A 43,562-nucleotide genomic window follows, 5' to 3' on the forward strand; every position below is an offset into this window, starting at 1 on the left:
TGAGCGCGCCCACGTTGACGGTGCCCCCGGCCGCGAAGCCGGTGCCGAAGACCGTGAGCGAACCACCGGCGGCGGGCAGGCAGGACTCGTCCAGCCCCGTGGTCGTCGGCCTCACGATGACGAAGAACGGCACCGAGTTGGTGCGGGTCCCGTTCGACAGGTTGGTGCTGACCGAGACCTGACCCGAGCACGGCGCGGAGGAGGGAACCACGAAGGTGACCACGGTGTTGGAGACCGCCGTCGGGCTGACGACGGCGCCGCCGAAGTTCACCGAGACGGTCGTGCCCAGCGATGTGCCGTTGATGTTGACGGTGGTGCCGACCGTGCCCTGGCTGGGGGTGAGGGTGGTGATGGGCATGAGTTTTCTCCTGTTCGATCGTCGTGCTCCGGGCGGGTGTGCCGAGAGAGGAGAGATGGGCACGTGGCCGTTGCCCGCACCGGCTTCCGTCGCGCAGAGGGGTGGAAGGGGAGACGGACCCTCGGGGGCCTGGGACGCCACGGTCTTCAGCGGGGACCGCATGACCGGTGATGGCGACTTGAGAGGGACTCGTGCCCGGGTGCCGGCCGTAATTAGGGCGAGTCATGCATGGAACGGGTCGGCGCCGAGGTCACCGTGGTGCCGAAACTCTCGCTCGATGTGAGTGAACCAAAGAAGGGATAAGTGCGGAAGGTGCGAAAAAGGCTCGAACGGAGCTCATATGACGATATGTCAAGCCTTCGCGATGGGCTCCCGTGAGCCGGAGTGCGCCCTCCGCGCCGTCGGATCGATGCCGGCCGCTCTGCCGTGCCCGCCGGGGCCGGTACATGCGGCAGGCCCCGGCCGGATGCTCCCGGCCGGGGCCTGATGATCGTACGCACCGCGTCCTCTGAGAGGGCGGAGGAAGTCCGCTACGGTTCGGGCAGCGCCCCGACGGGGCGCGGGGCTGTGTCGATATGCGGCTCCGCCGCGTGGGCGACCGGCCACGACGCAGCCGCGGATGAACGACCGCACCTCGCGACACTTCCAGCGGAGCGCTTGGGCACCGCGTCCCCCACGCGGCGCCGGTGCGGTGCCCTGCGCGACGACTTCCTGCGCGGCGACAGCCGCCTACGCGACGACTCCCCGCGCGGCGACAGCCGCCTACGCGGCGGCCTCCTCGGGCCCCGCGCCCTCCTGCTCCGCCTCGACCTGCTGGTTCCACTCCCGCTTCGACGCCTGCCAGCCGTCCTCGTCATGGCCGCGCCGCCAGTACCCGGAGATGGACAGCCACTCGCGCGGGATCTGGCGCTCCAGGCGCAGATGGCGGCGGATCTCCTTCACGAAGCCCGCCTCGCCGTGGACGAAGGCGTGTATCTGCCCGGACGGGAACTCCAGCCCCCGTACGGCCGCCACCAGCGCCTCGCCGACCGGCGCGGCGCCCCGGTGCAGCCAGTTCACCTGGACCCCCTCGGGCGCGGTGACCTTGAGCTCCTCCGTCTCGTCCGCCACCTCGACGAACACGTGCACCGGCACCTCGGCCGCGCCACCCGTGCGGCTGTCGGTGAGCCGCTCCAGCGCCGTGGCGATCGCGGGCAGCGCGCTCTCGTCGCCCGCGAGCAGATGCCAGTCGGCCTCGGTGCTGGGGGCGTAGGCGCCACCCGGCCCCATGAAGTGGATCTCCTCGCCGGGCCGGACCCGGGCGGCCCACGGACCGGCCAGCCCTTCGTCGCCATGGGTCACGAAGTCCACCGTCAGCTCGCGGGCGGCCGGGTCCCACGCACGGACCGTGTACGTCCGCGTGACCGGCCACTGCTCGCGGGGGAACTCGGCACGGATCCGCTCCAGGTCGAACGGCTCGGGGTAGACGGCGCCCCCGGTCGGGAAGAGCAGCTTGATGTAGTGATCGGTGCACTCGCCCGCATGGAAGTCCGCGAGGCCGTCGCCGCCCAGGACGACCCGCACCATGTGCGGGGTCAGCCGGTCGGTGCGCACCACCTGTGCGCGATGCGGCGTGCGCGTCTTACGGGCCGGACGGTCCGCCATGGCGACCTCCCTGATCAACAAGAGTTAGGTTTACCTAACCTAACAGCTCACTCCTCAAGTGTGGACAGCAACCTGCGCAAAGATCCGCCCAATCCCCAGCGCTCCGCCAGCGCCGCCACGGCTCCGGGGTCGCGCGGCGACCGCGGCAGCGCCGGGTCGAAGGCGGGAAGCGCCACGTCCGAGGCGACCCGCACCACCTTCGGGGCGACCTCGACATACGCCCGCGCCTCGGCCAGCCGCTTGCGCTGGGTGGGGGTCAGCTTGGCGGCGGGGTCGTCGACGGCGGCCATGATCCCGGCCAGGTCGCCATGGGCGGCCAGCAGCTTGGCGGCGGTCTTCTCGCCGACGCCGGGTACCCCCGGCAGCCCGTCGCTGGGGTCGCCGCGCAGCAGCGCCAGCTCCGCGTACCCCCGGCCGGACACTCCGTACTTCTCGCGCACATAGGACTCGTCGACGAGCTGCAGGGTGCCCACGCCCTTGACGGGGTAGAGCACCCGCACCCCGCGCGCGTCGTCCACCAGCTGGAACAGATCGCGGTCGCCGGTGACGATGTCGACCGGGCCGGCCGCCCGGCCCGTGAGCGTGCCGATCACGTCGTCGGCCTCGTAGTCCGCGGCGCCGACCCGGGCGATGCCGATCGCGTCCAGCACCTCGTCGATCACCGGGACCTGCGGGGAGAGGGTGTCCGGCACCTCCTCCTGGTCCACTCCGGCCCCCGCCGGGGCCTCCTCGGCCACCCGGTGGGCCTTGTACGTGGGGATCAGGGCGACCCGCCAGGCCGGGCGCCAGTCGAAGTCCATGCAGGCCACCAGGTCGTCCGGGCGGTGGTCCTGGACGAGCCGGGCGATGAAGTCCAGGAGCCCGCGCACGGCGTTCACCGGCGTGCCGTCGGGGGCCCGGACCGAGTCCGGGACCCCGAAATAGGCTCGGAAGTAGAGAGAGGCGGTGTCGAGGAGCATCAGGCGTCGCGTCACGAACCTGACTATGCACTACCCCACTGACACTGATCCCGAGGATAATGTGAAGTGGATCACCGTTTGGTTTACGCCAAACCGATCGGGGCAGGCGCGCCCCCGGAGCGAACCCGTTCAGTGATTCAACTATTGCGGCGGTCAGCGGTCCTATGCCGTTCCGCTCCACGACCCGCCGGCGGGGGTGGCGGGTCGCTTTTTGGTGCGATCTGAGAGGTACATGTGGCCAAATTGCGAGCCGAACGCCTGTACAAGGTGTTCGGCAGACGACCCGATGAGGCGGTGGCGCGGCTGGAAGGCGGCGCGGACCGCGAGGAGCTCCGAGCGAACGGGACGACCGCAGCGGTCGTCGATGCCTCATTCGCCGTCGAGGCGGGCCAGATCTTCGTCGTCATGGGTCTGTCCGGGTCCGGCAAGTCCACCCTGCTGCGGATGCTGAACGGTCTGCTGGAGCCGACCGCCGGGCGCGTGCTCTTCGACGACGACGACCTGACCGCGCTCACCCCCAAGGGTCTGCGCGAGGTCCGGTCCCGCAAGATCAGCATGGTCTTCCAGCACTTCGCCCTCTTCCCGCACCGCAGCGTCCTGGAGAACGCCGCCTACGGCCTCGAGGTGCAGGGCGTGCCGCGCGAGGAGCGCGTCCGGCGCGCCACCGAGGCGCTGGAGATGGTGGGCCTGGCCGGCTGGGAGAAGTCCTGGCCCGATGAGCTCTCCGGCGGTATGCAGCAGCGGGTCGGCCTCGCCCGGGCCCTGGCCACCGACGCCGACATGCTGCTGATGGACGAGTCCTTCAGCGCGCTGGACCCGCTGATCCGCCGCGATATGCAGGATCAGCTGCTCCAGCTCCAGAAGCGGCTCAAGAAGACCATCGTCTTCATCACCCACGACCTGAACGAGGCCATGCGGCTCGGCGACCGCATCGCCGTGATGCGCGACGGCCGGATCGTCCAGATCGGCACCGCCGAGGACATCCTGGTCACCCCCGCCAACGACTACGTCGCCTCCTTCACCCAGGACGTGGACCGCAGCCGGGTGCTCACCGCCGGCGCGATCATGTCCGAGCCGGACGAGGTGCTGGGCACCAAGACCGACGACGGCACCACGCTCCGCACCGCGCAGGACGTGCTGGCCGCCGCCCCCGCCACCGTCACCGAGGGAACCCCGATCATCGAGCTGTTCCAGCCCTGCTCGCGCAGTGGAGTCGCGGTCGCCGTCACCGGTGACGACGGCGCGCTCACCGGCGTCGTCACCCGCGCCCGGCTGCTCGCCGCCCTCGGCGAGCCGGACGGCGGGCCCGACGGGGCCCAGCCGCCGGCCGGTGGCACTCCGGACGCGCCCGAGACCACCAAGAAGGTGATCACCGGTGCCTAGGCTTGAGCTCGGCAGCTGGATCAACTCCGGCGTCAACTGGCTCCGAGACAATCTGAGCTGGCTCTTCGACTTCATCTCCAACGTCGTCCAGGGCATGTACGACGGGGTGAACACGGTGCTCAGCGGCCCCGAGCCGCTGCTGCTCGCGGGCATCCTGGCGCTGCTCGCCTGGTGGCTGCGCGGGCTGCTGCCCGCCGTGCTCGCCTTCCTGGGATTCGCCCTCATCGACTCGATCGAGTTGTGGGGCGAGGCGATGAACACCCTCGCACTGGTGCTGGTCGCCGGTGTGATCACTATCGTGTTCGCGGTGCCGCTCGGCATCTGGTCCTCGCGCAACCGCGCGGTGAGCGCCGTGATCCGTCCGGTGCTGGACTTCATGCAGACGATGCCCGCCTTCGTCTACCTGATCCCCGGCATCTTCTTCTTCGGCCTCGGGGTGGTCCCCGGTGTCGTCGCCACCGTCATCTTCTCGATGCCCCCGGGCGTCCGCATGACGGAACTGGGCATCCGGCAGGTGGATGCGGAGCTGGTCGAGGCGGCCGACGCCTTCGGCACCCATCCGCGCCGTACCCTGCTGCGCGTCCAGCTCCCGCTGGCCCTGCCCACCATCATGGCGGGCGTCAACCAGGTGATCATGCTGGCGCTGTCCATGGTCGTCATCGCCGGTATGGTCGGCGCCGAGGGCCTCGGCTCCACCGTCTTCCAGGCGATCAGCTCCGTCGACGTCGCCATGGGCTTCGAGGGCGGTATCGCGGTGGTCATCCTGGCCATGTACCTGGACCGGATGACCAGCGCGCTCAATCAGCGCGTCTCCCCGCTGGCCCGCCGCGCGCTGGCCAAGGAGAAGGCCAAGGCGCTCAGCGGCCTGAAGGTGCTGCACTGGCGTCCCGCTACCTCCGTCGCCATGGTCGGCGTGGTCGTCCTGGCGCTGGTCGCCGGCGGCATGAGCATGTTCGGCGGCGACGACGAGGGCCCCAAGGTCTCCGCCAACGTCGGCAAGGGCCAGTCGGTCAACATCGGCTACATCAACTGGGACGAGGGCGTCGCCTCCACCTTCCTGTGGAAGGAGCTCCTGGAGCAGCGCGGCTTCAAGCCGAAGGTCCAGTCGTACGACGTCGGCGCGCTGTACACCGGTATGGCCGCGGGCAACATCGACTTCGAGACGGACTCCTGGTTGCCCACCACCCACGCCTCGTACTGGTCGAAGTACAAGAGCAAGCTGGAGAACCTCGGCTCCTGGTACGGCCCCACCTCCCTGGAGGTCGCGGTCCCCTCGTACGTCAAGGGCGTCAAGACCCTGGAGGACCTCGAGAAGAAGTCCAGCACCTTCAAGAAGAAGATCGTCGGCATCGAGCCCGGTGCCGGTGAGATGAAGCTGATGCAGGACAAGGTCATGCCGGGCTATGGGCTGAACAAGGACTTCAGCCTGGTCAAGGGCTCCACCGCGGCCATGCTCTCCCAGCTGGACCGCTCCTACTCCAAGAAGGAGCCGATCGCGGTCACCCTGTGGTCCCCGCACTGGGCGTACGACAAGTACAAGCTCACCAAGCTGAAGGACCCCAAGGGCGCCTTCGGCAAGGGCGACCACATCGACACTCTCGCGCGCAAGGGCTTCTCCAAGGAGAACCCGCAGGTCGCCAAGTGGATCAAGAACTTCAAGCTGAAGGAGAAGCAGCTCACCAGCCTGGAGTCGGCCATCCAGGACGCCGGTAAGGGCAAGGAGCAGCAGGGCGTGCGCGCCTGGCTGAAGCAGAACCCGGGCATGGCCAACAAGCTCGCCCCGGTGCCCGGCGGCGCCGACCAGAAGGGCAAGGACGCGGGCGCCGCGCCGATGATCGGCTACTTCCCGTGGGACGAGGACATCGCCACCACCTACCTGTGGAAGAACGTCCTCGAGCGGCGTGGCTACAAGCCGGAGATCAAGCAGTACGACGTCGGCTCGATGTTCACCGGAATGAGCACCGGACAGGTCGACGTCGAGTTCGACGGCTGGCTACCGGTCGCCCAGAAGCAGTACTGGGACAAATACAAGAAGAACCTGGTCGACGTCGGGTCGTGGTACGACAAGACCTCCCTGGAGATCGCGGTGCCGTCCTACGTCAAGGACGTGAAGTCGCTCGCCGACCTCAAGGGGAAGGCCGGCACCTTCGACGGCAAGATCGTCGGTATCGAACCCGGGACCGGCGAGATGAAGCTCCTGAAGGGCAAGGTGCTCAAGGAGTACGGCCTGGACAAGGAGTACAAGGTCAGTGACGGCTCCTCGCCGGCGATGCTGGCCCAGCTGGAGCGGTCGTACGCCAAGAAGGAGCCGGTGGCCGTGGTCCTGTGGACCCCGCACTGGGCCTACAGCAAGTACAAGCTGACCAAGCTCGCCGACCCGAAGCAGGCGTTCGGGGCCAGCAACCAGCTCCACACCCTCGCCAACAAGTCCTTCCCGAAGAAGTTCCCCGAGTTCAACGGGTGGCTGAAGAAGTGGCACATGACCGAGAAGGAGCTGGCGACCCTGGAGCAGGCCATCCAGGACGCCGGTAAGGGCAACGAGGAGAAGGGCGTCCAGAAGTGGATTGACGCCCACCCCGGCATCGTCGACAAGATGGCGCCGGTGGCTTCCTGACCCACCGTCCGCACCACAGACACCGCGGCCCGGAGCGCATGCTCCGGGCCGCGGTGTCGTGTTGCCCCGCCCGTTGCCGTGTCTTGCGGGCGCTGTGCCGCGCCGGGCGGAGAAAACCGGTGGCATCGGAGCGCCTGGTGCGCGGGCCGCGGTTACTTCCCTTCCAGAACAGTCCGCCGCCCACTCCTGACCTCAGGCGCCGCCGACGCACCGGCGCGTCGCCTCCTCCCAATGCCCACTCGGGGGAGAGGCATGACCGCATGACCAAGTTCAACCGCGTCTTCCGGCGCGCCGGGGCCACGGCGACCACCTACGAGGGCGGCGCCGCCGTCACCCGCGACAGCAAGTCCGAACTGGTGCTGCTGGCCGTGGTGAACATGGTCGGCGAGCAGACCTTCTACGAACCCTCCGACGACCGCGACGACCGCTTCCGCGCCCTCGTCCGTACGGTCGCCGTCGAGGACGCCGACTGGACCGCCCGCTTCATCGGCTGGCTGCGCGCCGAGGCCCTCATGCGCACCGCGTCGCTCGTCGCCGCGGCCGAGGCCGTCGCCGCACGTCTCGCGGCCGGGCTGCACGGCGGCAACCGCCCCATCGTCGACGCCGCGTGCCTGCGCGCCGACGAGCCCGGTGAGTTCCTCGCCTACTGGACCGCCCACCACGGCCGCGCGCTGCCCAAGCCGGTCAAGCGCGGCCTCGCCGACGCCGTCCGCCGCCTCTACACCGAGCGCTCGCTGCTCAAGTACGACACCGAGCGCCACGGCTTCCGCTTCGCCGACGTCCTGGAGCTGGTGCACGCCGCCCCGGACCCCGACAAGCCGTGGCAGGGCGAGCTATTCCGGCACGCCATCGACCGCCGCCACCACCGGGACGCCGCGCCCCCGGTCTCGCTGCGCACCCTGCGCGCCCGCACCCGGCTGACGGCCCTGCCGCAGTGGGAGCGCCGTGCCGTGCTGGAGCGGCCGGACGCCGCCGACGCGCTCCGTAAGGCGGGCATGACGTGGGAGGCGCTCGCGGGCTGGCTTCAGGGCCCGATGGACGCGCCGGCCTGGCAGGCCGTGCTGCCCTCCATGGGCTACATGGCGCTGCTGCGGAATCTGCGCAACTTCGACCAGGCCGGGCTGCCGGACGCGGTCGCCGACCGGGTCGCGGCACGGCTGGCCGACCCGGCGGAGGTGGCCCGCTCCCGCCAGTTCCCGTACCGCTTCCTGTCCGCGTACCGGGCCGCGCCGTCGCTGCGCTGGGGCCACGCCCTGGACCGGGCGCTGACCGCGTCCACGGCGGCCGTCCCGGCGCTGCCGGGCCGCACCCTCGTGCTCGTCGACACCTCCGGCTCGATGCAGACGCGGGTCTCGAGCCGCTCCCAGGTGCGCCATGTGGACGTCGGGGCGCTCTTCGGGGTCGCGCTCGCGCACCGCGGCTGCCAGGTGGACCTGGTCGGCTTCGCCTCCGGGCACTTCGGCCACCGGCTGACCCCGGGCGGTTCGGTGCTTCGCGACATCGAGGCGTTCCGCGCGCGGATCGGCGAGGTCGGGCACGGCACGGAGACGGGTACGGCGCTGCGGGCGGCCTACCGCGGCCACGACCGGGTGGTGATCGTCTCGGATATGCAGGCGTTCGCGGAGGCGCGCCGCGGCCGGTCCGTTCCGGTCTCGGAGGCCGTTCCGGCGCGGGCGCCGGTGTTCGGCGTCAACACCACCGGCTACGGGGCCACATCCATCGACACCGGTCGGCCGAACCGGTACGAGATCGGCGGCTTCAGCGACAAGCTGTTCACGATGGTCGGGCTGCTGTCGGAGGGCTACGGCGACGGCGATGGCGGTGGCGGCCGCGGTGGGCGTGGCGGCCGGGCCGTCTGGCCGTGGGAGACGCTGCAGGAGGCGGCGTTGGGGCGGCCGGGCGTAGGAGCGCGGGCATTGGGGCGGGGACGGGTGTAGGGGCGTCCGGTTGGGGCGCGTGGGCGTTGAGGTGGCCGGGCGTAGGGCACGCCTCGTCGCGGCGTACGGTGGAGCGATGAGCCCTCGCACCCCCGTACGGCGCGTGGTGTCCCTCGTGCCCTCGCTCACCGAGGCGGTCGCCGCCACCGCGCCGGAGCTGCTCGTCGGGGCGACCGACTGGTGCACCCATCCGCCCGGCCTCACCGCGGAGCGGATCGGCGGCACCAAGAACCCCGACACCGCCCGGATCGCCGCCCTCGCCCCCGACCTGGTGATCGCCAACGAGGAGGAGAACCGCCCCTCCGACCTCGCCGCGCTGCGCGCCGCCGGTCTCGAGGTCCTGGTGACCGAAGTGCGCACCCTGGAGCAGGCGTTCACCGAGCTGGAGCGGGTCCTGGTGCGCGGCTGCGGACTGGCCCGGCCCGGCTGGCTGGACGAGGCCGAGGCCGCCTGGGCGGACGTACGGGCCGGAGGCCCGGTGCGGCACGCCGTCGTACCGGTGTGGCGGCGTCCGTGGATGGTGCTGGGCCGGGACACCTTCGCCGGTGACGTCCTGGCCCGGCTGGGCGTACGGCACCTCTACAGCGCGCATCCCGAGCGTTATCCGCGGATCCCGATCCAGGAGCTGACGGCGGGGGAGGCGGATCTGGTGGTGCTGCCCGACGAGCCGTACCGCTTCACGGCCGACGACGGCCCCGAGGCGTTCCCCGGCTGCCCGGCTGCCCTGGTCAGCGGCCGTCACCTCACCTGGTACGGCCCCTCGCTGGCGGAGGCGCCCGCCGTCCTTACGGCCGCGTTGGCGGCGGCGCGCTGACTGTATGAGGGCCGGGCGCGGCCTCAGGCCCGCGCGTAGTCGGCGAGGGCCGGTTCGAGCAGGGCGAACGCCCGGGTGGCCTCCGGTTCGAGGATCGCCGTGATCTCCGGGTTGGTGTGCCCCGCGAGCGTGAGGTCCAGAATCCGGCGGAACAGGACGCGATGGACCCCGGTGAGCAGGGACGCGGCCGTGCGCGCGGTGATGTCACCGGGGGCGGCGTCGGTCGCCGCGGCGAGAGCGACGGCCAGGGCCTGTTCGCGCTGGTCGTGCAGGCCGCGCAGACAGGCCGAGAGAGTGGGGCTCTCCGCGATCATGCGGGTGAACTCCGGCCCGGCGAAACCGGCGACCGGATCATGCGCGGCGACGGCGGTGAGAAAGGCGCGCCGCAGGGCCACGAAGGCGGATTCGCCGGGCTCCCGGGCGGCTACGGCGCGGGCCAGGCCGGTGACGAACTCGTCCTGGTGGTCGAGGGCCAGATCCTCCTTGCGCGGGAAGTAGTTGGTCACCGTCTTCTTGGCCACGCGCGCGGCGTCGGCGATCTCGGCGATGGTGGTGCGCTCGAAGCCCTGCGCCATGAAGAGCCCCGTGGCCCGGTCGGAGATCAACTGCCGCGTCTCACGCTTCTTGGCCTCGCGCAGGCCGGTGGCCGCGGGGTCCGTCGTGGTGCTCGACTCGATATCCATGACCCCAAATCTTACCCTCGTAGCATATTTATGTTGACGCGCAATACGCGACGATCCTAACTTTGCGTCCGCCGTAACTTTTCCTCGCGAGGGAGATGAGCCCGCCTCCCCGGTGAGCCCGCTTCCCCGGTGAGCCTGCCTCCCCGGTGAGCCCGCTGCCCCGCGAGTCCCGACCACCCACGACGGAGGACCGTTTGCCGAACGTCATCGCCGTTCCCATGCCGCCCGAGGCGGCCCGAGCGGTCCGCGACCGCCCCGACGCGCTGATCGCCGCCCCGCTCCCGGACGACGCCGAGGTGCGGGGCGACTGGATCCGCGCGCCCGGCGCCCGCGGCGGCGCGGTGATCTATGTGCATGGCGGGGGGTTCGCCCATACGATGCCCGAGGCCGAGCGGGTGATGGCCTATCGGCTGTCGAAGGCGACCGGACGCCCCGCCCTGCGGGTGGACTACCGGCTGGCGCCCGAACACCCGTATCCCGCGGCGCTCGAGGACGTGCTGGCCGCCTGGCGCGGTGTGCTGGACGAGGGCGTCCCGGCCGCCGAGGTCGTTCTCGCCGGGGAGTCGGCCGGGGCCACGCTGGTGCTCTCCGCCCTGCTGGAGATCCAGCGGACCGGCGGTCCGCGGCCCGGTGCCGCGATCGTGGTCTCACCCGTCACCGACTTCGCCCTTACGGGTGCGTCGATCGCCGCCAACGACGGTAAGGACGTACTGAGCCGGGCCGCGCTGGGCTCCATAAGCGCCCAGTACCTGGCCGGCGCGCCCGCCGACCGGGCCCCGCAGTCGCCGCTGTACGGGGATCCGCGCGGGCTGCCGCCGCTGCTGATCGCCGTCGGCACGGACGAGGTGCTCCTGGACGACGCCCGCCGCTTCGCCGAGGCGGCGGAAGCCGCCGGGGTGAGCGTGCGCCTGGAGGAGTACGAGGGCCTGCCGCACGCCTTCCACCTGTCCGAGCCGGGCGAGGTGCTGCTGGACCGGATCGGCCGGTGGCTCGCCGACCCGGTCCGCGTCTTCACCGTCAGCGACCCGGACGCGGGCCCCTACGCGCTCACCGACGGCCCCGACGGCGCCCTGTGGTACACGCTGGTACACCAGGGCGCGATCGGCCGCAGGGACGCCGACGGCCGGATCACCGTCCACTCCGTCGGAGCCAAGCCGACGATGATCGCCCAAGGGCCCGATGGCGCCCTGTGGTTCAGCGAGTACGGCACCCACCGCATCGGCCGGATCGCGGTGGACGGCACGACCTCCTCCTTCGCCCCGCCGACCGCCGACGGCGGGCCGTACGGGATCGCCGCGGGCCCGGACGGGGCCATATGGTTCACGCTGTCGGCCGCCGACCGCATCGGGCGGATCGCGATGGACGGCGACATCACCGAGTACCCCGCTCCCGGAGCCTTCCCGTCCGCCATGGCGGCGGGGCCCGACGGCGCCATGTGGTTCACCCTCAACCAGGGCAACGCCATCGGCCGGATCACCATGGACGGCCGGACGACCGCCCACCCCCTGCCGACCGAGGCAGCCGCGCCGGTGGGCCTCGCCCAAGGGCCGGACGGCGCCCTGTGGTTCACCGAGATCGGCGCGGGCCAGATCGGCCGCATCACGGTTGACGGCACCGTCACCGAGTACCCGCTGCCCGACCGGCAGGCCCGGCCACACGCCATCACCAGCGGCCCGGACGGGGCGCTGTGGTTCACCGAATGGGGCCGCGGCGGAGTCGGGCGCATCACCACGGACGGCCGGATCACGGCGTACGACCTGCCCCGGGCCGACTGCGAACCGCACGGCATCGCCGCGCACGACGGCGCGCTGTGGTGCGCCCTGGAGACGGGAGCCCTGGCCAGGATCGACGTCCCCCGCTGACCTTTCCGGACACCTGGCTCGGCGTGGCCCTCGGCGGGCACGCGGGCCGGGGGCCGGCGCAAGGACGAGGCCGGGCGGGCCGGAGGCCGGGCATAGGCCTCCGGCCAGGCACGGGCGGGCCGGAGGCCGGAGGCCGGGCTGAGGCGGGCCAGGAGCCGAAGCCCCCGCCCCGCCCCCCAACACCCTCAGCCGTCCACCGAGCAGCAGGAGTCACGCCGCAGCAGCCGCCCCACCTCCAGCCACTCATCCGCCGACTTCCCGTGCGGTGCCGCCGCGGCACCGGCCCCGGGGAAGGACTCGACCAGCTCGCGCTGCTCGTACGGCACCCCGCCCCGCAGCACCGACACCGTCCGTACCAGCGTGTCGAAGTCCGTGAAGGGATCGCCGTCCACGACGGTCAGGTCCGCCAGCTTGCCGACCTCCAGGGTGCCCAGGTCGCGGTCGGCGCCGAAGGCCCGTGCCGGGAGGACGGTCGCCGTGCGCAGCGCCTCCTCCGGCGACAGCCCGAACCGGTGCAGGGCGCGCAGCGCCATGTGCAGATGGAGGCCCACCGGCACCAGCGGCTGGTCCGTCCCCAGGGCCACCACCCCGCCCCCGGCGAGGATCCGCTGGTAGACCCCGATCTCTATGCGCAGCGTGTTCAGCTGGTCCGAGGTCGGGGGCGCTCCGGCGAGCTGCCGTACGAGCGCGGTGTCCCACGGCGGCATCAGCCGGGTGACCCGCTCGTCCTCCGCCAGCGAGGGGTCCGCCCCGACCAGGGGCGAGGCCGTGAACGGCGTGGCGATGAGCCGGAAGTCGGAGGTCGCGGTGTAGATCTCCGCCAGGTCCTGCTGGGAGTGCCCGGTCGCCGTCGTGGCGTGGCCGTACTCCAGCCGCTGGGTGGCCTGCAGATGCGTCGTCAGGTCCTGCCCGAGCTGTATGCCGGGTGAGCACAGATGGCTGCCGGTGCGCACGCCGAGCCGCTCATGCGCGAACCGGGCCGCCTCCTCCATGATCCAACCCGGTGCGCGCACATACGTCTTGACGAAGTCCCAGTCGAGCGCGGCACCGCGCGCCAGGGATCGCCGCAGCCCCTCGCGGGTGCGATGCGCCCGGCCCATGCTGTACGCGACGCGCGGCCCGTCCAGCAGCTCGCCGGTGGCCAGCAGCCGCGGCCCGGCCAGGGCGCCCGCCGCGACGGCCTCCCTGAGGCGCGCCTGCTCATAGGCGAACCCGCCGAGGGAGACCGCGGTGGTGATGCCGTACGCGAGCTGAAGGGCGGTCTGACGGCCGCCATAGGTGTACTGCCAGGGGTGGGTGTGGGCGTCCCACAGCCCGGGGATGACGGTGCGGCCGGAGGCGTCGACGCGCCGCTTCGCGGGCCGCCCGGCCCGGTGCTCCGCCACGGCCGCGATGCGTCCGCCGCGCACCACGATGTCCACGTCCTCACGGACCGTGCCGCCCTTACGGCCGTCACGACCGGCTCCGCCGCCCTCGCCGCCGGTGCCGTCCCAGAACCGCCCGGCGTGGACGACGGTGTCCGCGGGGCGCGGCCGCCGGTGGTCCAGCGGGACACGGACCGTCCGGGCGGTGCCGCTCTTGACGTCCAGCAGCCGCAGCCGGCCCGCCGACAGATACAGGACGCTGCGGGAGTCCCCGGACCAGGAGGGGTGGTCGGCGGCCTCGTCGGTCAGCCGGCGCGGCGCGCCGTCGGGGGTGCCATCCGCCCTTACCGGCAGCAGCCACAGGGCGGACTCGACGATGAGCGCCATATGGCGGCCATCGGGGGACCAGACCGGTCCGGAGTCATAGCGGTCGGAGAGAGAGGTGTGCGGTGCGACGGCGTGCTGCCTGGCCGCGCCCGTGCTGACGTCGATCACCCGGATCAGGTTGTAGCCCTCGCGGAACCGTTGGTTCAGGCGATTGCGATCGCACAGGGCGACATAGCGCCCGTCGGGCGACCAGCTCGGCCGGCCCGGCAGCCCCCCGGCGCCCATCGGCGCGGCGAGCACCCGTTCCGTACCGGCGTCGAGATCGCGCAGAACCAGGTTTCCCGACATGTCGACACTGGCGAGCCGCTTGCCGTCGGGGGAGAGCGCCGGATGCACCCGGCCACCGGAGGCCAGCACGGTCTCCTCGCCCGAGGCCAGGTCCCGGCGGCGCACGGCCAGCAGCCCGTCGCGGTCGTCGGCGTACACCAGGGCGCGCCCGTCGGGCGTCCAGGTGGGAGCCAGCAGATACCGGGTGGGGGCCGCCCGTACGACCCGGCGCGGGGCCCGGCCGCCGGAGACATCGGCGACCCAGAGGGAGTTGAGGGCGGCGAAGGCCACCTTACGGCCGTCGGGAGAGAGCGCGGGCAGATGCAGCCCGCGCACCGGCCGCACCCCGCCACCGTCGAAGTCGTACCGCTTGACGCGATACCGGGGCCGGTCGACGGGGAGGGTGGCGGAGAAGGGGATCTCCTCGTAGGCAAGCGCCTTACGGTCACCACCCTCACCGGCGCGCCCGGCCCGGGCGGTGTTCTCGCCGGCAGCGTCTCCCTCGGCGCCGGACCGCATCGCCGAGGGCACCCGGAACACCCGGAACCGCCCGTCCACGGTGAGCAGCAGCTCATCCCGCGACACCCAACGGGGCGGCACGGGCTGCACATCGCCCGTGATCGCCGCCGGCTCCCCGTTCACGACCAGCGTGCAGGAGGCGGCGGGAGCGGCCGTGGTGCGCAGATAGGCGAGATGGCCGCCCGCCGACACGGACGGCGTCATCACCTGGGCGTTGGCGGTGGGATCCGTGTGCTCGGCCGTGACCGGTCCGGTGCCGTCGGCCCGTACGGAGGCCACCGTACGGGCGTTCAGCGCCGTCCCGGCGAGCGCTCCGCGCACGAACAGCACCCGCTCGCCGTCCGCCGACCAGGTGGGGTCGAAGTCCTCCCATGCGCCGTCCTGGAGTGGCCCGTCCTGGCCGTCCATTCCGGTGAGCCGGGTGAGCTCACCGCTGGCCACCTCCAGCACCCAGATCCGGTACGGGCTGCCCGCCACGGGGTCGCCGCCGCGCTCGGAGGCGAAGGCGATCCGGGTGCCGTCGGGCGACCAGGCCGGACCGCGGTCGTCCCACGGCCCGTCCGTTCGCTGCCGCAAACCGGAGCCGTCGGGCCGCAGCGTCCAGATATGAAATCCGCCGCCCCGGTAGGCGCAGACGGCCAGCAGCTTTCCATCGGGGGAGTACACCGGCCGGGTGGGCTCCAGATCGGCCGGTGTGAGCGCGACGGCCTCGCCACCCTTACGGGCGACCGACCACAGGACGTTCTGGACCTCGGCGATCAGGCGGTCGCCGGACGGGGAGAGGGTCGCCGCGCCGTTGGTGGCGGCGGTGAAGGAGAGCGAGCCCGCCCGGGCCGGTGCGGCGGCGGCCGTCTCGAAGGGCAGGGTGGCCGCGGTGGCAGCGGCGGTCCCCACGGCGGCGGCCTGCAGAAAGCGCCGCCGCGACAGGGCGAAAACATCCGCTGTGGCGGGCGAACCGGAAGCGTCCGTCGAATCAAGGGAGTTGGGCGACCCGGAAGTGCCTCTCGAACCTGGGGAGTTGGGGGAGCTGGTGGAGAGCGAAGCGTCGTGCGAGTCCAACGGTCCTCCTGGAACAAGGGAGTTGTATGGATCGGCAGTCGATACGCGGTACCAAGCCCTTGATCGTTACACACCCCGCGCCCCGGAGGACAGGACCGCGTCGATGCCCTTGGCTTGCGGGCCAGGCAAAGGGAGAGTGGGCTTCCAACGCACGAGATCATTCGCACCAGATCATGCGCACCAGATCGATTCGCACCAGATCGATTCGAGCCAGGAGATGAGACGGCATGCCCGACGGCGGTATCACCCACCGCACCGACCATCTGCCCATGCCCGACGGTGTGCGGGTCGTGACCTACAGCTGGCTGCCGGAGAACGGCGCCGTGCGCGCGATCGTCCAGATCGCCCACGGCGCCGCGGAGCACGCCCGGCGCTACGACCGGTTCGCCCGCTTCCTCGCCGCCCACGGGTATGCGGTGGTCGCCTCGGACCATCGCGGCCACGGAGCCACCGCCGATTCGACGGGCGGCTTCGGCGTCGTGGGCGAGGAGGGCGACGGCTGGCGGGCGATCGTCTCGGACCTGCGCGCCATCGGCGACCGCGCGCGGGCCGCGCACCCCCGCGCGCCCCTGGTCCTGCTCGGCCACAGCATGGGCTCGATGCTGGCCCGCGACTGCGCCCAGGAGTACGGCGAGGAGCTGGCCGGGCTGATCCTCTCCGGGACCTTCCGCTCACTCCCGGGTACCGAGACCGAGGAGGCGCTGGCGGGCATCGCCCAGGAGATCGCGGAACGGGGCCGGAACGAGCGGTCCACCTTCACCCCGACCCTCTTCGCCTCGTTCAACGACCCGTACGAGCACATCCAGGACCGGACCGGTTTCGAGTGGCTGTCGCGCGACGCGGCGGAGGTGGCCACGTACGCGGGGGACGAGCGGTGCGGCTTCGCGTTCAGCGCCGGGCTGTCCCAGGACTGGGTCCGTGGCGTCCGTAAGATCAACGACCCGCGCCACCAGGCCCGTATCCCGGCCGGGCTGCCGGTGCATGTGGCGGTGGGCACCGAGGACCCGTGCAACCAGGGGATGACGCTCGTCTACGAACTCCTGGAGGACTTCCGCTACGGCGGCACGCGGGAGCTGACCTGGAGGGGGTACCAGGGGGCCCGGCACGAGATCCTGAACGAGACCAACCGGGACGAGGTCCAGCAGGACCTGCTGACCTGGCTGGAAAAGCACATCTGAACGTCGAATTCGGGCCTCACCGCAGGAAGGCGGAGATCCGCTCGCGCAACGCCACCGGATCCAGCCCCTGCCCCGCGAGATGCTCGTCGATCGTGCCGTAGCGGCGCAGCTCGCGCCGGGGAATGCCCAGGCCGAGCACCCGATGCGGGCGATCGGCGAGCGCGTCGTTCACGGCGGCGGTCGAGGTGCCCGCGAGATACGGCTCGACCAGCACGACATCGACGCCACCCGCCGCCGCCCCCGCGGCGGTACGCACCGCGGGCTCATCGAAGGGCCGCACAGTCGTGGCGTAGAGCACGGTGACGTCGAGCCCCTCGACGGCCGTAAGGACGTCATCGAGCATCGGCCCAACCGCGATCACCACACCGCGGCGCCCCTCCCGTACGGTCAGGAAGTGGCCGGGGACGATGTCCCGCGGGGCGGAGTTGGAGTGCGCCGACAGCCGTACGTACACCGAGTCGTCACCGGCCGCGGCCGCGTCCCGCAGCAGGGTCTCGGCCTCGTCCGGATGGCCGGGCACATGGACGGTCCAGCCGTCGAGCGTGTCCAGCAGGGCCACATCGCCGGGCGCCATATGGGTGTAGCCGCCCGCCGGCCAGTCGTACGAACCGGCCGCGCTCACCAGCACCCCGCCCACGCCCTGATGCCCGAAGTCCAGCTTGACCTGCTCAAAGGGTCGCTCGATCAGAAAGCTGGCGAAGGTGTGCAGAACCGGCCGCATCCCGGTCAGGGCCAGTCCACCGCCGACGCCGACCAGCAGCTGCTCGCGGATGCCTACATTGATCACCCGGTCGGGATGCGCCCGGGCCGCGTCCGTGAAGCCGTCCTTACCGATCTCGGCCAGCACGACGGCCAGCCGGGGATCGCCGTCCAGGAGACGGGAGACGACGGAGGCGAAACGCTCACGCATGGTGTCCATGAGAACAGTCCCTCTCACTCTGGAATCGCATCAGACCTTGGCCTCGACCCGGGCCACCACGACATGCGGCCGCCCCGGGTGCGACGCGGTGTACGCCTCGTACAGCGCCTCGTGATCACGCCCGTCCACGGTCGCCGTGGACCACCCCGCGGCCTTGAAGCGCGCGGCGATGCCCCCGGGCCGCCCATGGCTGGCGGAGGCGTTGTCGATAACAACCGCGTGCAACCGCTCCAGCCCCACGGCCCCGGCGTACGCGATCGCCTCGTGATTGCTGCCCTCGTCCAGCTCGGCATCACCAATGAGCACCCAGACCACCGCCCCGGAGACCCCCTGCGCCCCCAACCCGAGCGCACTCCCCACGGCCAGCGGCAACCCATGCCCGAGCGACCCACTGCTGATCTCGACCCCCGGCACCAGCACCCGATCCGGATGGTGCCCCAGCGGCGAGTCATACGCCCCGAACCCCGCCAGCAGCGACTCGGGAAAGAACCCCTTGGCGGCAAGCACCGCGTAGTACGCCATCGGCCCATGCCCCTTGGACAGCAAAAACCGATCCCGCTCCGGCGCCTCCCCGCCCTCCGCCGAAACCCGCAGCACACGGTCGTAGAGCACCCAGAGCGCGTCCAGCGTCGAGGTAGCGGCCGGCCCGTGTTTCTCGTCCCCGGTCATCAGACTCATCAGCCGAGGAAGATCGTCGTACCCGTACCCGGTGTGAACGTCAGTGAAGGTCATGCTCCGAGCGTGCAACTTAAACCAAACTTCAAGTCAAGCCCTTGCGCGCGCCGCCCCTCGCCTCCCCGGGTGACAGTGTGCAATGACCCGACCCCACTAGGTGAACACCCCAGCTGGTCCCGCCGGACTCCCGACCTCCGCCCGGGGTGGCAGCGACCATTCCCTGAAGTGCGGTATTGTTCTTCATGCGCGGTCGGCGAGGGAGAGCCCAAGCCGAACGAGCACCGGGACGTGGCGCAGCTTGGTAGCGCACTTGACTGGGGGTCAAGGGGTCGCAGGTTCAAATCCTGTCGTCCCGACCAGCGTTTTCGCAGGTCGGAGGTCGTTTCCTCGAAGTGAGGGAACGACCTTTCTGACGTTTTGTCGGCTTGTGGTCGCAAGGTGGTCGCATGCCCCCGAGCGTTTCGGGGCCGGGCTGCTGTAACTCGTGGCTTCTGTGGGCCGTCTGATGATGGTCACCTGGTTGTGCCGTTTCGGAATGTGGTCGCAGTGTGGTCGCGCTGCCGGTATGGGCTGTGGGGGAGTGGTCGGCCGGGCGGCCTGGGTGAGGGTTTTGTCGATGGCGTCAACTGCTGCGCGTGCTGCTTGCGCGGTGAGGTGGCTGTAGATGTTCGCGGTGGTGGACAGTGTCGAGTGGCGCAGGGTTTTCGAGACCACGGTCAGTGGGACGCTGGCGTTGATCGAGATGGTGGCCGCGAGGTGGCGGAGGTCGTGAAGTGTTGTGCGGGGGACGTGGGCGTCTCGGCACAGTAGGTGGAAGCGGTTGAGTGCGTATTGCGGGTGGAGCGGCCTGCCGTCGGGTTGGTGGAAGACGAAGTCGCCCCGGAGCCCCTGCGCTGTCGAGGAACACTTCTCCCGGGCACGGTGGCGGAGGGCGGTGGCGACGCGGTCGGAGACGGCGACCCAGTTCTTGCTACCGCGGGTCTTGGGCGTGGTCAGCGCGAGCTGGTTGTTGTCGATCGCGGAGAGCGTGCGGCGTATATAGAGGACGCGCTCATCGAGGTGGACGTCCTCCCAGCGCAGTCCGAGAGCTTCTCCCTTGCGGATGCCGGTGCCGATCAGCAGCTCGACCAAGTCGGCCATGAGCGGGTCGACCGTATGGCTGTACCGCAGGAAGGCGAGGGCTTCCTGGACGGTCCAGATGTGGCGTTCGGCTGCCGCGGGGCGGGGGATGATCGTGGGCCGGGCGGGGTTCCGGTCGAGGCGATGGTGTCTGACGGCCTCGCCCAGCGCGCTGGAGAGGGTGGCCAGGATCCGGTGAACGGTGACCGGCCCGCGGCCGTGGGCGAACTGGTTCCGTACGAAGGCGGCGATGTGTGCGTAGCCGAGGTCGTCGAGCTTGATGTGTCCGAGGGCGGGGACGAGGTCGGCCTGGACGTAGGCGCGATAGCGGGCCATGGTGGTCGGTTTCAGAGTTATGGCCTTGGCCTGGAGCCAGGCAGTTAGGTAGTCGCCGACCGTCTGGCTCGGATCGGCGAAGAACCCCTCGCCGTCGCTGGCGACCAGCCGCTGCATGGCCTCCGAGGCATCGTTCTGCGTGGGGAAGCCGCCGCGGCGAACGGTACGGCGGTGATGAGCAGGCGAGGGGAGATCGACGGCAAAGGTCCAGGTGCCGTGATCAGGCTCGTCAGGGAGCCGTGGGCAGCGCGAGCCGAGCTGCTTGTCCCGCTGGTCCCGGCAGCCGCACCGGCGGTAGACACGCCCGCGAGCCGTGGCGGAGCGCATGATGATCGCTTCCAAAAGTTGCACATTGAACCGCTACGCCCATTGTCGCTCACGGCCTGGGTAATCCTGCGACCACATGCGACCACAATAGGATCTGTGGCCCTCCTGACCTGCGGCGATCCCCTGGTGGGGCGAACAAGTGCGGGGTAGCCAGTGCTCATGCGTGGGAAGCACGTTACCTCGAAAAAAGTGTGCCAAATGCGCAGACGATCACGACCAGTCAGCCCCCTGTATGTTGATCTTGTGATCGCCGTCTGAGGCGCATAACCATTCTGTGTTGCTGTGCTGCGTAACCGGGCCACGCCTCTCGGCAGCCACCGCGCGGTTGATAGGACGCTTGTCGCGGTCCTCGGCCACCCCACAGGACCGCCACGGACCCTACGTGCCGGACTGGCAGGCGCAGCTTTTGTGATCCTCGATCGCCTGGGCGGACGACCGTCGCGCCCTGCCCCAGGGCATGCCACACCTTCGCGTTCACCGGGTTGCGATCCTCTCGGGTGGATGAGGACATCGGCCCGGTGGCGTGCGGGCTCGCCCACGCCCGCAGATTGCAAACCCTCTCGAGTGGATGAGCACCGAGGGCGGTGGGCTCGCTCCAGCGCATGCCGGTGCCGAGTTGCGAACCTTATCGGGTGGATAAGGAACGCCGAGGCGGTGGCGGCATGACCGTGAACCCGTCCGTGTTGCGAACCCTCTTGGGTGAATGACGACCGCGATGCCGTATGCCCGTTGGGTGGAGTACGGCACATTGCGAGCCCTCTTGGGTGAATGACGACGCCAATACCGAGCCGCGTGACAGTGGTCTGTACATCGTGTTGCGAACCTTCTCGGGTGGATGAGGACACCAGGACACCTACGCCGCGCTGCGCCAGTACCTGTTGCGAACCCTCTCGGGTGGATGAGGACGCCGTGCCGCTACTGCGGCGCCGACACCAACCTCCGGTTGCGAACCCTCTCGGGTGGATCAGGACCCGTGACCACGCAGTTCTTCGCCTGGAACGACCTCCCGTTGCGAACCCTCCACGGCTGATAAGGACAGGTGCATCGGCCGTGTACTGGCGCTGGAACGGGAGTTGCGAACCCTCCAGGGCTGATGAGGACTATGTGGGTGGACTACGTCAAGAACGTGGTCTACATGTTGCGAACCCCACTTGGGCGAATAACGACCTCATCCTGCCCGGACGCCAGACCCCCAAGGTGATGTTGCGAACCCTCTTGGGTGGATGACGACACGAGGGTGCCATTCTCGCTCGAGACGGGGTGCATCCGTTGCGAACCCTCTCGAGTGGATGAGGACGTCCAGCAGCAGTGGGGGCTGGGGTATGCCCCGTCGTTGCGAACCCTCTCGGGTAGATGAGGACCCGCTGCCCCGAGGGCCACGGACACACCCGGCGCGTGTTGCGAACCCTCTTGGGTGGATGAGGACATCGGCGGCCTCGTCCGACTCCTGAGGGAGCACGGGTTGCGAACCCTCTTGGGCGGATGACGACTGCAGGCGCCGACGTGCGACCCAGACCCGGTTGCGGGGTTGCGAACCCGCTCGGGTGGATGAGGCCGCGCTCCGGCCGTTCCTCTGCGGCACGCAAGACGTGTTGCGAACCCATTCGGGTGGGGATGAGGACCACCGATATCCAGGCGCTCCCCCAGGGCACCCCGGACATGTTGCGAACCCTCTCGGGTGGATGAGAACTCGCCACGGCGCCACAAGGCGTCCACCATCGCGTGTGGTTGCGAACCCTCTCGGGTGGATAAGGACACGGGCCGCCCTCGAGGAAGCCCTTCAGCAGCTGCTGTTGCGAACCCTCTCGGGTAGATAAGGACGGGCGCCCTGAGCCCCAGCCCGGCCCCGGCTGGCCGTTGCGAACCCTCTCGGGTAGATAAGGACGTCCAGACGATCGCCGAGTTCGTCACTGCCTGCCGGTTGCGAACCCTCTCGGGTAGATAAGGACGAGCACCCAAGCAGACCCGGCGCCGACACCAACCACGTTGCGAACCCTCTCGGGTAGATAAGGACTCGTCCGCCGCACCGGGGCCCAGGTCCTGGCCGAGGAGTTGCGAACCCTCTCGGGTAGATAAGGACTTCTCCCCGACGGTAAAGCCGCAGGTCAGTGAGCTAATGATTCGCAGTCTCGGGGGTCGTTTTGCAGCGGTCCAACGGTAGTGCATCTGTGCAGGTCAAAGCGTTGATCACGATGACCGGGGCCGGGCTGGGCTCGTCTCGCCAGCCCACGAGGAGCGTTGACGACAAGGTGACCCGCGGAGCCTTGTCCCAGAGAGATGCAGTTGCGAACCCGCCAGAAGTGGTTGTGGCTGTGTGTTGGCAGTCCTGTTCAGGTTGATGACGTGCGACGCGCGTAAGGCAAAGCGCGTACGTTGTGACCCCGTGACGGGGTGATGAAGGGTATGGAGGTTTCAAGCTGCGTGCCCTGATGGGCGCTGATTCTAGCGGCGGGTTCAGGGGCGGACTGTGCCGAGGCCGTTTTCCTTGTCGTATTCAGCGTTGATGATGTGGACCTTGAGTTTGTTGTCCCAGGTGGTCTCGGTGTTGCCGGCGATGGGGATGAGTAGGTCTTCTGCGAGGAGGCGGCCTGGTCGTCGGCCGTTGTCGGTGGCCAGGCGTCGGGCGTATTCGTCGCGGTCTGTTGTGAGGATGGCTTCCTTGCCGTCGAACATGGCGTCGAAGTCGTCTTTGAGTTCGGAGCGGTCGCGGAAGGGTTCGGTCCAGGTCAGGAAGGCTTCGGTGAACCGTTCTTTGAAGTGTTCGAGCTCGGTGCGCCAGCTCGCGCCCCAGGAGCCGTCGGTGTTGGCGTAGATCTCGTTGAGCCATGTGGTGATCATGGCTTCGTCGATGATGTCAGCGTGGTGGCGCTGGAGGATGTTCCAGGCCAGGGCGACGGGTTGTTTCGGGTAGACCCCGTCTGCGAAGAAGCCGGGTTCACCGCGGCGAGGCATGTACTGGGGGGCGTGGACGATGACGTCGGCCGGTGGGCGGGCGCCGCTGCGGTTGACGCGGCCGAAGCGTTGGCACAGGGCGTCCATGGGGGCACAGGCAGCGTGGACGCTGTCGAAGTCGACGTCGAGGGAGACCTCGACGGTCTGTGTGGCAACGAGGAGGCCGCCTTTGCGGTCCTCGTGGCCGTTTTTGTAGCGGTGGCGGATGCGGTCTTCGATGTCGGCGCGGTGATCTCGGCGGTATCGGGAGTGGAGCATGATGGCCGCGTCCGGACCACCGTGGATGCGGCGGGCGATGGGGCCGAGTTCGCGGTAGAGGGCGCGTGCGGTGGGCCGGTTGTTGGCGACCACGAGAAGGGCTTCGCCTGCTTCGAGCCGACCGGTCATCTCGGCGATGGCCTCGGGCGAGCGGAGGGAGTGGCGGCGGATGGAGAGGCGGTGCCGGCGGGGGAAGACGGTTCCTTCCGGCGGCTCGATCAGGCGCACCTGGTGTGTGAGGGCTGTGCGGATGGCTTCTTGGAGTGCGTCGGGGAGGGTGGCGGAGACGATGGCGAATCGCCCGCCGAGGCGTTCCCAGAAGCGCATCATGGCCAGGATCATGCCGAGGCGTCGTGGGTCGTAGGCGTGGAGTTCGTCAAGGATGAAGAGCGAGTTGGTGGTGTCGAGGAGGACGCTGGAGTGGGCGGGGCCTGCGAGGGTGCCGCGCAGGGGCTGGTAGGGGGTGCCGACCCGGATCAGTTCGCGGAACAGGCGGGTGGCGTTCTCCTGGGACAGTGACTTGCGTGCGGCGGCCAGGGCCCGGGTATCGGTGGGGCATTCGTCTTCCAGTGCGCGGCTGAGGTAGTAGGAGGCCGCGTGCGAGTGGGAGACACCGATTTCTCCCTGAGCGTGGAGGTCGCTTTCCAGGCGGCGGACCATGGCGTTGATCGCGGCAAGGTAGGGCAGGAGATAGAAGATCCGGGGTGTGCCTTGCCCAGCGGCGGTCATCTCGTGAAGGTTCCGCAGGGCCCATAGGAGTGCGGCTTCGGTTTTGCCGGAGCCGGTCCAGGCGCGGATGAAGACGTGACCGCTGGTGCGCGCTGCTTCGGCTTGGTGGGGGCGGAGCCGGTGGCCGTGGGCGGTGAGGCGGTCTTCGAGGCGGTCACGGTATGCGGGGGTGAGGGGGTGGTTCTGGTGGACGGGTGTGTGGGCGGAGGCCATGCGGTCGGCCATGGTGACTCCGCCTTGCAGGAGGACGGCGGTGATGCCGTCGATTTCGGCATCAGGCTCCAGGAGTGGCCATTCCCACTGGTCGATGAGTTCACCGAAGAGTGTGTGCGCGTCCTTCACGAGTGTTTCGGGGGTGAGGGTGGGGCATGGCCCGGCGGGGATGAGACCGGTATTGACAGCGGTGGTGTGCAGCCAGTCGGTGAGGTCTTGAACCGTGTCCGCGTCGATGGGACCGAACTTCTTGGCGAAGTCCTCCGCGGTGTCGCGGTTGTAGATCGGGAGCAGTGCGTGTCGGCGGCCCTTTTCGCCGGTGAGAGGCAGGTGGTGGGTGACGACTCCGGTGGCGATCCACAGGATCTCTTCCTCCTTGAGTGTGGCGAGGACGGTGGGGAGGAAGCCGAGGGAGAGGACTTCGTGCCGTTCGCCCCATATTTTTGGGGGATCGTTGGTGTTGCCGATCTGGCGTTGGAGACCTTCTGCGGCCTTGCCCGTGTCGTGGAGGAAGCTGGCGGCCCGTAACCGGAGGGGGAACCGCGGGGGCAGGCCGGGGATGTGTCCGATGCGTGCCGTAATGGTGTCGGCTCGTCGGAGTGTGGTCAGGGAATGGGTTGTGAGCAGTTCGCCCGCGGTTTCGCCGTGGCGGGCGCTCTTCGCGCGCAGGGGCCGGGCGTCATGCATGCGTGTCCTTCGCGGCTGCGTGCGTGGGGTGGACTGGGGGGAGCAGGATGAGGGCCTGGCCGGTGTCGGTGGTGTAGTCGGCAGGGAGGGTGGCGTCGGTGCCGGTGCGGGCGTAGCGGTAGGTGTCCCAGGTGGTGCGGGAGCGGTCGAGGGTGGTGGCGGTGGGCAGTTGCAGCTGCTCGCCGTTGTGGATGGTGCGGGGGGCGGGGGCGGTGGTGTGCGGGATGAGTGCGTGGCCTTGAGTGCCGGTGCCGCCGTGGGTGAGGGGTACGCGGCGGGTGCGGGCGGTGGCCAGGTCCTGGGACCGGCCCAGGCGCAGGGGCCAGACGGGTACGCGGATGGCGGTTTCCCACATCTCCAGGTCGGTGGTCAGCCACAGGGTGAGGGTGACGTTGGTGAGGAACTCGCGGTCCTTGATGGTGGCGTTGCGGTAGGCGGCTTTGGTGGCGGCGGGGTGGTAGGTCTCCAGGTCGGTGCCGGAGCCTTGGGCGGTGAAGGTCATGGCGAAGCGGGTGTTCTCAGGGACCTGGGTCCAGGCGCCGGCTGTGGCGGCGAGCATGCCGCCCACGGTGCTGGGTGGCGGGCAGGGCAGGCCGACTTGGATGCCTTGGTAGAGAGGGTTGCGGAAGCTGACGATGGGGGCGTTGACGGTAACTTCGAGGGCGTCGATACGGGTCACCGGTATCTCCTGACGGCCGGGATGCGGCTGGTGGAACAGGCTTGGGGGAATGCCGTTCCCGTGCTGGTCCCGTGCGGGTGCATGAGTGGTTGCCTGAGCTCAGTCCTGGTACCAGGCGTCGTGCTGTCCGGCCTCGATCGCGGTGGCGAGCCGTTCGAGGACCACGCGGGGGTGGTCGATGACCAGGCGATCATCCTTGATGAGGTCGTCCAGGTCGGCGCGAGCGGTCTCGCGCTGATCGCCGAGGAAGCCCGGAGCCCACCCCAGGTAGATCTTGCCGTCGATGAGGTCGGACCAGGCGTCGATCTCTTCGCGGAGCGTGTCGGTGAAGAACCGGATCTCACCCTCGACAGGTGCCAGGATCCGGGTGAAGGGCTGGTTGCCGCCCTGGATCGGGGCGAGGAGGATCAAAGCCGGCGTGCGGTCTCCGTAGTGCGCGGCCTGGCTCGCGCCACCGTGCATGGCGGCGATGGTGCGCAGGAGAACGGCGACACGGCGGCGTCGTTCCTGGAGGGGCAGAAGGAGACCGGAGGTTCCCCGGCGGGCGGCCTCGGTGCATCCCGCCTGGAGAGCTTCCTGCACGGCCTCGTCCGACAGGGCGGCCTTGCGGACGCCGCCGTCCTGCTCGAAGAACCCGACGCGGGCGAGATCGAGGCGGAGATCCCCTTGCAGGGCGGCGGTGTAGAACTCGTGCTCGTGGAGGATGGGGTTGGCGCCGGTGGGCAGACCGCGGTTCATGGTGCCGAAGTCGCGGGTGGGCCGTTCGGGCGCGATCGAGACGAAGGTGCCCGTGGACAGGACCGTATCCCGCATGTGGGAGCCGTTCTTGGTGGCGGCCATGTAGCCGAAGAGGTCGTCGTCGGTGTACCGGTCGGGGCGGCCGGAGGTATATGCCTGCTGCTTGGCGTCCTTGCCGTTGACGAGGACCGGCGAGGGGGTCTCGGTTTCGGGGAGGCTGTCCCTGAGCATGCGGCGCCACCACTGGGCGGAGCCGTAGGGGTAGGTCTTGCCGCCGGTGCGGTGCTGCTTGACGGGGGTGACGTTGCCCTGGTCGGCGGTGCCGCGTCCGTTGTTGGGGGCGCCGGCCTGGATGTCGAGGACGGCCTTGCCGGTGAGGTAGATGCTCATAGTCAGTCGCTCTCTTCCTGGTCGTTGGTGTCGAGGGTCGTGAAGTCCTCGTCGGTGGTGGTTTCGTCGGTGGCGGTGACCGTGGCACCGCGGGCGCACAGTTCTTCGAAGACGGCGACGAAGAGCAGTTCGCGGGCGCTCCAGGAGGTGTTGCCGGAGTCGAAGAGCACGCGCCACTGGGGGACGGTGATGAAGGGTTCGTTCGCGGCCTCGGCGGGGCGTTTCTTGGCCCAGTCGGCGATCTGGCTCCGCAGCCAGCCCTTGAGGTCGTTGGGCCGGCGTGTGGCCACGACGAACTTCTTCAGCCGCTTGTCGTCGTCGGCGGTGACGACGTCGGCGATGCGGCGGGCGATGGTGGTGACGTGTCCGACGTCCTTTTCCAGCACGTGCAGGACCTCCATGAGATAGGTGCGGATCAAGGGAGCGAGGTGCGGCACCGCCGCCGGGATGCGACCCGTTTCAGTGATCCGGTCGCGCAGCCACCCGGTCGCCCGGGACGGGATCTGGTCGGGCTGGTTGAACGCGCGCCAGGCGAGCATGCGCAGTCCGGAGACCTTGGCGGTGGCCTGGGCACGGGCAAGGAAGCGGACACCGGCACGGCGGCCGGTGTCCGAAGCGGTGGAACGCAGCCACTCGGCGAGCGGCTGGCCCATGTCCTCCACCCGGAACTTCATATCCCGGGTGCTGTTGCTGAACTGGATGGCCTGCACACCGGCAGTGATGCGCTTGTCCCACCAGCGCAGCGCCCTCAAGGCGGCGAACTCGACAGGGAAGGCCCCTCCGTCCTTCTTCAGATCACCGCGGACCATCATGTGCCGCTGATTGCCGGGGACGGCGGCGGAGGTGGCGCGGGCCATGAACCTCTCGTCCCAGGAATGGAGCCCGTACAGCACCCCTCCGCCCGCGGTGAAGGCGTACGGCAGAGCGTGGAAGCTCGTGACACAGGGAAAGCACAACGGGGTCCCCTGATGATCCGGGGCCGTGGTGTTGCGATGCTCGACACTGGCGCCGAGAGGGATGTCGACGTTCCCGTACCAGTCGCAGGCGGGGCGCCCGCACAGCGAACAGGGAACACCCGGCCACGCCTGCGCAGGCGGCACACTGCGCCAGGCGGCGATTCCCTCAGGGGTGCGCTTGCTCTTGTAGTGGAGCGCGCAGTTGGGCCACAAGGTGTACGAGATGCCCAGGAGGTACCACCCGGCCTGGCCCTTCGCCACCGTGCTGGTGGCGACAAGGTCGCTGATCATGCGCTGGACGACCTGGTCGAACTGCTCCCCGGTGACCTTCTCCGGGTGAGCGGCTTTCGCGATGGCGGCGATCGCGTAGGCACCGGCACGCTGGAGGGGATGCGGGGTGAGCCGGAGCTCGTTCTGCGTGAGCTGGTCTGTCATCAGGGCAGCACCCAGCCAAAACCAGCGGATGTGGCGCCACCGATACCCGCGGACCACAGCGCCTGAAGCGCCGCCGGTGCACCCGAGACATCAATCTCCACCGGCGCCCCGGTCTTCTTGCCCCGATGGACCGTACCGGACGCATCGCCACCGTGACCGACCACGGAGAAGGACCGCTGAGGCCCGATCCAGGTAATCGCCTCAAGAGTGACCGTGCCGTGCCCGAAAGTCTCTGCCTTCCGGCGCAGGCTGTGGCCCAGCGCGACGTCGAACCCGGTGTCGCCTGGGAGAAGCCACGTCCTTCGGATCCGCTGACCGTCTGGCGACCGCAGGGCCTCGCTCTGGACCGTGATGGGGTTGGCGGTCCGGAACCGCGCCCTGCCGGAGGCGAAGGCAGGCGGCTCGACTCGCGTGACTCCCTCGATGTTCAATGCCACACCGCCCCAGTCCAGGATGGGGATCATCGCGAAATCCTTGGCGAGGGCCTCGACGATCTCCTCGACCGGGCTGCCGAACTCGAGCGTGCCGGTACCTCCGGCGACATACGTGCCGCGAGCACGGACAGGCTTGGGGAAGACCGGGGCGCTGTGACCGAAGGGCGCCATGCGGTGTGGACCCCATCCGGTCTCGTGGACCTTGGCCCCGAGCTGCGGCGCCTGGCGGGTCAGCGCGGCGTAGACGATCGCCCGCCCCGGCGCGATGACCTGATCCCACGGGATCTCCTTCGCCCTGGTGCTGACATGGACGCGTAAGCGCACATCTCCTCCTTTCTGCTGGTCAGCGGGCACACGTGTGCCCGCGAAGAGAGCTGGTTTCGGTACGAGCTTTTCCTTAAATTGCCCGACTGAGGCGGTATGTCTATCACACCCGAATCCCGCATGCTGCGCTCATGAGTGAGGGTCTACCAGCGGCTACCGACAACGGTCGGAATCGATCAGACCGGACTCCAAAAGCGGTCCGGCTCAAGCAAGTTGGGACAGTTGTCAGAGGGGTGGGGTAGCGTCGGAGTCGTCGCCCCAGGAGAGCCTGCGAGCGCATGGCGACTTGACAACCTCACACCACTCATTACCCCTACATGGGGCACCAACAGGGCATACCCCTGTTATCCATGCGGCTGGCCCGCGACCTCTTCAACCGAGGAAGGTTCACAGCGCGCCCACAATGACTGTTTGGGGCCCATTTTCCGCATCCTCGTCGATGCTGGAGGGCTATCAACTACGTCTCGATCACCCGGTTCAGCGGCAGGAATCCGTGTCTTCATCAGCCCTTGCGGGCTGGCAACCTGCAATCCGACCGTGCACGGCAGTCGTCGGGCCCTGGCCCTCATAGCCCCGGAGGGCTGGCAACAACTCCGCCGGAATCACCCGCGCGAACTCCGACGCCCGTCCTCATTAGCCTTGGAAGGCTCGCAATGCCAGCCCGGTGTTCCGGCACTCGCGTGTCCTCATCAGCCCTGGAGGGCTCGCAACGTCCGGCGACCGCCTGGGTGCGATCGCCCCAGGTCTCCACGTCCTCATCAGCCCTGGAGGGCTCGCAACAGGTCCGCATGACCGAGTCCCTGATGGACGCGGGTGCCCTCATCAGCCTTGAAGGGCTCGCAACAACCCCGGGCTGGCGACCCCGCCGGCGATCAGCGTCGTCCTCATCAGCCCTGGAGGGCTCGCAACTATGACGGTGGAGGCTCGGGCGCGGGTGATCTCCGGTCCTCATCAGCCCAGGAAGGCTGGCAACAGGCTCGCCGGGAGGAGGTAGATCCCGGGCACCCTCGTCCTCATCAGCCCTGGAAGGCTGGCAACGGGTGGTTCGCCTCGTGGACCTCGACCGTGTAGCTGGTCCTCATCAGCCTTGGCGGCTGGCAACACAACTGGGCCGCCGCAGAGTTCGGCGAGCAGACCTGTCTTCATCAGCCTTGGAGGGCTGGCCCCCCTGGCACCGTGAGAAGGAGCTGCCCGACCCCGGTCCTTATCAGCCCTGGAGGGCTCGCAACGCGCCCAGCCCGGTGCGCCGGTCGCACAAGCAGACCAGGTCCTCATCAGCCCTGCAGGGCTGGCAACACCGCTGGGCCGACTTGACCGACGCCCTCGCCACCCGTCCTCATGAGCCCTGGAGGGTTCGCAACGCCTTGACCAGGTCCCAGGCAACGCGGGCGGCCTGGGTCCTCATCAGCCCTGGAGGGTTCGCAACGGGCCTTCTTCATGTCTGGAGGCCCTCGTGGCCAAGGTCCTCGTCAGTCCTGGAGGGTTCGCAACAGCGCACGGCCCGGGCCCTGCATCACTCGGACGGCCTACCCGCGTCCTCATCAGCCTTGAAGGGCTGGCAACACATGATCCAGGGTACCGCTACCCGGACCCAGACATTCCGGTCCTCATCAGCCCTGGAGGGTTCGCAACCGGGCTTGGATGAGTGCGGTGGTGACGTCCTCTCCCGTCTTCATCAGCCTTGAAGGGCTGGCAACGACGGGGCGCACCCGCCGCCGCCCGATACCAGGTCGGTCCTCATCAACCCTGGAGGGTTCGCAACGCGAGGAGCGCGGTGGTGTAGGCGGGCCGGACTTCGGATCCTCATCAGCCCTGGAGGGCTCGTAACGCGACATCGCGGTGACGGTGCGGGACGCGGTCGCCGGTCCTCATCAGCCCTGGAGGGCTGGCAACGTGAGAATGTCCTGCCATGTGCGGCCCGCCGAGTCCGGTCTTCATCAGCCCTGGAGGGCTGGCAAGAGGATGCGCCGGTCGGCCCCGCGCCCGACCCCGGTCCTCATCAGCCCTGGAGGGCTCGAAACCCGTACAGGTAGTAGTAGGTAGAGTCGGCCTGGTGGTCCTCATCAGCCCTGGACGGCTGGCAACAGGCCGATGCGGTCGGGGTCCATGGGGACGTCCGTGTCCTCACCAGCCCTGGAGGGCTAGCAACACGACGACCCGGAGCCGTTTCCGATCCGGGATGCTGGGTCCAGCCGGTCGTCCTCATCTGCCCTGGAGGGCTGGCAACATCGCGATCAGCGTGATCATGACCCCGGCCCAGCGGCGGGTCCTCATCAGCCTTGGAGGGCTCACAACACGAGTTGGCGGGTGCGAGGCCGGCACCGGACCTCTTGTCCTCATCAGCCCTGGCGGGTTCACAACATGAAGCCGCAGGGGGTGTCGTGCCACAGGCCGCACAGTCCTCATCAAACCCGGAAGGTTCGCAACTTGGCAGCGTAGGTCCAGCGGCCGCGCTCCTCGCGGTCCTCATCAACCCTGGAGGGTTCGCAACCGGTACCCGGGCCGGTCCGCGTACGACAGCGCGAGCCGTCCTCGTCAGCCCTGGAGGGCTGGCAACACCAGGCGGCGGTTGGCGGCCAGGTATTCGCGCCGCTCGCGTCCTCATCAACCCTGGAGGGCTGGCAACGGCGTCCAGGTGGATGCGGGGCCGCTGTCGCGGACGGTCCTCATCAACCCTTGAGGGCTGGCAACCAGGACCGCCGAGACTGGCTGGGGTCCGCCCACGGCGTCCTCATCAGCCCTGGAAGGCTGGCAACACCAGGCGGACGGTGCATCGGAGGGTGGAGCCGTACAGGGTCCTTATCAACCCTGGAGAGTTGGCAACTGCACGACGGCGGTGAGCACCATCTGAGCGACGTGTCCTCATCAGCCTGGAGGGCCGAGGAGAGAAATCCTCACCAGCCCTGAAGGGTTGGCAACGTGTCGAGCTCGTAGGTGGGGAGCCGCTGCGTCGACGCGTTCTCGTCAGCCCTGGAGGGTTCGCAACAGCCGCCACATGCCGAGGTCGGGCAGGTCGGGCAACGTCCTCATCAGGCGTGGAGAATCACAACCTGCTGCTTAACATTTTCGGCGATGGCGCGCCGATCACATTGAGAGTGGATTACAAACGACGCCAGTAAACGCCATCGCCCTACAGTCAACCGAGGCTCGATTCGCGCTTAACCCAGAATTTGGATTCGCCTTCTACTTCAAACCGCTGTGCCCGGCTGGGCGGCCATACGGTCGGGCACTACTGCCGCGGGGGTATTCGCAGACAATCCGTTCCCTTGCATAAGAGTGCCTTGCTCGTGGCCGCCTACCATTGGACTCAGCTCGCGGACTTCATCACCCGTGACATCCTTCCACCACGCAGCGAAGACCCGGCGGTGACACCACAGTCCCGGCTTGGCCAAGTCCTGGAAGCAGAGAAGGACCAGCCGGTGATCCCCTTCTGCATCCGCAATCTCCCGCATCCGCAACGCGATCCGCGCAGGGCCGAGCTGATCGAGGTCAGTCCGGTACACGCGGGTGAACATGGAGGACACCATGAGTGACGTTCGGCCCGCCTGGACCGCCATCGCTCACTGGCTGGCGGTGCACGCGCCTGCCTCGCACGCCACTTTACGGCCGGGCGCTGCCGTGGCAGACGTTCGATCCGCAGAGAATGAGTTGGGGATGGGTCTGCCCGCCGACCTGGTGACGCTGCTGATGGTGTGCGACGGAACGGTCGATGCCTCAGCCCTTGACCGCGACCCCGACGAGCATGATCCGGGCCTGTTTCTCGCCCAGCACCATCTGCTGCCGCTTGAGGAGATCGCGCAAGTCCGGGGTAGCGGAGGGACCACCGATCAGTACTGGGGTTCCTGGGTGCCTTTCGCCGTCACCGACTACTCCCTGCCTCCGTGGGGCGGCCTGGCAATCGACGCCGAAGGCCGCCTCGCCACCTTCAGCCAGGACGGCGGTGAGCCGCCGTCGGCACCGCTCACCTACCCCGGGCACGGATCCCTCAGCGAGTTCTTGGGCACCGTGGCCGAAGCCCTCACCCAAGGCACCGGCCCGTTGATGGCCGAGGCCACACCCGGCATCCACCGGGGCGCGCTCGTGTGGGGGCCGTTGCCAGGTGACGGCGCTCCGTGGACGCCGGCGCACCCGGAGCACGGCTCCACAGACTGAAGGACAGCCTCCAGACGGGCGGCGGCGGATGAGAAGCGCAGGTCGGAGAGTACGGGGCAGCCACTCTTTCACTCCCAGGGACGTCGAGCGGTTCGTGCTACGCCACGCGAATGCTGTGCTGCGCGGCAGTGCCCCGAGGCCACCCCTGGACTGGGCCGACCGCGCAATCTTGCGGGGCTTGAATACCCCGTCCCTGCGCCTCAGGCGGCGCACGGCTACTCGTCGCCACGGCCCGGGGTGCGCCCGCACATTCCTCTCTCGGATGGGCTTTTGTCGAATGTTGCCAAGCGGTGCATGATGGAAGTGCAAGCGAAGCTGGCTTTTGGAGGCACTGCGGTGGGGACCATTTGGGGACCACACGGTGTGCGCGACCCCGCACAACTCAGGTGTTACCACACGTATTTCACCTGCGGAAAGCGTCGTAATTCCGGGGAATTCGGCGTTCGCACTTGACTGGGGGTCAAGGGGTCGCAGGTTCAAATCCTGTCGTCCCGACGGTGTTATTGCAGGTCGGAGGCCGTTTCCGCTGGAAGGTGGGGGCGGCCTTTTCGGTTGGTGGTCGTTGGGTGGTCGTAGATCTGCTTCGGACCCGCTTCTGGCGCTGATGCTGTTTCATGCTGCTTGTGTGTACTGGTCGCTGTGGGGCTGGTTTCGCGGGGCGGGTGGGTTGGTGGTCGTTGTGTGGTCGTAGCGTTCTTCCTCGCGGTCGAGCTGCTTGGCGATGGCGTCGACGGCTTGGCGGGCTGCGGGTTTGGTGAGGTGGCCGTAGATGTTGGCTGTGGTGGAGATCGTGGAGTGGCGCAGGGTCTTCGAGACGATGGTCAGCTCGACGCCGTGGGTCAGGGCCAGTGTTGCGGCGAGGCGGCGCAGGTCGTGGACGCTGGTGCGCGGGACGCCTGCCTGGCGGGCGAGGTAGTGGAAGTGGTTGAGGACGTATTCCGGGTGCAGTGGGCGTCCGTCTTCGCGGTGGAAGACGAATCCGCCGCCCGGGTCGCTGGGCGCGTGGCGCTGAGTTTTGCGGCGGGTGAGGATGGCGTGGATACGGAGTGAGAGGGCGACCCAGTCGCTGCTCTTGCGGGTCTTCGGGCGGGTCAGGGCGAGCTTGTTGTTGTCGATCGCCGAGAGGGTCCAGCGGACGTAGACGGTGCGTGAGCCGAGATGGACGTCGTCCCAGTGCAGGCCGAGGGCTTCGCCTTTGCGGAGGCCGGTGCCGATGAGGAACTCGATCAGGTCGGCGAAGTCCGGATCGCTGGTGTGGCAGTGGCGCAGGAAGCGGATGGCCTGGGCTGGGGTCCAGATGGTGCGCTCGGTGGAGGCTGGGCGGGGGATCACGGTGGGCCGGACGACGTTGGTGGGGAGTCGGTGCTGGCGGACGGCGTCGCCGAGCGCGCTGGAGAGGGTGGCGAGGATGTGCCAGACGGTGGGGCGTCCTCGTCCAGCGGCGAGCTGGGCCAGTACGAAGTGGTGGATGTGCTCGTAGGCGAGCTCGTCCAGGCGGATCGGGCCGAGGGCCGGAATCAGGTCGTCGTGGACGTAGTCGCGGTAGCGGACCCATGTGGTGGGCTTGAGCCGCAGTCGTTTGGCGGCGAGCCACTGGGTGAGGTAGTCGGCGACGGTCTGGTTCGGGTCGGCGCTGATGCCGATTCGGCGGCCGGCGCGGTAGCGGTGCAGGGCGGTGCGGGCGTCGTCCTCGGTGGGGAAGCCGCCGCGGCGCACGGTGCGGTTGTGCTCACCGGGTGCGGTGGCGGGAAGGTCGAGGGCGAAGGTCCAGGTCCCGTGGGCGGGATCGGAGATCAGCTGGGGGCAGTGGGTGCCGAGCTGGCGGCGCTGCTCGTCGCGGCAGCCGCAGCGGCGGTAGACGCGCCCCACGGTCTCGTGGGTGCCCATGACGATCACCTTCTACGGCGACACGGAATTGTTGCGGCATTTTCATTGTCAATCGCGGCTAAGGAGAATGGAAACTCCTTACGACCACAATCCGACCACCACTGGCCTGATCGGTTTCCTGACCCCGGTGATCCCTTTACTTTCCCGACAAGTGCGGGGCGGTAGTAGTCGGCCTTCGCTGGCTGAAGGTTGTTGTTGCCGAAAATAATGTGCCAAGCCATGTCTCTTGTCGCGCTCGATCGGCGGAGTCAGGCATCGCCACCACGGCGCTCCGCCGTCAGGCCGTCGGCTGGCTGTGATGCGTCGTCTCGGACGGCTTCATTGGTGTACATCCCACGATCCGTCGGCGAGCTTCTCCGCCATCATCACCGGGGACGTTGAGGTTGCCGGTGATGACCTTCGGCATGATCGAGGCGTCCACGACGCGCGGCCCGCTGAGGGCGCTCATCCGGCCCTCGGGGTCCAGCCCGGTGTTCGCGCCGACGCCCATGCGGCAGGTGTCCGAGGGGTGGTAGGAGGTCCCGGTGGCCTTCCGAGCGCATGTCTCGGTCTCGCTGGTGATGTCGGGGCCGGGTGTGATCATGACGGGGCCGAATCGGGACAGCGCCGATGGGCGGCCGGACTGCTGATCAAGCACATTGCACCAGGTCAGCACCTGTGAAGCAGCTTTGAAGCGCTACGGGTCGGGCGTGCGTGTCGCCGCCGTCCTCCGGGAGCGTGCCGTTACCGTGATTCGGCGCGGCCCCACGGCCTGCCCCAGCACCTGCTGCTCACATCACGGAAGACGGGAGTGGGGATGCGGGCTACTCCGGATGCGGACAACGAGCAGCCGCGCGTTGTGGTGGGCCTCCTCGTCGATCCGGACGCGCCGGCGGAACTGGCGGAGGAGCTGGCCGAGGATCTGCCGGAACCGCTCGCCGAAGCCGTGAACCGAGACATCGAGTGGAGCCTGCGGGTCGTCCGTGACCCGCTGACCGCCACGTTGCAGGACAGTGTCGCGATCCTGAACGCGACACGGGAGCACAAGCTCCGGGAGAACTGGGACATCGCCGTCTGCCTCACCGATCTGCCCTTGCGTACCGGCAGGCGACCACTGGTGGTCGATGTGGACGCCGAAGATCGGGTGGCGCTGGTGTCGCTGCCCGCGCTCGGTGGGATCTTCCTACGGCGGCGGCTCCGTCGCTCCGTCGTCCGGCTCCTGAAAGATCTGATGCTCACCACGACCGGCGACGGCTCCACGCGGCCGGGCCAGGGCGCCATCGGACCGATCGTTCCGGAGCGGACCGCCCCCGTGAAGCGCGTGGCGACGGACGAAGAGATTGTCGATCTGCGGATCGTGGGGTCTCCGGCGAGAGGACGCCTGCGTCTGCTGCTCGGAATGGTTCGCGCCAACGGCCCTTGGCGGCTGGTCCCCGCCCTCGCCAAGGCGCTGGCTGCCGCGCTGGCCACCAGCGCCATCGCCGTGATGAACGGGGCTGTCTGGAACGTGGCCACCGGGATCCGGGTCGAGCGGCTCGCCGTGATTTCCCTCTTCTCGGTGGCGGCCATGGTGACCTGGCTCATCGTCCACCGGCGTCTGTGGGAGCGGCCCGAAACTCCCTCCCCCGAGGACAGGGAGAAGGCGGCGCTGTACAACCTCTCCACGGTCCTGACCCTGTCCCTGGGCGTCCTGTGCGGTCTCGTCGGCCTCTATGTCGTGGACTTCGCGGTGTCCTTGTTCCTCATTGACGGCGGAGTGCTGGCCAAGCAGGTGGGCCGCTCGGTCGGACTGGGCGACTACGCGCGCCTGGCGTCGCTGGCGAGCGCGGCGGCCATCGTGGGTGGAGCCCTCGGATCCGAATTCGAGAGCGACGAAGCGGTCCGCCGCGCCGCCTACGGCAAACGGGAACGCCAGCGCCGCGAGCAAGCGGAGCGTGAACGCCAGGAGGCCGACACCGCGCAGTCGGGGTAGGCGTCGGCAGTGTGGACCGATGGCCCCCGCGCATGGCGTCATGCACGGGGGCCGCATCACGAAGGTGATGCCTTAATGACTCCCCCGGCATCCTCCTGGTCCACTTGCGCGGGCCGTCCTCAAGGGAGGGGCAGGCCGTCGTGGCGAACGGACTGGGCTTCACCGCGGGTCAGGTTCCCGCCGTCCCCGGGGGAGACATGCCGGTGGATTTCGCCGGCCAGGTGAGGCAGACGTTCGCCAATCTGGCAACGGTGCTCGCGGAGGCCGCCTCGGATCTGTCCGAGGCGGTGAAGGTCAATGCCCACCTGGTCGAGGAAGACCGCATGGAGGAGTTCAACGAGATCTACCGCGAGATCTTCGGACCCGATCACATGCCGGCCCGGACCACCGTCGCCGTAGGACTGTGGGGAGTGCGCCTCGAAGTGGACTGCGTCGCGGTATGTCCCTCGGAATCACACGCGTAGGCGGGAGAATGTGATGACAACGAGCGCGCACCACACAGACCGCGGACCCCGATGACTCCTTGACGGGGAAGCTCCAGGAGGTCGGCTTCCCGGCCCTCGGCGACTTCCTTGAAGAGAGGTTCGTCGATCCGCGGATCCATGCACTTGTGCCGGACGGGAAGATTGTCGGCCGGGCGGTGACGTTGAGGATCGTGCCACCGGATGCCACCCCGATGGCCGAGGCGCTGGACCTGCTGGGCCCCGTGGACGTGCCGGTGGTCGACACCGGGCAGAACCTCACCCACGCTCCGATCGGCGCTGTCACCGGCTGTGTCGCGCGGGCCGCGGGCGCGGCGGGCGTCGTGGTCGACGGAGTTGTCACCGATCTGCGGGAACTGCCGGGGATACGGCGCGAGGCGGAGCCGCTGGTGCGGGCGCTGGAGGAGCTGACGAGCGCCGTGGGCCGGACACTACTGGAACGGGGACGTCGAGCCGGCCCGGCAGGAGGGGCGCGCTCAGCTGGGCGAGGCGGAGAAACAGGTGGCCCGTGCGGAGGGCGAGGGCGCGCCCCGGCCGCCGACGGAGGAGGGCTGAGCCGGCCCCGCGGGGCGGCCGGGACGGTGGCCGCGGACGACGCCGGAAGAGAGCCCGCCGTACAGTTGCTCGTATGGTGGACGCGGATGTGTCGACCTCGGCCGGGGCCGCCGAACGGATGCTCGAGGAGCTGGTCAGCGCCGCCGAGCAAGCCTCACCTGCGGAGTTCCCGGAGGTCCTGAACCGCTATGCCGGGGCCATGGGCCTGGGCCGTGCCGTCGTCCATCTGATCGATCTCCAGCAGCGGCTGCTGCTGCCGCTGGCAGAGGACGAGACGGAACTCCCGGTGGACGCCTCCCTCGCCGGATGGGCGTACCGCACGGACGCCCTGCGGGTGGAGGAGGACGGCTCGGGCGGGCTGGTCGTATGGCTGCCGCTGGCCAACGGGGCCGAGCGGCTGGGAGTCCTGCGACTGCGGATGGAGTCCCTGAACGGGCTGCGGCTGTGGCGCTCGCGGGCGCTGGCCTCGCTCCTCGGCTTGGTGATCACCTCCAAGCGCACCTACATCGACACGTTCGCGCAGCGCACCCGGACCCGGCCCATGCAGCTGTCCACGGAGATGGTGCGGGCCTTTCTGCCGCCACGTTCGATCGGCACCGGCCGGGTGGTCTCCACCGCGGTCCTGGAGCCCGCGTACGAGCTGGGAGGCGATGCCTTCGACCATTCGTTCACCGCGGACGTGCTGCACGCCACGATCCTCGACGGCATGGGCCACGATCTGGCGTCCGGCCTCGCCACCTCCGTGGCCATGGCGGGGTCACGCAACGCCCGGCGCACGGGCGCCGACCTGGCCTCGCTCGTCGGCGCCGTGGACTCGGCGCTGTCGACCTGGCTGCCGGATCAGTTCTGCACCGGCATCTTCACCCAGTTGCACATGCCCACGGGGGTGCTGCGCTGGTCCGACTGCGGCCATCCGTCCCCCTTGCTCATCCGCCGCCACCGGCTGCTGGAGAAGGAACTGGAGCGGCCTTCCGAGCCTCCGTTGGGGCTGCCCGCCAGCCTGGCCGCCAGTGCCCGGCAGATACACGAGGCGGCCCTGGAACCCGGTGACCGGATTCTGCTGTACACCGACGGTGTCGTGGAATCGCGCAATGAGGGAGGCGAACAATTCGGCCTGGACCGCTTCACCGACCACATCATCCGGTCGACGGCCGCCGGGCAGAACGCCACGGAGGTGCTCCGCCTGCTCATTCACGCCATCGTCGACCGCCGGCGCGACGAACTCAGCGACGACGCCACGATTCTGATGATCGAATGGTGGCCGCCGGGACCGTAAGACGATGTCCCCCGTGGTGAACGAGCCTCTCGACATGGTGTACCTGGCCACGGCCACGATGGATTCGCACGGCGTCGTGACCGGGTGGAGCGAGGGCGCCCAGCGGCTGCTCGCCTACCGGCCCGAGGAGATCGTGGGGCGAGCGGTGACCGAGCTGTGGGCCGGGGAGACCGCCGTCGAGGCGGTCGGGCGCTGTCTGGCCGGCCGGTCGAGGTGGAGCGGACGGGTGGGGCTGTGCCACCGAGACGGCCATCGTATGGAGGCGGAGGCGCTGGCGCACCGCGTGGTGGCGGACGGCGGTGCCACCGGGTGGCTCCTGGTGTCCGCCGTCGCGCGGGAACCGCGTCCGCCCGAGGCCGACGCGGCTGTGGGGGCGTTCACCCAGGCCCCGTGCGTGCTCGCGGCCTTCGATACGGACCTGCGGCTGGTACGGGCGAACGCCGAGATGGAGGCGGCGGCCGCCCTCACCGAGGATCGGATGCGCGGTATGCGCCTGGTCGAGCTCCTGTCGCATCCGGAGAGCGAGAAGACCGAGGAGGGCATGCGCCGCGTGCTGGAAAGCGGCGAACGGCAGGTCCTGGAGGCTTATCTGCGGGTGCCGGGGGAGAGCCGCGAGCACGCCTGGACGATCTCGCTCGCGCCGCTCAAGGACCGGACGGACCGCGTGTACGGCGTGTGCTTCGCCGCGTATGACACGGCCCGCCGGCACCAGGCCCAGGAGCGGCTGCTGCTGCTGAACGAGGCGGGGAAGCGCATCGGCTCCACCCTGGACCTCGCGCATGTCGCCCATGAACTGGCCGACGTGGCCGTCCCCCGGGTCGCCGATTTCGTCGGCGTCGACCTGCTCACCTTTCTCGACCAGGGTGAGGAACCCCCCTCGGGCCCGCTGTCCGGTCCCATCACCATGCGCCGCGCCGCCCATCGCTCCGTCCTCCCCGGAACCCCGGAGGCCGTGGCCGACGTGGGCGAACTGGACACCCACCCGGAGTCCTCACCGTCGGCCGCATGCCTGGCCGAGGGCCGGGCCATCCTCTACCAGGTGACCGACGAGCTCATGGTCCGGTGGGACGCCCTCGATCCGGTACGGGCCGCCCGGATCCGGGAGTACGGGATCCACTCGGAGCTGGTGGTGCCGATGCGCACCCGCGGTGTCACCCTTGGCGTGGTGTTCCTCGCGCGCCACCGGACGCCGGTGCCGTTCGAGAAGGACGACCTGCTGCTGGCCGAGGAAATCACGGCCCGAGCGGCCGTATGTGTGGACAACGCACGCCGCTACAAGCGCGAGCGCATGACGGCCAGGGCTCTGCAGCGCAATCTGCTGCCGCGGCGCCTGCCCGACCTGGCCGCGGTGGAGGTCACCTCGCGCTATCTGCCCTCGGAAACCTGGGCCGGCGTGGGCGGCGACTGGTTCGACGTGATCCCGCTCTCCGGCGCTCGCGCCGCCCTGGTGGTCGGCGACACCGTGGGCCGCGGCGTCGAGGCGTCCGCCACCATGGGGCACCTCCGCAGCGCCATACGCACCCTGGCCGATATCGATCTGCCGCCCGGCGAGCTGCTCACCCACCTCGCCGATCTCGTGACCCGGCTGGCCGCCGAGGACGATCCCGAACCCCCCGAGGCCACCGGCGCCACCTGCCTGTACGCGGTCTACGACCCGGTCTCCCGCCACTGCACGCTCGCCAGCGCCGGCCACCCCCCGCCCGCCGTGGTCACCGCGGACGGCAGCGCCGACATCCTCGACGTCCCCAACGGCCCGCCCCTCGGCCTCAGCACCCTGCCCTTCGAGGCGGTCGAGACCGAATTGTCCGAGGGCAGTGTCCTCGCCCTCTACACCGACGGCCTGGTCGAGGGCCACGACCGCGCGATCGACGAGGGACTGGAGGCGCTGTGCGAGGCCCTGGCCCAGCCGGGCCCGTCCCTGGACGCCCTCGGCGACACCGTCCTGCGGACTCTGCTCCCCGCCCGCCCCGAAGACGATGTCGCCCTGCTCCTCGCCCGCGCCCGGGCCCTCGGCCCCGACCGGGTCGCCACCTGGGAGATCCCCCCGGAACCCGCCGTCGTCTCCCGGATCCGGCGGGAGGTCACCGCCCGACTGATGGACTGGGGACTGGAGAGGCTGGTCCTCACCACCGAGCTGGTCGTCAGCGAATTGGTCACCAACGCGATCCGCTACGGCAGCCCGCCCATCCGGCTGCGCCTGATTCGCGACCGCGCGCTCATCTGCGAGGTCTCCGACTTCAGCAGCACGGCACCGCATCTGCGCCGGGCCCGCGCGCTCGACGAGGGCGGCCGCGGCCTCTTCCTGGTGGCCCAACTCGCCCAGCGCTGGGGCACTCGCCTGGAGGTCCATGGCAAGACCATCTGGGCCGAGCAGGATCTCTCAGACGACTGAGCGGGGCCGAGGGGCGCCGCCCCACCACCCCCGCCGGCTGCGGTCGCGTTCGAAGTGCCCTGGTGAGACCGTGAAGGGCAGGGCGACCCGTCTCCCACGGCAGGCGGCACGTGCCGCCATCGCAGCGGGGCCGCAGGACATGACGGCCGCGCCACCATCCATCCACCATCACTCGCGGCCTCGGGCCGGGTGACGGCAGTGGTCGCATGCGTGTGGTGGTGAGCGAGGAGTGATCATGAAAGCAGCCGTATACGAAGGACCGCGGAACGTCGCGGTCGAGGAGAAGCCCGACCCGAAGATCGAGCACCCCTGCGACGCGATCGTCAAAATCACCACCACCAATATCTGCGGCTCCGATCTGCACATGTACGAAGGGCGTACGTCGTTCGAGAAGGGCCGCATCTTCGGGCACGAGAACCTGGGGCAGGTCATCGAGGTCGGCTCGGCGGTCAGAAAGCTCAAGGTCGGCATGTATGTGGTGCTGCCGTTCAACATCGCCTGCGGTTTCTGCAAACAGTGCGAGCGCGGCTTGACCAACTACTGCCTGACCATGCAGCCGGAGCCCTCGGCCGCCGGAGCCGCTTACGGCTTCGCGGACATGGGGCCGTACCAGGGTGGCCAGGCCGAGTTCCTGCGCGTGCCGTACGCGGACTTCAACGCGCTGCGGCTGGACGAGGACGCCGAAGAGCGCCAGACGGACTACGTGATGCTGGCCGATATCTTCCCCACCGGCTACCACGCCACCGAGATGGCGGGCGTCAAGCCCGGGGACCAGACCGTCATCTACGGTGCGGGTCCCGTGGGGCTGATGGCGGCCTACTCGGCGGTGATCAAGGGTGCTGGACGGGTGTGGGTGTGCGACTTCCACACCGATCGGCTGCGCAAGGCCGAGGAGATCGGCGCTATGCCGATCGATATGCGCGAGCAGGACCCGGGCGAGGTCATCAAAGAAGCCACTTTGGGGCTCGGCGCCGACAACGGCTGCGAGTGCGTCGGCTACCAGGCCCATGACCCGTCGGGCCACGAGGACGCCTCCCGCACGATGAACAGCCTGATCGAGAACGTCCGCTTCACCGGGTGCATCGGCGTGGTGGGCGTGTTCGTCCCCGAGGACCCCGGCGGCAGGGAATACCAGCCCCAGATCGGCGACTTCGAGGCCAAGGGCAAGGTACCCATCGACTGGGGCAAGCTCTGGTTCAAGGGCCAGAAGATCGGCACCGGCCAGGCGCCGGTGAAGAGGTACAACCGCCGGCTGCGCGACCTGATCGCCGGGGGCAAGGCCAAGCCCAGCTGGGTGGTCTCCCATGAGCTTCCGCTGGACCAGGCCCCCGACGCCTATGACCACTTCGACCGCCGGGACGAGGGCTGGACCAAGGTCATCCTGCACCCGGACGGTTCCGGCTGACCCGGCGGCCGGGCGCCGCTGTCCCGGTGCCCCGAGGCCCACGGGGCCGGGGCGCATCCTGGCCGCGCGGGCTGCCATCCTTGCCCGGGTCGGCCTGGGAAGCGGCGAGCCGGTATGCCCGGGTGTGGGCCGCCCGGATCGCGCCTGCTCGTACCTGTCCTCGGTGGCGGTCTGGGGCGGCGAAATTAGACCCCACAAGCGCGGACGTTCGTGCGTCCGATTTGTCACCCTTGGGGAGAGAGTCTGCTAACCGATCCCGTTCC

At 69.4% G+C, this 43,562-nt stretch carries 29 protein-coding genes, 2 tRNA genes, 1 pseudogene and 1 CRISPR repeat array (1 of these 33 running past the window's edge); of the genes and pseudogenes, 17 read left to right on the top strand and 15 right to left on the bottom strand.

Translation table 11 applies throughout. The annotated features are described in order from the left end of the window. From JK364_RS27205 to JK364_RS27215, 3 genes are all read right to left on the bottom strand, one after another. Positions 1 to 358, bottom strand: the 5' end (the start) of a protein-coding gene (locus JK364_RS27205) for an IPT/TIG domain-containing protein (protein ID WP_201853936.1). The gene continues 425 nt to the left of window position 1, outside the view; the window shows 358 of its 783 coding nt (coding positions 1–358); the start codon lies at positions 356 to 358; the stop codon falls past the left edge of the window. A gap of 762 nt (positions 359 to 1,120) precedes the next feature. Continuing rightward, positions 1,121 to 2,002: a siderophore-interacting protein gene (locus JK364_RS27210; RefSeq protein ID WP_201853937.1), complete on the bottom strand. Its 882-nt coding sequence runs from the start codon at positions 2,000 to 2,002 to the stop codon at positions 1,121 to 1,123. Between the two features lie 47 nt (positions 2,003 to 2,049). After that, positions 2,050 to 2,961, bottom strand: a complete 912-nt coding sequence (locus JK364_RS27215) for a 5'-3' exonuclease (RefSeq protein ID WP_201853992.1) — start codon at positions 2,959 to 2,961, stop codon at positions 2,050 to 2,052. A 234-nt stretch (positions 2,962 to 3,195) separates the two neighbouring features. Here JK364_RS27215 and JK364_RS27220 point away from each other — a divergent pair, with 234 nt between their 5' ends. The 4 genes from JK364_RS27220 to JK364_RS27235 all read left to right on the top strand — a co-directional run bounded on the left by JK364_RS27220 (position 3,196) and on the right by JK364_RS27235 (position 9,709). After that, a complete protein-coding gene (locus JK364_RS27220) occupies positions 3,196 to 4,344 on the top strand; it encodes a quaternary amine ABC transporter ATP-binding protein (protein ID WP_201853938.1) in 1,149 nt (382 codons plus the stop codon). Beyond that, positions 4,337 to 6,958 carry an ABC transporter permease/substrate binding protein gene (locus tag JK364_RS27225; protein ID WP_201853939.1) on the top strand — a complete coding sequence of 874 codons (2,622 nt, stop codon included), beginning with the start codon at positions 4,337 to 4,339 and terminating at the stop codon, positions 6,956 to 6,958. The genes JK364_RS27220 and JK364_RS27225 overlap by 8 nt, the downstream gene beginning before the upstream one ends. Positions 6,959 to 7,218: 260 nt before the next feature. Next, positions 7,219 to 8,895, top strand: a complete 1,677-nt coding sequence (locus JK364_RS27230) for a TROVE domain-containing protein (protein ID WP_201853940.1) — start codon at positions 7,219 to 7,221, stop codon at positions 8,893 to 8,895. A gap of 76 nt (positions 8,896 to 8,971) precedes the next feature. Further along, positions 8,972 to 9,709 carry a helical backbone metal receptor gene (locus tag JK364_RS27235; RefSeq protein WP_201853941.1) on the top strand — a complete coding sequence of 246 codons (738 nt, stop codon included), beginning with the start codon at positions 8,972 to 8,974 and terminating at the stop codon, positions 9,707 to 9,709. A gap of 23 nt (positions 9,710 to 9,732) precedes the next feature. On the opposite strand, the gene JK364_RS27240 is transcribed toward JK364_RS27235, so the two are convergent. Further along, positions 9,733 to 10,392, bottom strand: a complete 660-nt coding sequence (locus JK364_RS27240; protein ID WP_201853942.1) for a TetR/AcrR family transcriptional regulator — start codon at positions 10,390 to 10,392, stop codon at positions 9,733 to 9,735. A gap of 218 nt (positions 10,393 to 10,610) precedes the next feature. On the opposite strand from JK364_RS27240, the pseudogene JK364_RS55560 reads away from it, so the two are divergent. Next, positions 10,611 to 11,324 (top strand): annotated as a pseudogene (locus JK364_RS55560) (alpha/beta hydrolase fold domain-containing protein); the annotation flags it as partial. A 33-nt stretch (positions 11,325 to 11,357) separates the two neighbouring features. Further along, positions 11,358 to 12,254, top strand: a complete 897-nt coding sequence (locus tag JK364_RS55565; RefSeq protein ID WP_443732265.1) for a Vgb family protein — start codon at positions 11,358 to 11,360, stop codon at positions 12,252 to 12,254. Positions 12,255 to 12,439: 185 nt separating this feature from the next. Here the strand turns inward: JK364_RS55565 and JK364_RS27250 are convergent, their stop codons facing one another. Continuing rightward, positions 12,440 to 15,718, bottom strand: coding sequence for an amidohydrolase family protein (locus tag JK364_RS27250; protein ID WP_201853993.1), 3,279 nt, complete (start codon positions 15,716 to 15,718; stop codon positions 12,440 to 12,442). A 359-nt stretch (positions 15,719 to 16,077) separates the two neighbouring features. Here JK364_RS27250 and JK364_RS27255 point away from each other — a divergent pair, with 359 nt between their 5' ends. Next, positions 16,078 to 17,028: an alpha/beta fold hydrolase gene (locus tag JK364_RS27255; protein WP_201853944.1), complete on the top strand. Its 951-nt coding sequence runs from the start codon at positions 16,078 to 16,080 to the stop codon at positions 17,026 to 17,028. A gap of 16 nt (positions 17,029 to 17,044) precedes the next feature. Here the strand turns inward: JK364_RS27255 and JK364_RS27260 are convergent, their stop codons facing one another. Together JK364_RS27260 and JK364_RS27265 are read right to left on the bottom strand one after the other, a co-directional pair. Next, on the bottom strand, positions 17,045 to 17,947 hold the full coding sequence (locus tag JK364_RS27260; RefSeq protein WP_201853945.1) for a transketolase family protein: 903 nt from the start codon (positions 17,945 to 17,947) through the stop codon (positions 17,045 to 17,047). 30 nt (positions 17,948 to 17,977) lie between these two features. Further along, complete coding sequence (locus JK364_RS27265) at positions 17,978 to 18,679, bottom strand: thiamine pyrophosphate-binding protein (protein WP_201853946.1); 702 nt, start codon at positions 18,677 to 18,679, stop codon at positions 17,978 to 17,980. Positions 18,680 to 18,904: 225 nt separating this feature from the next. Between JK364_RS27265 and JK364_RS27270 the strand changes: the two genes are divergently transcribed. Further along, positions 18,905 to 18,981 (top strand) — tRNA-Pro (locus tag JK364_RS27270). Here JK364_RS27270 and JK364_RS27275 read toward each other — a convergent pair. From JK364_RS27275 to JK364_RS57625, 6 genes are all read right to left on the bottom strand, one after another. Then, complete coding sequence (locus JK364_RS27275; RefSeq protein WP_201853947.1) at positions 18,944 to 20,194, bottom strand: tyrosine-type recombinase/integrase; 1,251 nt, start codon at positions 20,192 to 20,194, stop codon at positions 18,944 to 18,946. The genes JK364_RS27270 and JK364_RS27275 overlap by 38 nt on opposite strands. Positions 20,195 to 22,065: 1,871 nt before the next feature. Further along, positions 22,066 to 22,485: a CRISPR direct-repeat array (repeat unit 30 nt; unit sequence GTTGCGAACCCTCTCGGGTAGATAAGGACG). A gap of 373 nt (positions 22,486 to 22,858) precedes the next feature. Next, positions 22,859 to 25,243 carry a CRISPR-associated helicase Cas3' gene (gene cas3 / locus JK364_RS27280; protein ID WP_201853948.1) on the bottom strand — a complete coding sequence of 795 codons (2,385 nt, stop codon included), beginning with the start codon at positions 25,241 to 25,243 and terminating at the stop codon, positions 22,859 to 22,861. After that, on the bottom strand, positions 25,236 to 25,922 hold the full coding sequence (gene cas5 / locus JK364_RS27285; RefSeq protein ID WP_201853949.1) for a CRISPR-associated protein Cas5: 687 nt from the start codon (positions 25,920 to 25,922) through the stop codon (positions 25,236 to 25,238). The genes cas3 and cas5 overlap by 8 nt, the downstream gene beginning before the upstream one ends. A 99-nt stretch (positions 25,923 to 26,021) precedes the next feature. Continuing rightward, positions 26,022 to 27,050 carry a type I-B CRISPR-associated protein Cas7/Cst2/DevR gene (cas7i, locus tag JK364_RS27290; protein ID WP_201853950.1) on the bottom strand — a complete coding sequence of 343 codons (1,029 nt, stop codon included), beginning with the start codon at positions 27,048 to 27,050 and terminating at the stop codon, positions 26,022 to 26,024. Between the two features lie 2 nt (positions 27,051 to 27,052). Then, a complete protein-coding gene (locus tag JK364_RS27295; protein WP_201853951.1) occupies positions 27,053 to 28,441 on the bottom strand; it encodes a hypothetical protein in 1,389 nt (462 codons plus the stop codon). Then, entirely contained in the window at positions 28,441 to 29,229 is a 789-nt protein-coding gene (locus tag JK364_RS57625; RefSeq protein ID WP_201853952.1) for a CRISPR-associated endoribonuclease Cas6, read from the bottom strand. Before JK364_RS57625 ends, JK364_RS27295 begins: the two co-directional genes overlap by 1 nt. A 3,257-nt stretch (positions 29,230 to 32,486) precedes the next feature. Here JK364_RS57625 and JK364_RS27305 point away from each other — a divergent pair. The 3 genes from JK364_RS27305 to JK364_RS27315 all read left to right on the top strand — a co-directional run bounded on the left by JK364_RS27305 (position 32,487) and on the right by JK364_RS27315 (position 33,846). Next, entirely contained in the window at positions 32,487 to 32,732 is a 246-nt protein-coding gene (locus tag JK364_RS27305) for a hypothetical protein (RefSeq protein WP_201853953.1), read from the top strand. A 121-nt stretch (positions 32,733 to 32,853) separates the two neighbouring features. Continuing rightward, positions 32,854 to 33,351 (top strand): SMI1/KNR4 family protein, encoded by a 498-nt coding sequence (locus JK364_RS27310; protein ID WP_201853954.1) that lies wholly within the window; start codon positions 32,854 to 32,856, stop codon positions 33,349 to 33,351. Between the two features lie 410 nt (positions 33,352 to 33,761). Continuing rightward, positions 33,762 to 33,846 (top strand) — tRNA-Pro (locus tag JK364_RS27315). 117 nt (positions 33,847 to 33,963) lie between these two features. Here JK364_RS27315 and JK364_RS27320 read toward each other — a convergent pair. Next, entirely contained in the window at positions 33,964 to 35,238 is a 1,275-nt protein-coding gene (locus JK364_RS27320; protein WP_201853955.1) for a tyrosine-type recombinase/integrase, read from the bottom strand. A gap of 277 nt (positions 35,239 to 35,515) precedes the next feature. Beyond that, positions 35,516 to 35,821 carry a GMC oxidoreductase gene (locus tag JK364_RS27325; RefSeq protein WP_201853956.1) on the bottom strand — a complete coding sequence of 102 codons (306 nt, stop codon included), beginning with the start codon at positions 35,819 to 35,821 and terminating at the stop codon, positions 35,516 to 35,518. A gap of 213 nt (positions 35,822 to 36,034) precedes the next feature. Here JK364_RS27325 and JK364_RS27330 point away from each other — a divergent pair, with 213 nt between their 5' ends. The 6 genes from JK364_RS27330 to JK364_RS27355 all read left to right on the top strand — a co-directional run bounded on the left by JK364_RS27330 (position 36,035) and on the right by JK364_RS27355 (position 43,299). Next, positions 36,035 to 37,189: a hypothetical protein gene (locus JK364_RS27330; RefSeq protein ID WP_230992541.1), complete on the top strand. Its 1,155-nt coding sequence runs from the start codon at positions 36,035 to 36,037 to the stop codon at positions 37,187 to 37,189. Positions 37,190 to 37,329: 140 nt separating this feature from the next. Then, positions 37,330 to 37,653: a RidA family protein gene (locus JK364_RS27335; RefSeq protein WP_201853958.1), complete on the top strand. Its 324-nt coding sequence runs from the start codon at positions 37,330 to 37,332 to the stop codon at positions 37,651 to 37,653. Between the two features lie 59 nt (positions 37,654 to 37,712). Then, positions 37,713 to 38,408, top strand: a complete 696-nt coding sequence (locus JK364_RS58130; RefSeq protein WP_201853959.1) for an RraA family protein — start codon at positions 37,713 to 37,715, stop codon at positions 38,406 to 38,408. After that, positions 38,300 to 39,502 carry a PP2C family protein-serine/threonine phosphatase gene (locus JK364_RS27345; RefSeq protein WP_201853960.1) on the top strand — a complete coding sequence of 401 codons (1,203 nt, stop codon included), beginning with the start codon at positions 38,300 to 38,302 and terminating at the stop codon, positions 39,500 to 39,502. The genes JK364_RS58130 and JK364_RS27345 overlap by 109 nt, the downstream gene beginning before the upstream one ends. 4 nt (positions 39,503 to 39,506) lie before the next feature. Further along, positions 39,507 to 41,894 carry a SpoIIE family protein phosphatase gene (locus JK364_RS27350; RefSeq protein WP_201853961.1) on the top strand — a complete coding sequence of 796 codons (2,388 nt, stop codon included), beginning with the start codon at positions 39,507 to 39,509 and terminating at the stop codon, positions 41,892 to 41,894. Positions 41,895 to 42,129: 235 nt separating this feature from the next. Then, positions 42,130 to 43,299: a glutathione-independent formaldehyde dehydrogenase gene (locus tag JK364_RS27355; RefSeq protein WP_201853962.1), complete on the top strand. Its 1,170-nt coding sequence runs from the start codon at positions 42,130 to 42,132 to the stop codon at positions 43,297 to 43,299. Positions 43,300 to 43,562: the final 263 nt, after the last annotated feature.

This window comes from Streptomyces endocoffeicus, assembly GCF_016741935.1.
Classification (GTDB): Bacteria; Actinomycetota; Actinomycetes; order Streptomycetales; family Streptomycetaceae; genus Streptomyces; species Streptomyces endocoffeicus.

Excerpts from the sequence above, each read along its gene's own strand:
- JK364_RS27210 (WP_201853937.1), bottom strand. The coding sequence starts at position 2,002 with ATGGCGGACCGTCCGGCCCGTAAGACGCGCACGCCGCATCGCGCACAG.
- JK364_RS27215 (WP_201853992.1), bottom strand. The coding sequence starts at position 2,961 with ATGCTCCTCGACACCGCCTCTCTCTACTTCCGAGCCTATTTCGGGGTC.
- JK364_RS27230 (WP_201853940.1), top strand. The coding sequence starts at position 7,219 with ATGACCAAGTTCAACCGCGTCTTCCGGCGCGCCGGGGCCACGGCGACC.
- JK364_RS27235 (WP_201853941.1), top strand. The coding sequence starts at position 8,972 with ATGAGCCCTCGCACCCCCGTACGGCGCGTGGTGTCCCTCGTGCCCTCG.
- JK364_RS27240 (WP_201853942.1), bottom strand. The coding sequence starts at position 10,392 with ATGGATATCGAGTCGAGCACCACGACGGACCCCGCGGCCACCGGCCTG.
- JK364_RS27255 (WP_201853944.1), top strand. The coding sequence starts at position 16,078 with ATGCCCGACGGCGGTATCACCCACCGCACCGACCATCTGCCCATGCCC.
- JK364_RS27260 (WP_201853945.1), bottom strand. The coding sequence starts at position 17,947 with ATGGACACCATGCGTGAGCGTTTCGCCTCCGTCGTCTCCCGTCTCCTG.
- JK364_RS27265 (WP_201853946.1), bottom strand. The coding sequence starts at position 18,679 with ATGACCTTCACTGACGTTCACACCGGGTACGGGTACGACGATCTTCCT.
- JK364_RS27275 (WP_201853947.1), bottom strand. The coding sequence starts at position 20,194 with ATGCAGCGGCTGGTCGCCAGCGACGGCGAGGGGTTCTTCGCCGATCCG.
- cas3 (WP_201853948.1), bottom strand. The coding sequence starts at position 25,243 with ATGCATGACGCCCGGCCCCTGCGCGCGAAGAGCGCCCGCCACGGCGAA.
- cas7i (WP_201853950.1), bottom strand. The coding sequence starts at position 27,050 with ATGAGCATCTACCTCACCGGCAAGGCCGTCCTCGACATCCAGGCCGGC.
- JK364_RS27295 (WP_201853951.1), bottom strand. The coding sequence starts at position 28,441 with ATGACAGACCAGCTCACGCAGAACGAGCTCCGGCTCACCCCGCATCCC.
- JK364_RS27310 (WP_201853954.1), top strand. The coding sequence starts at position 32,854 with ATGGGTCTGCCCGCCGACCTGGTGACGCTGCTGATGGTGTGCGACGGA.
- JK364_RS27320 (WP_201853955.1), bottom strand. The coding sequence starts at position 35,238 with ATGGGCACCCACGAGACCGTGGGGCGCGTCTACCGCCGCTGCGGCTGC.
- JK364_RS27325 (WP_201853956.1), bottom strand. The coding sequence starts at position 35,821 with ATGATCACACCCGGCCCCGACATCACCAGCGAGACCGAGACATGCGCT.
- JK364_RS27330 (WP_230992541.1), top strand. The coding sequence starts at position 36,035 with ATGCGGGCTACTCCGGATGCGGACAACGAGCAGCCGCGCGTTGTGGTG.
- JK364_RS27345 (WP_201853960.1), top strand. The coding sequence starts at position 38,300 with ATGGTGGACGCGGATGTGTCGACCTCGGCCGGGGCCGCCGAACGGATG.
- JK364_RS27350 (WP_201853961.1), top strand. The coding sequence starts at position 39,507 with ATGTCCCCCGTGGTGAACGAGCCTCTCGACATGGTGTACCTGGCCACG.
- JK364_RS27355 (WP_201853962.1), top strand. The coding sequence starts at position 42,130 with ATGAAAGCAGCCGTATACGAAGGACCGCGGAACGTCGCGGTCGAGGAG.